We start from the raw sequence: 57312 nt of genomic DNA, 5'->3' as shown, positions 1-57312 counted from the left end.
TCGGCGCGGGCCTGTCGGTGTGCGGCATGGCCCTCCAGGCCCTCGTCCGCAACCCGCTCGCCGACCCGATGCTGATGGGCGTCTCGTCCGGCGCGACCGTCGGCGCCGTCCTCGTCATGACGTTCCACCTGGCGTTCGCCGGGACGTTCTCGCTCCCGGTCTCCGCGTTCGCCGGGGCGCTGCTCGCCCTCGTCCTGGTCGTCGCGCTCGCGCGCTCCGGCGGCCGGATGACGACCGTACGGCTCGTGCTGTCCGGCGTCGCGACCGCCGAGGTGCTCCAGGCGGTCGCGAGCTTCCTGATCGTCACCTCCGACGACCCGCACAAGGCGGACGCGGCGCTGCGGTGGATGCTCGGCGGCCTCGCCGGCAGCACCTGGGACCTGGTCTGGCTGCCCGCCCTCGCCGTCGTCGCCGGGACGGCCGCGCTGCTCGGCGTGAGCCGCTCCCTCAACCTGCTGCTCGCCGGCGAGGAGGCCGCCGCCGCGATGGGCCTGGACGTGCACCGGTTCCGCGCCGCGCTGTTCACCCTCGTCGCCGCGCTCGTCGGGACGATCGTCGCGGTCAGCGGCGCCATCGGGTTCGTCGGGCTGATGATGCCGCACGTCGTCCGGCTGCTCGTCGGCGCCGACCACCGCCGCGCCCTGCCCGCCGTCGCGCTGCTCGGCGCCGCGTTCCTGATGGCCGCCGACGTCGCCGCCCGCACCGTGATCGCGCCCGAGGAGATCCCCGTCGGCATCATCACCGCGCTGGTCGGCGGCCCGTTCTTCCTGTGGCTGATGCGCCGGAGGGCGGCATGACGCTCGTGGCCGAGGACGTCACCGTCCGCGCCGGAGGCCGCGCCCTCGTGGAAGACGTGTCACTGGAGGCGGCGCGCGGCGAGGTCGTCGGGATCGTCGGCCCGAACGGGGCGGGCAAGTCCACCCTCCTGCGCACGTTCTACCGCGCCCGCCGCCCCACCTCGGGCCGGGTCCTACTGGACGGCGAGGACGTGTGGCGGATGAAGGGCCGCGCCCTCGCCCGCCGCCTCGCCGCCGTCCTCCAGGAGACGCCGGGCGAGTTCGAGCTGACCGTGTACGACGTCGTCGCGATGGGCCGCGCCCCGTACAAGCGCGCCTTCCAGGGCGACGACGCCGCCGACCGCGAGGTGATCACCTCGGCCCTCGCCGCCCTGGACGTCGCGAACCTCGCCCGCGAGCCGTTCGACCGCCTCTCAGGGGGCGAGAAGCAGCGCGTGCTGATCGCCCGCGCGCTCGCGCAGGAACCGGACGTGATGGTGCTGGACGAGCCGACCAACCACCTCGACCTGCGGCACCAGCTCGACGCGCTCGGCCTGGTGCGCGAGCTCGGCGTGACCGCCGTCGTCGCCCTGCACGACCTCAACATGGCCGCCGCGTTCTGCGACCGCGTCGCCGTCCTGCACCGCGGCCGCCTCGCCGCGTCCGGCACCCCCCGCGACGTCCTGACCCCCGACCTGCTCGCCGACGTCTACCGGGTGGACGCCGAGATCGACGTCCACCCGACCACCGGCACCCCCCGCATCACCGTCCTGCCGCCGGTCAGCGGGTGAGGGCGGCTGTTGTGACGGGCTTGCCGAGGACGCTGCCCTTGGCCCACTTGTCGAACGACATCTGCCAGTAGCCCCAGCCGTTCGTCCACTGGAGGCTGCGCTTGGTGCCCGTGATGGTGACCAGGTCGCCGCGGTAGGACCAGTGGTAGAACCACTGGGCGGCGTCGGCGGGGGAGCGGACGCAGCCGTGGCTACAGTTGCGGTTGCCGAGGCAGGTCGGGTCGTCCATGTTCTGGTGGATGTACTCGCCGCTGTTGGAGATGCGGGTCGCCCACGGCACCTGCTCGTCGTACCAGCCCGGGTCGCCCTTCTTCTTGCCCGGGGGACGCATCCGCTCCAGCCGGCTGCGGTCCATGGTGAGGTGCACGCCGCTGGTGGTGAGCAGGTGGTCGATCCCGTCGGCCTGCCGGTCGCCGCCCGCGCCGAGGCTGACGCCCCACCGGCGGACGGTCGCGCCGTTCTTCTTCACGACCAGCTTGTGGGTGCTGGCGTTGACGTTGATGGTGTGGGAGTCGCCGATCCGGAACCTGCGCGTGACGTCCTTGTCGCCGAACACGCTGTCACCGATCTTCAGGCCCGCGTAGTGCACCGTCACCGACACCCGCTGGCGCGGCTTCCACGGGTGCCGCGGCCGGAACACCGCCGACGGCAGCCCGTTGAACGACTCGTTCGGCGCGAGCCACCGCCACGCGCCCTCGGTCGGCGTGGTGGAGGAGATCTCGATGCCGCGCTCGACCGCCGCCCGCGCCTTCTCCGGCACCGGCTTGCTGAACTGCACGAACACCGGCATCCCGGTGCCGACCGTCTCGTTCTCGCTCGGGATCACGTTGGTGATCTTCGTCGCGGCGGTGGCCCTGACCGTGCGGAACGCGCTCGTCGCGGTCGTGTTCTTGCCCTTGCCCGCCGCCGTCGCCGACACCTGGTAGCGGGCGCCCGGAACGAGCGTCCACGTCGAACGCCACTCGGTCTTGTCGGCGGACAGCCGTCCCGGCACCTCGGCGTTCCTCAGCTTCACCGACACCTGGCTCAGCGTGCCGCCGGCCGCCTTCACCGTCACGCCCGAGTCGGGCCGCGCGTCGCCGGCGCCGTTGGCCGGGCTGATCGTCACCTTGGGGGACCCGTCGTCGCCGCCCTTGGAGGTCGTCCCCCCGCCGCCGCCCCCGCCGCCGCACGCCGTCGCCGTTCCGAGGACCAGCGCCATCACCAAGGCCGTACGTCGCACCGTTCTCCCTCACCAGTCAGCCGCGTGCGCGACAGCGCACCGGCAACAAAGAACGCACACCGGGCGATCTTGTTCCCGGCCCGGGGAAGAGATCTCGACCGCGGGCCGGCGGAGCCGGACGCCCGCTCAGGTGAGACGCCCGGCGCCCCTTGAAGGTTCGCGGATCCGGCGGGCGAACGTGGGCGAAATCGCTAGAGAGTGACCCATTCGCTGGAGGTGGTGAACTCCTCCAGCCGTTCCGGAACGGGCCGGACGCCGACGCCCGGCCCCCGCGGCACCTCCAGATGGCCGCCGTCCAGCTCGAACGGCTCGGTCACGTCCCGCGCGTAGTAGCGCCGCGACGCCGAGGTGTCGCCCGGCAGCGTGAACCCGGGCAGCGCCGCGAGCGCCACGTTGGCGGCCCGCCCGATCCCCGTCTCCAGCATCCCGCCGCACCACACCGCGACGCCGTGCGCCCGGCACACGTCGTGGATCCGGCGGGCCTCCAGGTAGCCGCCGACCCGGCCCGGCTTCACGTTGACCACCGACGCCGCGCCGAGCGCGATCGCCGCCGCCGCGTCCGCCGCCGACTCGATCGACTCGTCCAGGCACACCGGCGTCGCCAGCGCCCGCGCCAGCTCCGCGTGCTGCACCAGGTCCTCGTCCCCGAGCGGCTGCTCGATCAGCAGCAGCCCGAAGGCGTCCAGCTCCTTGAGCCGCCGCGCGTCCGCCAGCGTGTACGCCGCGTTGGCGTCGACCTGGAGCGGGACGTCACCGAACCGCTCGCGCACCGCCCGCACCGGCTCGACGTCCCAGCCCGGCTCGATCTTCAGCTTGATCCGCACGTACCCCTCGTCGAGGTAGCCCGCGACGGCGTCGAGCAGTTCCGGCACCGAGTCCATGATCCCCACCGACACCCCGCACGGCACCCGCTCGCGGGCCGCCCCGAGGTACCGCCCGAACGACTCGCCCGCCGCCCGCAGCCGCGCGTCCAGCACGGCCGTCCCGAGCGCCGCCTTCGCCATCCGGTGCCCCTTGAACGGCTCCAGCGCCCGTTCCACCCGGTACTCGTCGGCGTCCTCGGGCAGCGCCGGGATCAGGAACCGCCGCAGCACGTCCTGCGCGCCCTCCACGTACTCCGGCGAGTACAGCGGGTCCGCGATCGCCACGCACTCGCCCCAGCCCTCGGCGTCCGGCGTCACCACCCGCACCAGCAGCACGTCCCTGGCCGTCTCCGTGCCGAACGACGTGCGGAACGGAGCCACCAGCGGCATCGCGATCCGCCGCAGCTCGACCGCCTCGATCCTCACGGCGCCTCCACCACGTACCCGCCCGGCCCGAACCCCGTCACCCGCGCCCCGTCCGCCATCAGCCCGCCCAGCACGTCCCTGACGGCGAGCCGCCACTCCCTCGCGAGCCCGCGGTCCCGCCGCCGCAGCTCCCGCACGTCCTCCGGAACGGCCACCAGCAGGGTCGCTCCTCCACCCTCCCGCGCACGGGCCGCCCGTCCCGTTCCCCGAGCGCCACGGCGCCGTCCGGAACGGCCTCCCGCCGCCCCTCCACCGCCGCGACCACCCGCGCGTCGTTCAGCGGCCAGACCGCCAGCACCCGGTCCGTCTCGTCCCCGCCGTTGATCGAGTCCTCGACGGCCCCGTAGAACGACGGCAGGTACTCCTCGGGCCGCGCCCCGAGCTTCACCAGGTTGAAGTGCGCGTTCCTCCGTACCAGCGGGTCGAAGGTCCACGTGATCCGGCTCAGCCCCGCGCCAGCGCCCACTCCCGCTGGTGCAGCTTGAGCGCCCACCCCGCGCCCGGCCGGACCGCCCCGGTGATGTGCGAGTGCAGCGACACCCCCGGCGGGGCCGCGAGGAACCCCACCGAGACCCCCACCATCCGCCCGTCCTCGAACGCGCCCGCCACGTAGTTGCCCGAATGCGCCAGCGCCCGCAGCAACTCGACCTGCACCGGCGCCGCGTCCGGCCCCGGCCGCCAGACGGCGTCGACCACCCCGTACAGGTCCTCCAGCTCCGAAAGCCCGGCGACCTCCCGCACCTCGAACACAACTCTCCTCCCACCCGCACCTCCCTCCCACCTTCCCCTCCCCACCCCTCACCCACCACCCGCCATCCCTCCATCTGCGCGAAGCCCCCGCACGACGCTTCCGTAAAACCGGTCCAGGGCCTTGTCCACACTGCGCACGAACCCCGCCTCCTCGGTCCCGCGCCGCACCCCCATCCCCGTCGCCAACGTGAGCCGGAACGACCCGATCTCCGCGCCGTCCGGCGGCACGAGCAGCCCGGGCTCGGCCTTCAGGTTCTTGAGCAGGTCGCAGGGCCCCGTCGCCGCACCCGGCGGCAGCGCCTCCACCCGCAGCTCCGGCGGCGCCTCGCCGAGCTGCCTGAGTAGCCACTGAACGCGCGTGAGCGACCGTGCCCGCGCCGCTGCGGGGATCTCCACCGTGGTCTCGATCTGCCCCGTCCGCAGATCCGCCTCGATCAGGACGGGGCCCGCGGCGCTCGGCACGCGGATCTCTGCCTGCATCCGCCCCGCCTCCACCAGCGAGCCGACGGTCTGGAGCCTGCGCACCGACGAGTCCCCGTCGCGCCGGCGACGCAGGACCGGCGCGATCGTGAGACCGGTCTCGCCGCTGAGCCTCAGGCAGAGCTGCCGGACGAGCTTCTCCCAGCTCTCGGCCACCTGCATCGAGCGCTTGTCGCCGAGGCGCAGCGTGCCCGCCTTGATCGCGTCGCGGACCGGCACCCACGCCGTCCCCATGTCCTGGAAGCCCTGGCAGCCCGCCCCGTCCTGGCGCAGGTAGTGCAGGAACTCGCTCAGCAGCCAGGCGTGGGACGGGTTCGCCACGCCGAGGTGGTGCGCGAGCATGTGCGCCTCGTGGGCGACCTCCGCCCACGACAGATGCCGCAGCGCGACCTTGCGCAGCCGCCTCTTGTCGACGGTCAGCGGATGCTCCCCGTCGATGCCGAGGTCGTTCGACAGCGTGATCACGGCCTCGTAGCCGTTGCGCGCCGCGACCTCCAGGTACGACTCGACCTGCTCGCGCTTGAGGGGGTTGCCGCCCGTCTTGGTCTCCACCAGCGCCGTCCAGATCCGCCCCGCGCGCGCCACGCGGATCACCCCGTCCGGGCGCACCTTGCCGTCCCCGTGCTTGAACGACGCCTCGGCGAACGCCTGGAGCGTCCCCGCCGGCGCGTTGAACCGCGCGGTGAGCCGCCTCCCGAACTCGGGCACCTGCATCATGATCGACAACAGCGTGGCGGTGGCCCGCGCCTCCCGCTCGTGGTCGTTGCGCAGCCCCGACACCGAGAAAAGCCGAGCCTCCTGCCACGCGGGTCCGTCGGCGAGGCTGGGCTTCGTGGCCTTCGGTAGCGTGCTCCGCTTCTTCGCGGTACGCAGCCGCCCGTTCCGGCGCCCGCCATCGCCCTTCTCCTCCGCAGCGGGTTTCACCACCTGCTCAGTGGTGTTCTCCGTCGACGGCCCGCCATCGGTCGCGTCGGCTGCCTGCGGGCCCTGCGCCCCGTCCACCGGCGTCTCGTCGGATGGAACGCCGCCGGCCGTTTCCTCGGCGGGTTCTTGCGCGGCCTGCGGTTGGCTGCCGTCCTCTTCGCCGCTCTCATCGACGCTAATGCCGAAATCGGTGGCGAGCCCGCCGAGCCCGGTGTCGTACCCCTGGCCGACCGCGCGGAACTTCCAGCCGTCACCCCTGCGGTACAGCTCCCCGAAGATGAACGCGGTCTCCGGCCCCGCGTCCCTGATGTCGTACGACAGCAGGGGCTCGCCGCTGCTGTCCGAGACGCCCAGCCGCAGGTCGTTGAGCTCCCCGAACGTCGCGTCCCCGTACCGGCTGGCCGCGATCACGACCCGGTGCACCGCCGGGGCCAGCGCGGCGAGGTCGACGAGGATGCGGTCCTCGCTGCCGCTCCCCGTCGGGGTCTTCCCGAGCAACCGGACCGACTCGTCCGCCGTGGCGGGCTGGTTGTAGAAGACGAAGTCGCCGTCGCCGCGCACCTTTCCGTCGGGACCGGTCAGGAGCACCGACACATCGGCCTCTCCCGAACCCGAGGGATCGGTCCAGCCGAGTGCCACGGTGACCGGGCCCGTCGCCTCCGTCAGCGCGGACAACTCGACGTTCGCGCCCTTCACCATCTCCTGCACGCCAGCTCCTCGGCTCGTTCGCGGACACGCCTGAGGCCGCGCTGGGAGCGGGTGCGCGGTCCTCCGCGTTCGGGTTCTCACACATCGCGGAAAGCGAGGTGAGCTAACGACCAGGATGGGACGGCGCGGCCCCAGGAACGTCGATTTCGGGAGGTGATGGCCTTAAGAGGACAGCTCAGGGCCGCTGGGAGCCGCCGCACGCGCTCGCCGTCCCCGCCTTCCGGGGGCGGAGCCCGCCGGACGCGGGTGGGGCTCGGGGTGGGAAAGGGGTGGGCAAAACTCGGTGATGTCCGGGGTCGGGGGCGGGTGCTGTTCGAGGATGGCGAACGCCCAGAATCCGCCGGCGCTGAGGACCGCACATGAACGACCATCGGGCCGCCGGCGCGGCCCCGCGTCCCGCGCCGACCCGTTCGGAACTGGAGCGGCTGCTCTCGAAGGCCCGCCACACGAGCCTGTCCGCCCGCGAGCACTTCCGCGCGGCCGAGGCGCTGCTGAAGGAGGGCGGTCCGTCCGCGGTCGCCGCCGCGCAGGTCCACGCGGCGCTGGCCGGCGCGCACGCCGTTCTCTTCGGCTCCGCGCCCGTGCCGTCCGCGCGCACGCCCGCGCCGCTGCGTCCGCCCGCGCGGCCACCGGCGCTGGAGGAGGCGCCCGCCGCCGACACGCCCGCGCTGGACGCGGCCCGGGCCCCGCTGGTGACGGGCCCGCCGATCCCCACGGGCGTTCCCGACACCCCGCGGGTCCCGCGCGCGGAGCTCGACGCGCTCAAGGCGTCGGACGCGGCCGTCCGCGCCCTCGTCGCCGAACGGACCGGGCGCCGCGTCCCCAGCGCGATGGCGACCGTGGACGCCGTCCGCATGCTCGTCGCGCACCTTGAGGGGGCCAGGCGCGCGGTCCCCGCCGTGGCGTCCGAGGAACGGCGCGCCCTGACCATCCCGCTCTGCGAGTCGTGCGGCGGGCGCCGCAAGGGCGGCCACTACCTGTGCCGGGTCTGCTGGTACACGCTGCCGGAGGTGACGCGCGCGCGGCTCGGCAAGCGCGACCCGCTCGCCTACCGCCGCCTCGCCGACCTCCAGGACCAGCTCCGCCGGGACGTCCCGCTGCACGAGATCATCGTCCGCGAGCCTGAGGAGGCCCCCGCCGTCCGCCCGGGACCCGAACGTCCGGGCGTCACGCTGCCGTCCATCGAACGCAGCCTGCGCCCGCTCCTGGAAGGCGTCACGCTGCCCGGCGTCGAACCGCTGCCGATCCGGCGCCCCCTGCGGAACGAGGCCCGCGACCGGCCCGGCCCGCCCGTCTCCTGACCCCTCCCACCTGCGAAGAACGTTGTGGATCTGTGGTTTATCCCCTTCCCCCTTGGATACGGAAAGTAGTGGAACGAACACCAACTGTAGGGGATGTCATGATTCGTCTCGCCACGACCCTGGCCGCGCTGGGGCCGCAGCGGGCATCGCCTTCTTCGGCGCCGGCGCCGCGTCCGCCGCCGAGCCCCAGAGCCACGCCCGCGGTGGCGGTGGCGACCAGTCCTGCGTCGACAACGACCAGAACGGGCTGATCCAGATTCCGCTCAACCTTCTGAACTTCGTCGAATGCAACCAGGGGGGCGGTCACGGCCACGGCCACTAGTGACCAACGGCGCGCGAGGGCGGGCCGGGGCTCAGACGCCCCGGCCCGCCCCCGCGCGTTCGGCCGGGCGCGCGGCACCGGACGGCGCGCGGCCGAGGAGGCAGCCCGCCGCCGCGAGCAGCGCGACGCAGCCCGCGCCGATCAGCAGCGCGCGGTGGTCGAGCACCGCGACCAGGCCCGCGCCCGCCGCGAGCGCGACGGCGTTGGGGCGAACAGCAGCGTGTTGGCCGTCGCCGCGACCCGTCCGAGCAGCGCGCCCGGGGTCTCGCGCTGGACGGCCGTCAGCGCCGCGATCAGCACGCACGGCAGGCCCGCCCCGATCATCGCGCTCGCCGCCAGCGCCACCGGTGCCGACGGCAGCGTCCGCAGCGCGACGCCCGCGCCGAAGAGCGCGATGCCCGCCGCGGCGAAGACCCGTTCGGGAACGCGCCGCAGCAGCGCGCCCGCGACGAGCCCGCTCACCACCGACCCGACGCCCTGCACCGCGTAGAGAACGCCCGTGAACGCCGGCGGACGGTGCAGTCCCGCGTCCACCACCGCGTACACCGCCGCCCCGTTCAGCCCGGCGACCAGCATCGTCGCGCAGCCCGCCGCCACCAGCCGCCGCAGCGCCGCGTGCCGCCACAGCCACCGCGCGCCCTCGGCGGCCTCGGCCGCCCACCGCCCCGCCGGCGCGGGTTCCGGGTCCGGCTCCGCGACCCGCATCAGCGCGAACGCCCCGGCCGCGAGCACGAACGTGGCCGCGTCCAGGACGGCCACCGCCTGCCCGCCGAACCGCACGAACAGGCCCGCGCCCGCGAGCGGGGCGACCAGCTTCATGCCCTCGTTCGCGGTCAGCCGCAGGCCGTTGAAGTCGCCGCGCAGCCCTTCCGGGACGGCCGCCGCCACCAGCGCCGCCTCCGCCGCGTCCAGCAGGACGGCCGCCGCCCCGTACACCGTCAGCACCGCGAACAGGAGGCCGAGCCGCCAGCCGGGGCCGACCGCGAGCAGCGCGGGCAGGAGGGCGGCGAGCACGAGGTTGGCGCGCACCAGCAGCGGCAGCCGCCGCGTCCGGTCCGCGAACGTGCCGATCAGCGGGCCGGCCAGTGCCGGAGCCCACACGCAGAACGTCGTCAGCGCCGCGAGCGAACTCGACCCGGTGAGCGACTTGACCCAGATCCCGGCCGCCAGCGACATCGCCGAACTCCCGAACCCGGACACCACCACCCCGCCGAGGTACAGCCCCGCGTTCCGCTCGCGCAGCACGCGCCCCACACCCCACGCCACCCGCCACTCCCTCCCTCGCCCCGCGGCGGCCCGCGGTCCGCCGACCGGCGCGAGCGCTGCCGGGGGTCGCGGCGGGCCGGGGACCGAGGATGCCTCCCCGCAACCCCCAAGTCAATGTTTGGGGGTTGGGAACGGCGCGCGCGAGGGGTGTTTACTGGCCGGGTGACGACGATCGATCCCATGCTGCGGGCGCTGGCCCACCCGACGCGGCTGCGGATGATGTCGCTGATGTGGGCGGCGCCGCAGTCGGCCACGGACCTGGCGCGCGAGCTGGAGATCTCCCACGCCCTCGCCAGCCACCACCTCCGCCGCCTGGACGCCGCCGGGCTCGTCGAGCTGGGCGAGACCCGCGTCCGCAAGGGCGGCACCGAACGCCGCTACCGCGCCGTCCACGGCACGCCGCTGTCGGACCGCGGCGACGCCACCGCCCTCCTCGCCGAGACCCTCGCGCACAACCTCCGCGAACGGGCCGCGCGCCGCGTCCACGAGGGGCCCGGCGTGACGTCCGACGTCGAGCTGTGGCTCACGCCCGCCGACTGGGACGCCCTGCGCGTCCGCATGGCCGCCCTCCTCGCCGACCTGCACGCCGCCGCCCGCCCCCCGCACACCCCCGGAACGGTCGGCATCGGCGGCACCGTCATGCTCTTCCCCGTCCACGAGGAACCCCCGCCGCCGGGCGAACGGCCCGCCCGCTGACCGCGCACGGCGGCGGGTCAGGCGGCGGTGGGGGAGAGGGTGGTGTCGCGGGAGACGAGGGTGGCGTAGCGGCCGCCGAGGGCGAGCAGTTCGTCGTGCGTGCCGCGTTCGGCGACGCGGCCGTGGTCGAGGACCACGATCTGGTCGGCGTCGCGGACGGTCGACAGCCGGTGCGCGATCGTGATGGTCGTACGGCCCTCGGCGAGGGCGTCGATGGCCTCTTGGACGGCGCGTTCGGTCCGCGTGTCCAGGGCGCTGGTGGCCTCGTCCAGCACCAGGATCGGCGGGTTGCGCAGGATGGTGCGGGCGATCGCCAGGCGCTGCTTCTCGCCGCCCGAGAACCGGTAGCCGCGCTCCCCGACGAGGGTGTCGTAGCCGTCCGGCAGCGAGACGATGTGGTCGTGGATCTGCGCGGCCCGCGCGGCCTCCCGCAGTTCCTCGTCGGTCGCGCCGGGCTTGGCGAACCGCAGGTTGTCGGCCACCGACGCGTGGAACAGGTACGTCTCCTGCGAGACGACGCCGACCGCGTCCGCCAGGTCGGCGAACGACACGTCCCGCACGTCCACCCCGTCGATCGTGACGCGGCCCCTCGTGACGTCGTACAGCCTCGGCACCAGGTAGCTGAGCGTCGTCTTGCCCGATCCGGTCTCGCCGACCACGGCGAGGCCGGTCCCGGCGGGGACGTCGATGTCGATGCCGTCCAGCGCCGTTCCGGCGTCCGGGCCGTACGAGAAGCCGACGCGCTCGAACCGGACGTCGCCGCGCACGCGCCCGAGCGGAACGGTCTCGTCCTTCTCCTCGATGTCGGGCTCCAGGTCCAGGTACTCGAAGATGCGGCCGAACAGCGCCATCGAGCTCTGCACGTCCACCCCGGTCTGGAGGAGCTGCACCATCGGCCGGAACAGGCTCGCCTGGAGCGTCGTGAACGCCACGAGCGTCCCGATCGAGACGAGCGGGCGGCCCTGCGAGACCGTCAGGCCCGCGGCCCAGTAGATGACCGCGGGCATCGCCGACATCACGATCCCGATCGTCGACTGCCGCCACCGCCCGGCCATGCTGGACCGGATCTCCAGGTCCACCAGGCCCCGCGACTCGTCCGCGAACTGCCCGGTCAGCGCCCGCGAACGGCCCATCGTGCGGCCGAGCAGGATGCCGCTGACCGACAGCGACTCCTCCACGATCGCCGACATCGCGGCCATCTGCCGCTGCCGCTCGCCGGTGATCCGCTTGCGCTCCCTGCCGACGCGGCGGCTCACCCAGACGAAGAACGGCAGCATGATCAGCGAGACCGCGGTGAGCCGCCAGTCCAGCGCGACCATCGCGATCACGGTCGCGAGCACGGAGGTGAAGTTGGACACCAGCGAGGTCGCGGTCGAGGTGACGGTCGACTGCATCCCGCCGATGTCGTTGGCGATCCTGGACTGCACCTCCCCGGTCCGCGTCCGCGTGAAGAACGCCAGCGGCATCCGCTGGAGGTGCGCGTAGACGGCGGTCCGCAGGTCGTGCATGACGCTCTGCCCGACGCCGGTCGAGATGTAGGTCTGGAGGACGCCGAACACGCTGGTCGCGACCGCGACGCCGATCATCCCGGCGGCGAGCAGCGTCAGCAGGCCCGTCCGCCCCTGCGGCAGCGCGACGTCCAGCACCTCGCGGAGCATGAACGGCGAGGCCAGCGCCACGAGCGACGACAGGCCGACGAGCAGGCCGACCACCGACAGGCGGCCGCGGTACGGGCGGAACAGGCGCAGGACGCGCCGGATATCGACTTCTGCTGCCACGGGCGACTCCTTCGGGACGGCGGCACCCGACTATAACTGAGCCAAGCTCATAATCATTCCCTTGAACAATGAGCTAGGCTCGGTGGTATGTGGAGCGAGCAGCCGGAGAAGAGAAGCGAGCAGCCGGAACGTACCGATCCCGAGCTGCCCGACCTGTTCCTGCGGGCCGCCAAGCGGATCCGCCGCCGCCAGTCGCGCGAGCTCGCCCCGCTCGGCCTCACCCCCGCCCAGTCCCGCGCGCTGCGCGTGATCGTCGGCAGCCGGGTCCCGCTCCGCATGGTCGATCTCGCCGGACAGCTCGACATCGTCCCCCGTTCCGCCACCTCGATCGTCGACGCGCTGGAGTCGGCCGGCCTCGTCACCCGGGCCCCCGACCCCGCCAACCGCCGCTCCCTGCTCGTCCAGCCCACCCCGAGGGCCGCGCGATCCGCGACCGCATGTGGGCCGCCCGCCGCGAGGCCGTCGAGGACGTCCTGTCGCCCCTCACCGACGACCAGCGCGCCACCCTCCGCACGCTGCTCACGATCATCGACGCCCACGAGGAACGCCCGCACGGCCGCAAACCCTGCTGACCCGCGCCCCTGTCGCGCCCGCGCCGAAACCCGGCGGCGGGAACGCGGTCCCGGCGGTTAGGGTCGGGGCATGGCGGACGAAGGGACGGTACGGGTCGATCTGTGGATCTGGTCCGTACGGCTGGTGAAGACCCGGTCGCAGGCCACGGCGGCCTGCCGGGGCGGTCACGTCCGCGTGAACGACGAGCGCGCCAAGCCCGCCACCGCCGTCCGGCCCGGCGACGAGATCCGGTTCCGGCACGACGGGCGCGAACGGATCGTCACCGTGCAGCGCGTCATCCGCAAGCGCGTCGGCGCGCCCGTCGCGCAGGAGTGCTACATCGACAAGAGCCCGCCGCCCCCGCCGCGCGAGGCCCTCGTCCCCATCGCCAAGCGGGAACGCGGCGCGGGCCGTCCCACCAAGCGCGACCGGCGCGAGCTGGAGCGCCTGCGCGGCCTCCAGATGAGCCGCAACGCCAGCGAGCACCAGTAGCGTCCGGCGCGTTGGCCTCACCTCGTTCTGAGGGCCGTCCGCCTGAGAATCGTGATGGCTAGTACGACGGCCACGGCGGCGAGGGGGAGCAGCGGGGCGACGGGCCGCGCCTCGCGCAGCGTCAGTGACATCGCGGTGGCGCCCGCGGCGAGCGCGACGACGACGGCCGTCCGCCGGGCGGTGTCCATGCCGGGCCGCGCCAGTTCGGCGAGCTGGCCGAGCAGGCCGGTCAGCGTGCCGGTCACGTACGTGGTGGTGACGCCCGGGACGCTGATCCGCGCGGCGAGCGCGCTCTGGAGGCCCATCGCGGCCCCGGCGAGCGCGACCATGCCGGGCCCGCGCACGTCCGTCGCCCACCACAGCGCGCAGAGGGCGGTGAGCAGCACCAGTTCGGCGGCCAGGACGAGCGCGGCGCTCCGGCGCTCCAGGCGGAAACCCGTCCACAGCCCGGCGACGAACCCGCCGAGCGCCGCCGCCGAACGGCCCGCCGCCGCGCCCAGCCCCCGCCCGCCGCGATCCCGAACATCACGACGTTGCCCGTCATGTTCGCCGTGAACACGTTGCCGAGCGCGATGAAGGTCAGCGCGTCCATGGCCCCCGCCCCGGCCGTCAGCGCCAGCAGCCCGGTGAGGACCAGGCGGTCCCCGGCCGGGCCGTTCCCGGTCGCCACCCGATCCGGTGCCCCCACGCGCGACCGCCTGCCCGGCTCCACCGTCCGCCCTTTCCAGGCGCCCCCGCGCCCCGCCCGGTACCGGCGCGCCGAGTCGACCGTCATCGCCGTGTACGCCATCGCCACCAGCGGCAGCGCCAGGGCCCGCCACACCGGCAGCCCGTAGAACCGCAGCATCGGCACGTACGTCAACGCCATGAGGGCCCACCCGGCGAGCCCGGCGCTCGCCGCGAGCCGATGCCCGGTGATCAGCCCGCCCACGCCCGCGACCGGCGGCACCAGGTACAGCAGCCCCAGCCCCAGCACCGTGCCCGCCAGCAGCACCGGCGAGTAGCGCAACTGGTCGTACGCGCTGCGGGCGACCATGTCCCACAGGTCGGCCGGCCGCGGATACGGGCGCCGGCTCACCACGTCCCGGCTCAGGTCCAGCCGGCACCGCCCGCCGGCCCGCTTGATCATCCGCCCGAACGCCACGTCGTCGATCAGCGCGCCCCGGATCCCTCCGAGCCCCCCGGCCCGTTCCAGCGCCTCCCGCCGGACGAGCATGCACCCGCCGGCAGCCGCCGCCGTCCGCCCCGACCCCGCCACCCGCCGGAACGGATAAAGCTGAGCGAAGAAATAGACAAAGGCCGGAACGAGCCACCGTTCCCACCCGGTGCTCGTATTCAGCCGAGCCATCTGCGAAACCAGATCGCGCCGTTCCTCTACCGCCGCCCGGACGAGCCTGCCGACCGTTCCGGGCGCATAAGCGATATCGGCATCGGTGAACAGCAGGAAATCAGGCTCGCCCGCCGCCCGCACCCCCTCCGCCATCGCCCAGACCTTGCCCGCCCACCCTTCAGGACGCGCCCCGGCCCGTACGACGTCCGCGCCGAACCCCGCAGCGACCTGGGCCGTTCCGTCGCCGCTCCCGTCGTCCACGAGCACCACCCGGAACCGCCCCGGATACTCCTGCCCAAGAAGAGTCGGCAACGTCTCCGGCAGAATTCCCGCCTCGTCCCTGGCCGGAACGACCGCCACGACATCGGGCCACTCGTCCGGTTCCCTCCCTTCCGGAAGGGAGGCCCGAGCCCACCAGAACCGCCCATGCCCGACCACCAGATAAACCCACGCCACCAACGCCGCCACCGCCGCAATCCCCACCTACATCACCCTGGCACCCCGACCCCCCGCCGTCCACAACACCCACCGCCCACCAAGCCCGACGGGACGGAGGACGAGACGGCCGAGTTCACCCGGTGACCGGCGATCGCCCTCAGGTGGTCCTCGTGGATCGGCGGCGGGCGGACGGGGTGGGCAGCCAGGTGCCCATGGTCATTTCGGCGGTGATGCCGGGGCCGAAGCCGGCGACCATGCCGGCGCCTCCCGCGGGGACGCCGCCCTCGTCGAACTGCCGGCGCAGCGCGTCCAGGACCACGGCGCTGGCGATGTTGCCGTGCTCGGTGAGCGTGGCCCGGCTGTGGCGGAAGGCGAGCGGCGGGACGTCCAGGAAGCGGCTCAGGTCGTCCAGGATGCGCGGACCTCCGGCGTGGACGATGTAGAAGTCCAGCCCGGCGGGGTCCTGGTGGTGCTGCCGCGCGAGGTCCTGGAGGGCGGGGGCCAGGTCCTTCATCGTCTTCGGCACGCGCTTGTCGAGCTGGAAGTGGAAGCCGGTGGCGCGGACCGCGTAGCAGATCCAGTCCTCGGTGTGCGGGATCAGGTACGAGCCGTTGCGTTCCAGCCGCATCCCGGTGGCGGCGTCGTCGCCGCGCAGGACGGCCGCCGCCAGCGCGTCGCCGAACAGCCCGTTGGACAGGAGCTGGCCGACGTTCAGGTCGGTGGGCTGGTAGCACAGCGAGCAGAACTCGCAGGCGACGACCAGGGCGTTCGTGCCGGGGTGCGCGGTGCAGAAGTCGTGGGCGCGGTTGAGCGCGGCGCCTCCGGCGGCGCAGCCGAGCTGCGCGATCGGCAGCTGCCTCGTCGTCGGCCCGAACCCCATCGTGTTGATCATCCAGGCGGTCGGCGACGGCATGCTGAATCCGGTGCAGGAGACGAAGACGATCAGGTCGATCTGGTCGGCGCGCAGCCCGGCGTGGCCGAGCGCGCGTTCGACCACGGCCGGTATCCGCCTCCTGGCCTCGGTCGTGAACGTGCGGTTGCGCGCCTCGAAGCCCGGATGGCGCAGCGTCTCCTCGATCGGCCGCACCAGGTGCCGGGTGCGCACGCCGGTGTTGGCGATCAGGCGCAGCGCGAGCTTCAGGTCGGGGTGGTCGGGATGCAGCCGCCGGGCGATCGCCAGGGTGTCCTCCATGGTGATGACGTGCTCGGGGACGTACGTGGCGGGCTTGCAGAGCACTACCATCTCGTCAACTTTCGGGGGCGGTGATGCCACGGAGTGTTACCAAGTTTTCCGAATCTATGCACGCACGGTAACCGACGATCGCTGTCTGACGTCGGCCGCTCGCCACCCCGGACCGAACGGGACCGCCCGCCCGGCCCTGCGCGCACGAGCCTCCCGTCCCGTTCCCCCTCACTCGCGACGGCGGATAACCGTCCCGAGCCGTCTCCGAAAATCTATGGTGATCGAGGTAGATATTCGCGGAGGCGTGGGGTATGGTTCCTGTCATCGAAGAGGAACAAGTCCACGACACAGGGCGGTGGACGAGCCGCCCAGAGCAGTTGGATGAAGCGAGGCCGGGCGTGCCGGGGTCAACGCAGTGGAAGGGACTCCGGCAGCCGGCCGAGCGGTCGGCGGTCAACGGACCGCCGGAGGAACACCGCGAGTGAAGGCAAGAGTTCCCAGGTAGAGAAGCGCAAGGAAGGGGGTTCTCGGCACCATCGGGATCGCCCGTCGCAGGCTCCAGTCACGCCGCGCGGGTACCGCAGTCGCCACGGATTGGACGGTGGTCTACGGTCACGCATCCGCGATCCCCGCGCCCCCGCCGCACACGGCGGCCGGCGCGGACGACAACCGGCTTCGACGCCGGATAGATGGTGTTGCACCTCATGGCCCCGGCGCCCCCAAGGCGCCGGGGCCTCGACGTGCTCCCCACCGTCCCCCGCGAAGCCACGCCGTACGTGCTCGAACACGCACGCCGACCGCGAATCCAGGAATCCGCCGCCGTGACGTTCCTGGTCAGTGCACCGATGCCTCAACGGTGTCGGCCCGGCCGCCGCGGCCGCCGGTGTGACCGCGCCTCCTCTGGGTAGAGGCGGCCGTGCCGAGGGACCCCCCGTTCGGCGGCCCGGCTCGGGAGGGGATCGCGGCCGTTCACCGGCGCGACGGGGCGGTCCCCGGCTCCGGAACTGCACGACGCGGAGAGAGGCGAGCATGGCGGACGACAGGCGCGACGTGATCGAGGTACTCGCCCACGACCACCGTGAGGTCGAGGAGATGTTCGAGGAGCTGTCCGGAACGGCCGACCCCGGGCAGCGGCGGCGGATCACCGATGACATCACCATCGAGCTGGTGCGGCATTCGGTCGCCGAGGAGATGTACCTGTACCCGGCGGCCCGCGAGCGCGTCCCCGGCGGCGACGAGATCGCCGACAGGGAGCTCACCGAGCACGCCGACGTGGAACGGATCCTGAAGGACCTGGAGAAGGCCGACACCGCCGGGCCGGATTTCCCCGCCCTCGTACGTCGCCTCATGGACAGCGTCACCGAGCACATCCAGGAGGAGGAGACCGTCTTGTTCCCCAAGCTGGTCGCCAGCGCCACCGGCGAGGAGCTCCTCGAACTCGGCGACAAGGTCCAGTCGGCCAAGCGGAGGGCCCCCACCCGCCCGCACCCGTCCGCCCCGGACAAGCCGCCGCTCAACAAGCTGCTGGCCCCCGGCGCCGGTCTCGTGGACCGCGTCCGCGACCACCTGTCGGGCCGCGGGCAGGACTGACGGGCTCGACCCCCTGGTCCCACGACGGTCCCACGAGGGTCCCGCGACGGTCCCGCGACGCGACGACACGGAGGTGAGAGGCGGGGCGGACGGATCGGCAGGCGTTGATTAGGTTAGGCTCACCTTGCCGACCTGCCGATTTCGGAGGAAAAGTGTTGAAAGCCGGACTCGATGGACGTGCATGAGCACGGTCATTGAGAAGGGGCCCGCGCCCAGGCCCGCATCCGGTATCGCGGCGGTGCGCCGGCGGCGGGTCGTGGGGCTGGGCGTGCTGCTGGCCGTCCTCGTGGTCGCGGGGGCGGCGTCGCTGGCCGTCGGCGCTCGGGCGCTGAGTCCCGCCGACGTCTGGCGCGGGCTGCTCGCAGGACCCGACTCCGACCAGCGGCTCACCGAGATCAGGCTCATCGTGCAGACCGTGCGGGTGCCCCGTACGGTCCTCGCGATCGTCGCGGGCATCGCGCTGGGCGTCGGCGGGGCGCTGATCCAGGGGTGCACGCGCAACCCGATCGCCGACACGGGCCTGCTCGGCGTGAACTCCGGAGCCTCGGTCGCGGTGGTGACGGCGATCTCCGTGTTCGGGCTGGGCAACCCGTTCCAGTACGTCTGGTTCGCCTTCCTGGGGCGGCGATCGCCGGAACCGTCGTGTTCGGGCTCGCGAGCATCGGACGGGGGGCCGGCAATCCGTTGACGCTCGCGCTGGCAGGCCAGGGGATCACGGTGTTCCTCGCGGCGATGACCACGGCGGTCGCGCTGTCGAACCAGGCGTCGCTGAACGCGTGGCGGTTCTGGAACGCGGGCTCCGTCGCGGGCGTCGGGTTCAAGGTCATCTGGCCCATCGCCGCGTTCATCGGAGTCGGCCTGGTCCTGGCGGCGATCACGCTGCCCGCCATCAACCTGCTCAACCTGGGCGACGACGTGGCGCGCGGGCTCGGCGTGAACACCGCGCTCAGCCGGACGCTCGGCATCGTCGCCATCACCCTGCTGGCCGGCGCGGCGACGGCCGCGTGCGGGCCGATCGCCTTCCTCGGGCTCATGGTGGCCCATGTGGCGCGGTACCTGACCGGTCCCGACTACCGGTGGCTGGTGCCGTACGCGGGCCTGCTCGGCGCGGTCGTCCTCCTGGTCTGCGACATCGTGGGACGCCTGGTCGTACGGCCCGGCGAGCTGGACGCGGGCATCGTCGTCGCGCTCCTCGGCGCCCCGTTCTTCGCGGCCCTGGTGTGGCGCGGAAAGTTCAGGAGCGCATGAACGGGACGGACGTGAGGCCCGCGGCGGCCCCGGGCGTGCGGCTCGGGCACGTGTCGTTCGTGTGGCGGCCCTGGCTCGTGCTCGTCACGCTGCTGCTGGCGGCGGCGACCTTCCTGGTGTTCTGCCTGTCGATCGGCGTCGGCGACTTCCCCATCGGCCTGCCCCGGGTGATCGCCACGATCCTCGGCCGGGGCGAACGGGTCGACAAGTTCGTGATCATGGATCTGCGGCTGCCGCGCGCCCTCGCCGGGCTCGTCGTGGGGATCGCGCTCGGGGTGTCCGGGGCGATCACGCAGACGATCGCGCGCAACCCGCTCGCGAGCCCGGACATCCTCGGGGTCACCAGCGGAGCCGGCGCGGTCGCGGTGTTCCTGGTGACGGTGTCGGGCGGGACGGCCGCGGCGGTCGCCGGCGCCGTGGGCCTGTCCGCGGCGGCGCTCGCGGGCGGACTCGGCACCGGGCTGCTGGTCTACCTGCTGGCGTGGCGGCGCGGGATCGAGGGGTTCCGGCTCATCCTGATCGGCGTCTCGGTGAGCGCCGCGATGGAGGCGATCACGAGCTGGCTGCTGGTCACGGCCGACATCAAGGACGTGGCGCGGGCCCAGGCGTGGCTGGTCGGCTCCCTGGATGGCCGCTCGTGGAACGAGGTCCGGGTGGCGCTGGTGTGCGGGCTCGTCCTGCTGGCCGTCGTCGCCTGCGCCGCGTTCCAGTTCAAGCCGATGCACTTCGGCGACGATGTCGCCGCGGGCCTCGGCGTCCGGTACTCGATGGTGCGCGCGGTCATGCTGCTGTGCGCGGTGCTGCTGGCGGGCGTGGCGGTGAGTGCCGCCGGCCCGGTCCCGTTCGTCGCGCTGGTGGCGCCCCAGGTGGCGATGCGGCTGGCGAGGCGTCCGACGCCGCCGCTGGTGGTCTCCGGACTGACGGGCGCGTTGCTGCTGATCGGCGCGGACGTGGCGGCGCGCACGGCGCTGCCGGTCACCCTCCCGGTCGGCGTGGTCACCGCCGCGATCGGCGGTCCCTTCCTCGTCTACCTGCTGGTGCGGGCGAACCTCAGGTAGGCGTGGCGACGACGGGCAGGCTAGGCAAAGGAGATCTCGTGGCCGCTCAGCACATCCCCGGGCCCGACGGCGGGACCGCCGGCCCGGCGGCGCGACCGGCGGCGCCGTACGGCTGGCGGCCGAGGGGGTCGCGGTCGGGTACGGCGGCCGGATGGTCATCGACGGCCTGGACGTGGCCATCCCGCCGGGCGTGATCACCACGATCATCGGCCCCAACGGCTGCGGGAAGTCGACCCTGCTGCGGACGCTGTCGCGGCTGCTCAAACCCGCCAAGGGCACGGTCGTGCTGGACGGCGACGACATCGTCAAGCTGAAGACCCGCGACGTGGCGAAGAAGCTCGGCCTGCTGCCGCAGGCGCCGGTCGCGCCGGAGGGGCTGACGGTCGCCGACCTGGTCGCCCGGGGCCGCCACCCGCACCAGAGCTGGCTGCGGCAGTGGTCGTCGGACGACGCCGCCGTCGTGGAACGCGCGCTCGCCATGACCGGGGTGTCCGACCTGGCCGACCGCCCCGTGGACGCGCTGTCCGGCGGGCAGCGGCAGCGCGTCTGGATCTCGATGACCCTGGCGCAGGGCACCGACCTGCTGCTGCTGGACGAGCCGACCACCTACCTCGACCTCGCGCACGCGATCGACGTCCTCGACCTGGTGGACGACCTGCACGAGTCGGGCCGCACGGTGGTCATGGTGCTGCACGACCTCAACCTCGCCGCGCGCTACAGCGACAACCTCGTCGTGATGCGCGCCGGGTCGATCCTGGCGCAGGGCCACCCGCGCGACGTGATCACCGCCGAGCTGCTGGACGAGGCGTTCGGGCTGCGCGCCGAGGTGATCGACGACCCGGTGGGCGACCGGCCGCTCATCGTGCCGATCGGCCGCGCCCACGTCCGTCCCTGCGAGGAGTGATCCCGAGGAACGGTCCGAGGAACGGTCCCGAGGAACGGCCCCGCGGGCGGCGAAGATCCAGCTTAGGTTAGGCTGCCCTTATTTCCCCAGGTTAGAGTCCGTCTGTCCCCCCGGTGGCAGCGGACGGCACGAGCAAGGGATTTCGATGCTCCACCAGAGAACGACCATGACGAAGTCCCTGCGGCGGCTGGCGGCGGTCCTGTCCGCCGCGACGCTGAGCGCCGGCCTCCTCGCCGGATGCGGCTCCGACTCGTCGGACGACTCGGGCGGGAACGCCCCGGCCGCCGCGTCCGGCGCGTTCCCGGTCACCGTGGAACACGCCTTCGGGTCCACCACGATCACCAAGGCCCCGAAGCGGGTCGTCACCGTCGGCTACACCGACGACCAGGCCGTCCTCGCGCTCGGCACCAAGCCGGTCGGCATGGTCGACCAGTACCCGAACCCGCCCGGCAAGTCCCCCGACATCAACACCCAGTGGCCCTGGGTGAAGGACAAGTGGGGCGGCGCGAAGCCCGAGGTCGTCATGAGCAACGGCGACTCCGGCCCGAACTACGAGAAGATCGCCGCGCTGCGGCCGGACCTGATCATCGCGGTCTACTCCGAGATCGACAAGGCCGCCTACGACAAGCTCAACAAGATCGCGCTCACGGTCGCCCGGACCAAGGCCGAGAAGGAGCCGTTCAGCGCGCCGTGGCAGGACAACGCCGTGCACATCGCCAAGGCGCTCGGCAAGGAGGCCGAGGGCGCCAAGCTGGTGCAGGGCATCCAGGACAAGCTCGGCGCCGCCCGCAAGGCGCACCCGGAGTTCGCGAGCCAGACCGCCGTCGCGCTGTCCTGGTACAAGGACTCGGTCGCGCCGTTCACCACCACCGACGTGCGCGGACGGCTGCTGTCGGGCATCGGCTTCAAGGGCGCCACGGAGATCGACAAGATCGCCGGCGGCAAGTTCTTCACGCCGCTGTCGCCCGAGCGGATCGACCTCATCGACGTCGACCGCATCTTCGTCATCAACGACCAGGCCGACCAGGCGGCGCTGAAGAAGTTCCAGCTGTTCGCCAACCTGTCCGCGGTGAAGAAGGGGAAGGTGTCGTACCTGCTGGACAGCGAGGGCCCGGCGGTCGGCGCGGCCATGTCCCAGGGCACCCTGCTGTCCCTGCCGTACGCGATCGACAAGATGGTCGAGTCGGTCGGCTAGGTGTGAGCACCACCGACACGCGCCCCGCCCCGGCGGCGGCCCCGGCGACCCTGCGCACGGCGACCGGACGCGAGGCCGCCCGATGGGTCGCGGCGCACTGCCGCGAAGCGCCCTGGCTGCCCGTCGCCTCCGTGCTCACCACGGTGGCCGGGGCGGCGCTCCAGGTGCTGCCGGTCCTCCTGCTCGGCCGGGTGGTCGACGAGGTCGTCCGGGGCGGACCGCAGTCGGTCCTGGTCACCATCGGCGCCCTGCTGGTGGCCGCCGCGCTGCTCGGCGCGGCGGCCACCGCGGCGTCGGCCTACCTGATCGGACGGCTCGGCGCGGGCCTGCTCGCGCGGCTGCGGGAAGGCGCCGTCCGGGCCGTCCTCGGGATGCCGAGCGCCCGGATCGAGCAGGTCGGCCGGGGCGACGTGCTCTCCCGGGTCGGCGACGACGTGGCCGTGCTGTCCAAGGGCATCCGGACGGCCGTCCCCACCGTCTTCTCGGCGGGCGTGCTGGTCCTCATCGCCACCGCCGGCATGTTCGGCCTGGACTGGCGGCTCGGCCTCGCGGGCGCCGGCGCGCTGCCCGCGTACGCGCTGGCCCTGCGCTGGTACCTGCCGAGGTCCGCCCCGCTCTACCAGCGGCAGCGGGCCGCCCAGGCCGACCGGGCGCAGGCGCTGATCAGCGGCCTGAACGGCATCGACACCGTCCGGGCGTACCGGCTTGAGGGCGCGTTCCGCGAGAGGGTGACCAGCGAGTCGTGGCGGGTGCGCGGCCTCGGCATCGAGGTGTTCCGGTTCTTCGGCCGGTTCGTCGGCCGGGAGAACCGCGCCGAGTTCATCGGGCTCGTCCTGATCATCGTGGTCGGGTACGCGCTGCTGGACTCCGGCGCCGCCAGCCTCGGCGAGGTGTCGGCGGCCCCGCTGCTGTTCCACCGGCTGTTCAACCCGCTGGGCTCCATCATGTTCACCTTCGACGAGGCGCAGAAGTCGGGCGCGAGCCTGACCCGCCTGGTCGGGGTGCTGGGGGAGTCCGCCGACGACAGGCTGGTGGGCGACCCCGCCGTCGCACCCGCCGGGGCCGCGGCGTACCCGGTGACCGTCGAACGGCTCACGTTCAGCTACCCCGACGCCGAAGACCCCGTCCTCCGGGACATCGACCTCACCATCCCCGCCGGAGGCTCGCTCGCGCTGGTGGGGGCGACGGGCGCGGGCAAGACGACCCTGGCCGCGCTGATCGCGGGCATCGGCACCCCGCAGTCCGGAACGGTCCGCATCGGCTCCACCGACCTCGCCGACCTGGACGAGGCCGGGGCGCGGGCGCTGGTGAGCATCCTGACGCAGGAGACGCACGTGTTCTCCGGCCCGCTCGCCGACGACCTGCGCCTCGCCGCCCCGGACGCGACCGACGCCGAACTGAGGGAGGCCCTCCGCACGGTCGGCGCCGACGCGTGGGTCGGCGCGCTCCCCGAAGGGCTGGACACCCTGGTCGGCGAAGGCGGCGAACGCCTCGACGTCACCAAGGCCACCCAGCTCGCCCTGGCCCGCCTGGTGCTGGGCCGCGCGCCGGTGGTCGTCCTGGACGAGTCGACCGCGGAGGCGGGCAGCCAGGGCGCCGCCGAGCTGGAACGCGCCGTCCTGGCCGCGTGCCGGGGCCGTACCACCCTGTTCGTCGCGCACCGGCTGACCCAGGCGATGGCGGCCGACCGCATCGCCGTCCTGGACGCGGGACGCGTGGTCGAGGAGGGCACCCACGAAGAACTCGTGGCCGAGGACGGCCGGTACGCCCGCCTCTGGCGGGCCTGGCGAGAAGGCAGCCAGGGATGACTCCCGACACGCACCGTCCCCGCACGGGGTCCGACATCCTCCGGACCGCGCTGCGCCGCAACGTCGGCGCCATGGCCTGGGGCACCGTCCTCATGGGCCTGTACCAGGCGGGCGAGACGGCCTTCCCCATCGCGCTCGGCCTGATCGTCGAGCACACGATGCGGCACCGGAGCCCCGCCGCGCTCGCCCTGTCCATCGCCGCGCTCGCCGTGATCATCACGACCGTGTCGCTCTCGTGGCGGTTCGGGATGCGCGTCCTCCAGAAGGCCAACACCACCGAGGCGCACCGCTGGCGGGTACGGGTCGCCTCCTGCGGCCTCCAGCCGGTCGCCAGGGACGTCGACCTGAAGTCCGGCGAGGTGCTGACCATCGCCACCGAGGACGCCGACCAGACCGCCGACATCATCGAGGTCGTCCCCCTGCTGATCAGCTCGCTGGTCGCGGTGCTGGTCGCCGCGGTCACCCTCGGCCTGGCGAGCGTCCGGCTCGGCCTCCTGGTGATCGTGGGCACCGTCGCGATCCTGTCGATCCTGTCGGTGCTGTCCAAGCGGATCGGCTCCAGCACCCGCGAGCAGCAGGCCCGCGTCGCGCGCGCCGGCGCGAAGGTCGCCGACCTGATCACCGGCCTGCGCCCCCTGCACGGCATCGGCGGCAACCACGCGGCGTTCCGCTCGTACCGGAAGGTCAGCGAAGAGGCGAAGCACCAGGCCGTCACCGTCGCCCGGGTGAACGGCGCGTACGAGGGCGCCGCACTGGCCCTCAACGCGGTCCTCGCCGCCGCCGTGACCCTGACCGCGGGCCACCTGGCGTTCCAGAACCAGATCAGCATCGGCCAACTCGTCATGGCCGTAGGGCTCGCTCAATTCATCATGGAACCGCTCAAGCTCTTCTCGGAGATGCCGAAATACGTGATGACCGCCCGCGCCTCGGCCGACCGCATGTCCCTGGTACTGGCCGCACCCCCGATACACCAACCAGGCCCAGAACACGCAACCCCCAACGGCGACCTGGAACTCGACGGCATCCAGTACGGCTCCCTCCGCAAACTCAGTTTCCGAGTATCGCCCGGCGAATTCGTGGCGATCGCCGCCTACCAACCACGCTTCGCGGCCGACCTCGCCGCGATCCTGGCCGCCAACGTCCCTCCCGACTCGTTCGAGGGCGCGCTCCGGATCGGCGGCCAAGAAACATCCACCCTCTCGATCGAATCAATCCGCCGGCATCTCCTGGTCAACCCGTACGACGCGGAGATCTTCGCGGGCACCCTCCGCACGAACATCGACCCGTCCGGCACGAGCCGCCTGGTCCCCGAGGCCGTCGAGGCGTCCATGCTGACCGACGTCGTGGCCCTGCACCGCGAAGGACTCGACCACAGCGTCCGCGACCGCGGCGCCAACCTCTCCGGAGGCCAGCGCCAGCGCCTCTCCCTGGCCCGAGCCCTGGCCGCGGACGCCGACATCCTCGTCCTCCACGACCCCACCACCGCCGTGGACGCGGTCACCGAACAACTCATCGCCCGCAACCTCGCCCACCTCCGCCGAGGCCGAACCACCATCGTCCTCACCACCAGCCCCGCCCTCCTCGCCACCGCCGACCGGGTCCTGGTCCTCGACAACGGCACCATCACCACCCAAGCCCCCCACCACACCCTCCTGAAAACCAACCCCACCTACCAAAAATCCATATCCCGCTAACCCCCGAGCCCGACCACTCCAAACACCACTCACCTCCAATCACCACACGTGCTTGCCGAGTAATGGTTCGCTCAAGCTGACGACGAGGCCCCGTCACTCGCTCGGAATGGCGGGGCCTCGTCGTGGATAAGGAGAAGGTTCGTCAACCGGCAGGGACCAGGGTGACCTCAGCGGTCAGCGTCCGCGTTCCGAGAGTGGCGGTGACACGAACCTTCTGCGGCGACGTCACCTCTTCCGCCCGGAAGGTGAAAGCCGCTCCCCGACTGCCCGGATCGAGCGTCATGGTGGCGGGCACCTTGAGCAAGGGGCTGTCGCTGGAGAAATGCACCACGGTTCCGGTCGGCGGCGAGGTCCACCACAGCAGAATGCTCGCGAACACGTCGGTGTCGTCGGCCTGGGACTCAAGTTCGAACGACTTGAGGCCGGGGCTGACCGTCACGGGTTGAGCGAGGAGGTCGGCGCCATAGCGTGCGGCCACCTTGCTCTGGAACTGGTCGAACTCCTCGTCCCGGACCTTGAGCTGGAAGGTGGCGGCCGTCTGCCCGGCCCGGATGATCGCGACGGGCGGTACGGACACGCGCCGGTCACCGGTGGCGAGGCCAACGGCGATGTCCTCGGCCGGTGCGCAGTCCGCCCGTACCGTGCCGGTGACCTCGTCCCCGGTGTAGAGATCGGCCGTCGGGAGGGAAAGGCCGGTCAGGCGAGGATCGCAGGCGGCCGGGAACGCGACCGGGTTCACCGTAAGCTCGGCGCCCTTGTGAACCTCGCCGTACGAGGCGGTCAGTACGCCGGTGAACGGGGCCTTCACACTCGTGGTCCTGAGGGTGAATGAAGCCGTCGCCTTGCCCTGGCCCACCCGCACCTTGGCGGGTGCCTTGATGGTGCTGGCGCCGCTCTTGAGGGTGATGTCGAATGCCTTGGCAGGGGCACAGCCCACCCTCACCGTGCCCTTGGCGGACTTGCCGCCGGTGACGGTCCCCGGGGAGATGGAGACCCCGGTCAGAGCAGGGCGGCAGGCACGCGGGGCAGTGCTCGCCGCGGCCGCGGGACCGGCTTGGACGGGCAGGGCCACGAGAGCCGCGGCGGCCCCGTGAACATCGCGAATCGCCGCATCAGTGCTTCACCTCGTAGGCGCGGATGAACGTCTGGGACACGGTGTTGCCGGCGGCGTCGGTCGCCTTGATCCGCAGGGAGACGTACCCGGGAGCGCCCGGGTTGTCCACGGTCGCGGTCCAGGCGCCGCCTTCCTGGGCGGACGAGGCCGCCTGCCAGGTCTTGCCATCGTCGGCGGAGGTCTCGACCGACATCGAGGTGATCTCGGGCGCCGCCGTGTCCGGGACGGGCTCCACCTTCACGGGGATCCGCAGCCGGGTGCCGGGCGCGGCCGCGTTGGCGTCGTTCAGCCCGGGAACCGCGAGCCGCAGCAGGTGCAGCGGAAGGGGCTGATCCTGCCACTCGATGTGATGAGACTCGAACGACCATTCGGTTGTAGTCGTGGTCGAGAACTTGGCGATCTCAGGGTTGGCGGTGCGGTTCCAGGTGAGGGTGTAGCGCTTGGACTCCTCCGGGAGACTGGCGTACAACTGCCCCGTACCGGTGGCGATCGTCTGGCCGTCGACGGCGAGCGTGAGCTCGTTGGCCGTACGGTCCATCGAACCCGTCCGCCCTGACGAGTCGGTGTACCCGCTGGGAGCGCCCACCGACAACTGGCCGTTCGAGCCGCGGTGCGGCCTTCCCAAGCCGAACCCGCCTGTGGTGAGGACCGCGCCGTTCCAGACGTCGTCGCGTGTGCCCCGTTCCGCCGTGACCCGGTAGTCGGCGATCTCCGCCCAGTTCTCGTACGCGATCCCGTAGCCGAGCTCACGGCTGAAGACCAGCCCGGGCTCGACGTAGGTGGTGACGGTCTGCGGGAAGGCCACCTTCATCCGCATCTCATCGACGTAGCCGCCCGTCATGTTGAGCTCGCCGGATCCGGAGAGATTCACCGAACGGAAGTGGTTGCGGGCGACGCTGAGCTCGTCTGGGCTCGGGTGCCACACCGTCGCGGACGGGATCCGGCCCTTCATGTACCGGCTCAGGATGTAGGCCGCGCCCGGCCCGCCGGTCGCGTCGCGCTTGCCCCATCCCGTGACCTGGAAGCCGACGTTCTCCTTGACCTCATCGGGGCCGTGCCAGACGGCGAAGACCGAGCCTTCGGGGCCGTCGGCGGTGAACCGGTACCACGGGGTCTCGTACCAGGTCTCGACCGTGCCGGGAACGCCGATGCCCTGCGGACTCAGCTCGACCGGCTTGCCCTCCCGGGCGTCCATCCTCAGGTCGAGGTCCCAGTCGTCGACCGTTACCCGGTGGTTGATCAGGGTCTCACCCGCGCCGGTGGTGATGGCGGTGGTGACGTCGTAGGTGCCGGGCGGCAGTTCGAAGACGCCCCTGCCGTTCTCCACCTTGCGCTCCCAGCGGCCGCCGTCCGTGATGCTCCAGGCGTAGACCCAGGTCGGCTGTGCCGGGACGGTGCCGTTGCGGTCGAGTAGATCGACCGCAACGTTGTACTTTTCCCTGCCGACGTCGGCGACGAGCGTGGTGGTCACCTTCGCCGCGCCGTCGGTCGCCGTGGCGACCAGAGCCCCGAGATAGCGGCCGTGGGGAATCCCGGCGCCCCGGAAGGTCAGCGTCACCTGCGCGCTTCCCCGGGCGGGAACGGTCACTTGGCCGGGCACCTCGAAGAGCCCGGCGGGAGCCTTGGTCGGCTCGCCGCCGGGACCGTTCATATCGGCGGACAACCGCAGTGTGACGGCCTTGGACCCGGTGTTGCGATAGGTGAGAGAGTGCCGCCGAGTCAGGTCCGGGATGCCGGGTGAGGCCAGATCGACGATGACGGAGTTGGCGGAGGCCGTGACGGGCCCGACCGACGGAGCCGGGGCGGGGACCGGCGCGCGGAGGTCGACGGAGACCGCCGTGGAGCCCAGCGGCTTACCGGCGGCGGAGGTGACCTGGACGGCGCCGCGGTACGCGCCGGGCTTGACCCCGTGGCGCCCCAGTTCCAGGTCGGCCCTGGCCTCTCGCCCGGCCCGCACGGTCAGGGAACTCGCCGACAACTTCGCCAGCGCGACTGGAGCCGCGCGTCCGGAACGGTCTCGCAGCTTCACCTTCAACCGGATTTTCAGGGCCTTGCGTGTGTTGTTGCGGTAGGTGATGGCCCGGCTGACCGGCTTGACCGCGGTCTTGGACCAGGTCAACGGGACGCCCAGGCGACGCGGGGCGACCGCGAACGTCGCCTTCGCCCGTTCGGAGGTCACTCCATAGGGTCGCGGCCCATGGTCCGTGGAGCCCGTTCCCGCGACGGCCGTACTCGTCCCGGAAACAGCCACCAACGTGTTTACCGCCAAGGTCAACGCGACCGCGGCGGTGATGCCAGCATGACTCTTCACGCCATCACCTCGACAGGGGAGAAGCCCGAATGAGCAGCACTCGGAAACAAGACGGACGAATGCGGACTCCGGTTTACAACGGAACTATCGAACTCTCCAACAGCGTGTTAGGACGGCATCGCCCGGACACGCCGCACAGCCCGCCACGAGCCACCACGCGGCACAGGCCTCCCGCATCGGGCCCTTGAGAGCCGTCCGGCCCCTCTTCGCCGCAACCGCATAACCGACCGCAAGAGCGCAACGCACGGTCTCCGCAGTTCGGCGTACCCACCTTGAGGTTTCCCCACCCCTCACCGATGGCGTCGACGCTCTGCGTCCATAGCGTAGTTCCGTTGTGTCAAGAGAATCCGCCGGCTTCTCCGTTCCCCGGTGCCTGTACATCCCGTAGTCGCTGGTAGAGCCATTCATCGAAGAAGAAGCGCTAAAGGGCTTTCGCGAGGAAGGGAACGCGCGGCTTCCCAACAAGAGGCTCAACTCCTCCGTAGTCGGCACAGCCGTTCTGGACCGCGATTGCGATGGCACATCGTTGTACGCCATGGAGTTCGGCAAGGCACGCGTGGCGGTCGGCTACTGGCTCCTGCCGGGGGGGAGGTGACCAGTCGCCCAACGACTTGAAGGACGGGCCTCCTTCACGAGGAGGGCCGCGTGTGGAATTGGGGAGGTGGTGAGGGTGTTGCGGTGACGGAGTGCTGTTGAGGAGTTTCGTGCCGGCAGGGGCACGATCGGGGGATCACGGCTTCGCCGAGCAAGGAGTCTCGCTGATGGTGAATGTGAGTGTGGAGACCGCGGAGGAGACAGAACAGCGGCTACGCCGTGTGATCGCCCAAGCGGAATTGGTCGTTCACGATGGCGTCTGGTGTTTTGAGGAGTCTCCGGCCGACCGGCCGCCCGCGCTCACCCATGAGACGCTCGCGGTCGTTCGGGACCAGGAGAGCTGGAGCCGCCTGGTCCCGTTCAGCCAGCAGGGCGACGTCGAACGCTTCGGAATCTTCTCCTTCCACTTCGCCGGCCAAGCGGACAACAGCGGTTTTGTCGGCTGGCTGGCCACCCGCCTCAAGGCCGAGCTGGGGACCGGTGTATTCGTGGTCTGCGGCAGTAACCGCGCCCGCGGCGGCATCTACGACTACTGGGGTTGCCCCATCGACCTGCTGGATCAGGCCACGGCGGTCGTGGAGGCGCTACGAGGCCGCTGACCCGCATGGCTCGTTCAGCGACCCGCCTTCCAGCTCGTTACGGCTTGCTGGGGGTTTTACCGGACTTGTTCACGACGCCGCGCTGGAGGACCGCGGTGGTGGCGGTGGTCATGCCCTTCCTGGCGTGCTCGGTGTCCTTCACCATGTAGCCGCGTTCGCCCAGGTAGCTCAGGGTCTTCCTGTCGAAGATCCATTCGCTGCGCTCGCCGTAGGCGACCAGTGCGACGGCGACGCCGTGCCGGCCCGCCGCGTCGACCGAGTCGGGCACCACGAGCACGCCGGGGATCTTCGCGGCGGCGCGGTAGACGGCGGCGGCGAGCTTGGGCGGCAGGACCTGCTCGGTCAGGAACCGGCCGAGATCCTGGAAGGCCGCGGCGTTCCGGGCGGCCGGGTCGGCGGTCTTGCCGGACTTCGGGATCTTCGCGTAGACGCTGTTCAGCAGGGCGCCCGGCTCGGTCGGCATGGCGGCGAGTTTCCGGTAGGTCAGGTCCTCTTTCGAACCGACCAGCGGGACGCCCTTGCCGTCCCCCTCCCGGACCAGGCCGCGCTTCCCCGGGCTCTGCGGCAGCCAGATCTCCCGCTCCCGCAGCCGCTGTGGGACCCGCGGCCCGTTCCCCGTCTGGGTCGTCCACGCGACCTTGCTCCTGATGTAGACGAACTGGTCACCGCGCACGGGAAGAGCGGGCTGGTGCGCGGCGGCGAGCGAGATGCGGTCCAGCAGCACGGCGGCCTCGCCCTTGGCTGCGCGCGTGGGCGGGGTGTCGCCGCTGTCGTGCAGGCCGACGAACAGGCCGGCCGTTACGGCCGCGGCGGCCAGCGGGGCAGCCAGCAGTACGGCCCGTCGGCGCTTCGGCCGGCGCGAGGCGGTCGCGGGCTCTTCGATGTGCAGCATCAGATGCTCCTTGAGGAGTCGGTGTCGGCCGTCGGAGAGCTCGGGGTCGCCCGGGGGCGGCACGAGCCGTACGAGCTCGGCGAGCTCGTCGGGTCCGGGTCCGCGCCGTGGGGTGCCGTTCATGGGTGCCTCTCCTGCTTCGACCGGACCGCGTTCGCGCGGTCCTCACTGATGTGCTGTCCGCCGCCGGGCGAGGGTTCCCGTTCGGCATCGGTGAGTTCGCGCAGGCGGGTACGGGCCCGTGACAGCCGCGAACGCACGGTGCCCACCGGAACGCCGAGCGCTTCGGCGGCCTCGGCGTAGTTCAGGCCCGCCCATACGCAGAGCGTGAACACCTCACGTTCGGCCTTGCGCAACCGGTCGAGCGCGGTGCGCGCGGCGGCCAGTTCCTCGGCGTCGGCGAGCCGGCCGACCAGCTCGTCCGAGAAGTCCGGCACCACGTCCCGGCCGGGCATCCGGCTCAGCGCCGCCTCGTGCCGCCGCGCGGCCCGCGAGGCGTTGCGCAGAACGTTGGTCGCGATTCCGAGCAGCCAGGGCCGCAGCGACTCGCCCTCCGACCGGATCTTCGCCCGCAGGCGCCACGCCTCCAGGAACGTGAGCGACACGATGTCCTCGGCCGACGCCCAGTCCCCGGTGACCCGTACCGCATAGCGATACACCACTTGTGCGTGCTCATCGAAGAGGTCCCCGAACGCGACGGGGTCACCTGCCCGTATCCGGGCCCGCGCTGACAACTCCACATCCCGTCCTGTCCGGCGGCCTCGCCGGGTTCCGTGTGACCCTGCTCACACGGAAAGTCCATTGTGGCGATTACCCAGTGAATCCCGTCGCCCCCGAACGCAACCCAGCGGTCCCGGCAGTCCGCGCCACCGCCAGAAAGTCCGCGTGAACACCACCAGAACCTGGCCTATCTCATGCCATCACTGCGTCTGCCTGAACGGCACCCGCGCCATGGCCGACGCCCCGGCCCGCGTGGCTGCAAGCCGTCCGGACGCCGTACCGCCGACGTGCGACCTCAGCCCCTTGCGGGTCCGCCGGCATCGCTGGCCCGCGTCCGTTCCCTGACTCGGTGCCCGTTCAACGGGGGAGTCGCTGGGGGCAGTGTGGTCATTCCAGGGCGAGGGTGAGGACGGGTGGGGTGGTCGGCTGGGGGAGCCTCCGGCGGGCTCGATGGTGAGGCCGAAGCGTTGCGCGTCGCCGAGGCCCGTCGTGACGACCGGCCGCGGTTTCCCGGACGGGTTCAGCGTTCCGGCGGAACGGACGGTCGGGCCGAGCCACCACATCTGGTACGTCCGCGCGGACGGCAGGGGCCGTAGCCGGGCCGTGGTGACGACCGCCTTGTTCAGCGAGCGGGAGGACACCAGCGTGACGGTCGCGGTGCCCTGCGCGCGAACGGTCGATGTCCGCGCGTCCGGGGCCGTCATCACGGCGGTGACCTGCCGGTTGAGGGCCCGGGCGTCCTGCGCGGAGCCGTGCAGGCGCAGCGCAGCGCCGCCGCTGATCAGCGCCAGCACCAGGCAGGCCGCGGCGGCGAGCCGGCTCAGCCCGCGGACGCGGTGGGACGGCAGGCGGCGGCCGAGCGGCGGGGGCGTCTGCCGGGTCCGGGTGATCTCGGCCATGACGCGTCCGCGCAGCGCGCCGGGCGGACGGTGCGCGGCGGCGAGCGCCAGGCGGGCGGTGGTCTCGGCGAATCCGGTGACCTGGCCCGCGCAGGTCGGGCAGGACGGGAGGTGGCGTTCGAAACGGCGCCGTTCGGTGTCGGTGAGCGCGTCTAGCGCGTAGGGGCCGGCCAGGTCGTGCGGGTCGCGGGTCATGGCTGCACTCCCAGGCAGTCACGTAGCCGGATGAGCCCGTCGCGCATCCGGGTCTTGACGGCGGCGAGGCCGACGCCGAGCAGTTCGGAGACCTCGCGGTAGGTGTAGCCGCCGTAGTAGGCCAGGGTGATCGATTCGCGCTGGGTCTCGGTCAGGCCCCGCATGCAGCGGCGCACCTGCTGGTGCTCCAGCCGGGTGCCGACCTCCTCGGCGACCTGGTCGTACGCGGGTGCGGGCGCGGCGGTGCGCTCCTCGCGGTCCCGGCCGGCCTGGCTGGAGCGGACCCGGTCCACGGCGCGGCGATGCGCCACGGTCAGGGCCCATGACGTCGCGCTGCCCCGTTCGGGGTGGTAGTGCGACGCTTTGCGCCACAGCTCGACCAGCACGTCCTGGGCGATCTCCTCGGCCTGCGCCGGGTCGCGCACGACCCGCAGCGCCAGCCCGTAGACCGGACCCGACAGCAGGTCGTACACCTGCCCGAAGGCGTCCTGGTCGCCGCGCGCGACCCGGCCGAGCAGCTCGGCCAGATCCGGCGGATGCGCGCCGGCCGGCCCTGTAGGCGACCTCGGCCCTGCGACCGGTTCGTTCATCTCCACAGCGGTGGTTCGGTGCGGACGGCTTGAAGGATGGGTCCGGAACGCGACGGGAAATCGGAGGCGGATCCGGCCCATCCTTCCGCTGCCCGGCCCCGAACAGCGGTCATGACTGGCGAACGAGCGACCGAGCGACCGCGGCGGTCCGCCGCCGCGCTGTGCGGGCTGCTGGCCGCCGCGGCGGCGATGGGAGTCGCGGAGCTGGCGGCCGGCGTGCTCGGACGGGCGTCCTCCTCGCCGCTGCCGGCGGTGGGCGCGGGTTTCATCGACCTCACCCCTGTCTGGCTCAAGGACTTCGCGATCCGCCGGTTCGGCGACGACGACAAGACCGTTTTGCTGCTCGGTCTCGGCGCGGGGATCACCGTCGCAGCGGTGGCCATCGGGCTGCTGGGCAGGCGCCGGCTCGCCTGGGGCCTGATCGGGCTCGCCGGCTTCGGGGCTGTCGGGGTCGTCGCGGCGCTGACCAGGCCGGTCGCCGAGCCACTCGACACGCTACCGTCCGCCGTCGGCGCGCTGGCCGGCATGGCCGCGCTGGTCCTGCTGGCGCGCAGCCGCCGCCCGGCACACGCCCGTCCTCACGAGCCCGCCGCCGCTGCCGAGGACGCCGAATCGGCTCCGGGCGACCGGGGCGGGGCCGATCGGCGGCGGGTGCTGCTGACCGGCGCCGGAGTGGCCGGACTCGCCGCGGCCGGCGGTGTGGGCGGACACCTGCTGCTGCGCCGCGGCGACGTCTCCTCCGTGCGGGCGGACCTGCGCCTGCCCGGCCCGGCCGACCTGGCGCGTCCGGTACCGGCGGGCGCGCAGGTCCGCGTGCCGGGCATGACGCCGTTCCGCACCCCCGGCCGCGACTTCTACCGGGTCGACACCGCGCTGATCCTGCCGCAGGTCGACCCGCGCGAGTGGACGCTGCGCGTCCACGGCATGGTCGCCCGTCCCGTCGAGATGTCGTTCGATGACCTGCTGCGCCTGCCGCTGGTCGAACGCGACATCACGCTGTCGTGCGTGTCGAACCAGGTCGGCGGCGACCTGGCTGGGAACGCCCGCTGGCTGGGCGTACCGCTGGCACCGCTGCTGCGCAAGGCGGGGATCCGCGGCGGCGCCGACCAGATCCTGTCCCGTTCCCACGACGGGATGACGCTGTCCACGCCCCTGGAAACGGTCCTGGACGGACGCGACGCGCTGCTCGCCGTCGGGATGAACGGCGAGCCGCTGCCGATCGCCCACGGTTTCCCCGCCCGCCTGGTCGTCCCGGGCCTGTACGGCTACGTATCGGCCACCAAATGGGTCGTCGACCTCAAGGTCACCCGCTTCGCGACCGACCAGGCGTACTGGACCGAACGGGGATACGCCCAACGCGCCCCGGTCAAGACGTTCTCCCGCATCGATGTCCCCAAGCCGCTCGCCGGCCTCAAAGCCGGACGCGTCGCCGTCGCCGGAACCGCCTGGGCGCAGCACCGCGGCGTCGACGCCGTGGAATGGCAGGTCGACAACGGGCCCTGGCGGCAGGCGCGGCTCGCGCCCGTTCCCGGCCAGGACACCTGGCGGCAGTGGATCGGCGAGTGGGACGCCGCGCCCGGCTCGCACACGCTGCGCTGCCGCGCCACCGACGGCACCGGCCACACCCAGCCCCAGGACCGCACACCGCCGTTCCCCGACGGCGCGACCGGCTGGCACTCGGTAGTGGTCACCATCACCTGACCTCACACCAGACACATCGGAAACCAAGGCAAGGAGCCAACCATGACCCGTACCCGCACCCGCATCGCCGCGACCGTTCTGGCCGCGGCCGCCACCGCCACGGCGGCGTCCTGCTCCAGCGACGACGACTCCGACGGCAAGGCCGCCGCCCCGGCGAACTCGGCCCCCGCGACCTCCGCGAGCGGCTCGCCGACGTCCGACCGGCCGTTCGGTCCGGGCTGCTCCACCGTGCCCGCCTCCGGCAAGGGCAGCTTCAGCGGCATGTCCACCGACCCGGTCGCGACCGCCGCGTCCAACAACCCGGTGCTGTCCACCCTGGTCAGCGCGGTCAAGAAGGCCGGACTGGTCGACACCCTCAACTCGGCCGAGAACATCACCGTCTTCGCGCCCACCAACGACGCGTTCGACAAGATCCCGAAGGCGACGCTCGACAAGGTCATGAGCGACAAGAAGACACTGACGGGCATCCTGACCTACCACGTCGTCGGACAGAAGGCCGCGCCGAGCGCGCTCGGCTCCGGCGACTTCAAGACGCTGAACGGCGCGATGCTCAAGACCAGCGGCTCAGGCCAGACCTTCACGATCGGCGACAACGCGAAGGTGGCCTGCGGCGACGTCCAGACCGCCAACGCGACCGTCTACATCATCGACAGCGTCCTGATGCCGCCCAAGTGATCCCAGCGGCCGGGGCCTGACCCACCAGGCCCCGGCCCCAAGGCCACCCCGTTGAACGGCTCCGCAGCAGACCGCCGAAGAGCGGCCGTTAGGCAGCACGCTGACTATGCCGGACGCCCGCGCCGGGCCGTGCGCTCCGCGGGAATGCGCCGGGCCGGTTGACGTCGGCGACGCACAGAGTCCGTGGGCTGGTTACGCTGTGGGCCGCACGGCGAGATCGGGTGCTGGCGGGCAGGGGGCTACACGATGTCGATGGACGGCGTACCGGGACCGGACGGCCGGAACGCCCCTCCGCCGTACGGTGGCGGGTTTCCGGTGCACGGACGGGACGCGGTGGCGCCGTACGGCGGCGTGAACCCCGGGCCGGGCGGCGGCTGGCCGCCGACGCAACCCCGCAAGTCGCACGTGGGGCTGATCATCGGCTTGGTCGGCGGGTTCTGCGCGCTGGTGCTGATCGGCTGCGCGATCGGCGGCTACATCTTGTGGCAGCGCCACGAGACGTCCCAGCGCCACTCGGATGAGCGGGCGACCCTGGCGATCTACCACCGGATCGGACGGCCGACCGGCTTCACCGAGCAGGGTTCGCCGCGCCTGAGAACGCCCACGTGGCTGTCGGTCACCTGGACCGCGCCGTCCGGGCAGGGCGACCCGGTCAACGCCACCGCCGCCTGGCTCGGCCAACACATGAAGGCCACCCCGCCGAACAGCGAAGACGTGCGCAGGGTGTACCGCGATCACGGCCCGTTCTTCCTCGACGACCAACCGGCGCAGAGCATCCAGGTGACGCTGTCGCGTACGACATCGACGTACCAGATCAACGTGTCGATCATCCGCTGACGCCCCCCGGCCCTACGGCACAACAACAGCCAGCCGGCGGTGCCTTGACCCAGGTGATCGCCGTGAGCCCACGACAAGCCAACCGCCCTCCCGAAACCGCTCAAAGCGCGCCGACTACCGCCGCCTGAGCACATCCGCTCACGCCGCGACGTGCGTGTTCCGAAACCTTGTGCTGGCCCCCGGCTCGCTCCTCCTGCCCGGAACCGACCTGAGGGAACGCAGGCCAGCACGGCACGGCGACACCGGGTACGCCGAGCCCGACTGACGTGATTCGGGTAAGACGCTTGACCGCCACCCGCTTCTGCCGGAGGTAAGCGAGCGCGAGGTCGATGCCCTCGACTTCCCCCACCCACGTCTCGCGCTCAGCGCGGTATCAGCGTCCGCTCATGCCGCGAGCCGCGAGGCCGGGTTTGGGCTAGGGATCAATCGTCGAATTCGAAGCCGCTGGCCTTCGCCGAGGTGATGAGCTTGCGCATCCGGTCGGCGTCGGTGGTGAGAGGGGTCATCAGTGCGGCCAGTTTTTGGAGTGCGGTCTGATCCTCGCTGTAGGCGCAGAACATGCCGCCTTCCGGGTCGTAGGAGAATCGCTCTGCGAGGGCGGGGGACTCTGTGCTGACAAGGAACTGTGCGACGCCTTCCCAGAAATACCCGTTCGGTTCGTGACCAAGTTGCTCAACGAGGTCGTCTACATCAGTCGTCCCAGCGTCTAGCAACAACGAGAACTTCCCGGGCGTGGTTTCGATCAACCGCATCGCAGTCATCGGCGAAGCGTTGCAGTCCCAGGGCGATGCGGCAACCTGTCCCAGACAGGTCGCGCGGGCCCGCGGTCTCCCTGCCGAACCCAGACGTCCGCCCACGCCGCGGAACGTTCGGGGACGAGGCTCAGCCTGATGGGCCGGGTGCGGGCCTGGTGATCGTGGAGGTCGGTCGGCTGAGCTGAGCACCGACGACCTTCTGATCGCTAGGCGGAAGGTGGCTGAGGGCGAGCGGAACACCGTGCCCATCGGTCAGGACGTGGTGTTTGGAGCCCGGCCGGCTGCGGTCGACCGGGCTCGGCCCGGTTTTGGGCCGCCCTTGAGCGCTCGGACGTGCAAGCTGTCGATCACTGCCCTGGACCAGTCCAACCGCCCTGCGGCGTGCTGTTCTTCCAGCAGCAACCGGTGCAACCGCTCCCACACCCCTGCCCGGTGCCACTCGGCCAGCCGCCGCCAGCACGTCATCCCCGACCCCAACCCCAACTCTTGGGGCAGGCCCCGCACATAAGAATGCCCCTGGCAGTATTACTGCTGGTCACAGGCGTGGAGGTGGGCAGGGTGGGGTCGAACCGCTGACCTTCCGCTTTTCAGGTCGCAACGCCTGAGCGCTGTCATGACCTGCGGAAACCCAGGTCACTCACGAGCGAGAAGCCGATAAGTGGATTGTGTTCCCAGCCGAAGTATCACGCTGCGCTACGGCGCGTCTTCGCTCATGGTTTGTCGCTCGCTGCCGTTAGAAGGGCGTTGAACGCCTCAATGATGACGCTCGCCGTCTTGGGTTCAGCCAGTGTGTCGGACTGGATCGAGACACGTGCGGCGTAGTTCGCCTTCTTCAGGCGTCGCGGCACATCGGTCCAGCCTGGAAGCCGAGACAGAATTTTTGCGAACTGAGAGAGCGCCTGCGCCGAGACTCCATGGTCTCGCAGCTCGCCGAAGTTGATTGAAAGTAGGGCTTTCGTGACGCCGACGTAGATGCTCCACGCCGCCGCCTCGTCAGTGCCGACGCTGAACCGGGCTGTGACTGAAGGGTAGGCGCCTTCGCCATAGTGGTAACCCCGAAACGCAGCATGCCGTTCAGCGTGCCTGTACACCTTTAGAAGCGCATGCGCGACCTTGTCAGGGCAGTGCCGTTTGATAACCTGGAGGAGGCTTTCCTCGTCCCATCCGCGTTTCGCGTGTGAGGTGTCGTCGAGGCGCTCACTGACGGGCTCTGGGGCCGGTCCCAAAGTTCCCGCATCCGTGGGCGCGGAGTCATAATCGATCGTCGGGGGCGGAGGATCTCCGAGAGCCTGTTGGATGGCGAGTGCGATCGACTCGAGCCAATCGATGGTCTGTTCCGCCTCACTGGCTGTGATGGGAAGCTTCTGCTCGGGCTGATCAGGATTGTGGTCAGCGGTGTGTGCGATGTTGTTCCTGCGGCGAGCGATCTCTCGCATCCTCGCCCGCACCTCATCGGAGGTCACCGGAGAGCTCGGGTCCTGCCCGGTGAGGATCTCGGCCACCTTCACCCAGAGCTTGACCTCGCTGACGTGCGCGAATCCCTCCTGGATCTTCTCAGGGCTTTGGAAGGTCTTGAACTCGAACTCCTGCTCTAGGTGGGCTCGAAAAACCTCGGCCAGCGGCGCGGAGTAATGATGGATCTTCTCGAACACCGCGACGGGCATGGTCAGCTTGTCGAACTTGGCGGGGCGCGGTACCCCGGGGCGCAGCGCGAGGACGACGCCTCGGTCGACGATCTCCCGGGTGACCCAGTGATCGATTGCCGCTACGGCTTGACTCCAGGCCGCGCGATAGAGATCAGTGACATCGAAGGCGCCCACCTTGAGGTGTTCCAGGTTCTGCCCACCTTGGATGAGCTGGCGTGCGTAGCTGATGTTCTGCTGGAACTGGTCGAAGGGGGCTGGAAGCCCGTTCGAGTCATCCTGAGTCTCGGAGGGGGACGTAGGCGCCTTCGCGTCCGGGAACATCTTTCGGAACTTGTCGACGGTGATTCGCTTTGCTTGATCGGCGCGGCCGGCGTTGTCGAACTTGAGTCCTTCTTGCTGTAGCACGGCTTGCGGGTCATCGGCCCGTTCCGGGTCTGGCCAGCGGAACCCCGGTGAAATCTTGCCGTTCGCCTGCAGAACCCGGTGTGCGCCCGGAGCCCCGGACTCGGCCATGAACCCACCTACCGATTGGGCCGCCATGCCCACCAGCTCGGCGAGGTCTCCATAGGTCGTCCAAGTTCCAGGTTTCACCCGTGCAAGCGCCTCGCGAACCTGCTTCCAGCGAGGGTCGGTGTAAGTCCGGGTCTCATTGGCTTGGCGCCGGGCACGGTACTGGCGCCCCAACTCCCGATAGAACTCGTCTCCTGGAAAGTCTTCCAGAGCCCGGATCCCGGCTTGAGTGATCGCCCAGCCGTTTCTCTTGGTCATCCAGCCGATCGACGCTGCTTCTCCGGTACGGAAATCGAGCTGTGAATGCCAGCGAATCTGGCCGTGCGTGTTGGGCTTCTCGTGCTCCGGATCGATGGTGAGCCGCGCTGCGACGGTTGCTCTCACCTCCTCGGGCTGTAGCGGACGCCCCGCCTCCCGCAGGGCCTCCATGGCCGCGCGGAAGATCGGTGCGATGTGCTCGGCGAAGGACATCGGGAGGCTCCTTGGAGTCGGGGGGCGGGCGGTGCTCCGGGCCATCGGCATGAGGCAGAACCGGTCCTGCCGTTGAGATTTAGCATGGATCGCGGCAACGCGACCACAGATTGCTTGACACCTGCAGTCGTACGGACTTCGAGCCTGCGTGGCGATGCAGTGAAACGAGCCAACGGCGATCAGGGCTGACGCCCTGGTGGTGTCCATCTCCGACACGGCGGTCGCGGCCGGTTTCAAGTGCGCGGTGCTCCTGTTGCCGCCCGTGGTGTAGCAGCCGTCCAAGCGGCTGCGCGGCCTTGGGGATCCGCTTTTCGCGGGCGTTCTTGTTCGAGCCAACGTTTGCCCTCCGCTGCGATTCCCTCCATGACATGCAGCGTGTGGCTTAGGCCGGCGGCGTCCAGCATCGTCTCCGACACTGTGGCGTGGGTTTCGTCCACGTGGAGTTCGTCGATCGCGGCAGCCAGCATCTCGGCCTTGACCAGTTCTCCGTTGACGAGAGCGAGTTCGAAGCTGTGGTCGCCGTCGTCGGCTTGGCGCACCCTGACGGCTGCCACGGCCTCGTAGCGGTAGTTGGTGCGGGCTTGGTCGTGGAAGGTACCGCGCTCGAAGTCGAGGTCCGCGCCGAGTTGGCGTATCCCGTCCTTGGTGAGGAGAAAAAGGAGCAGGCGGTAGCGGGTGTAGCGCGGGGGCCCCTGGGGGACTCGTGCGCGCCTGGTGGGTGATCCGGGAGCCTCGATGAAGGCGTGCGCGATCACATCGCTCATGGTGAGGCCGTAATGGTCCAGGGCATCACTCAGCAGCACCTTCCGGTCGCGGTCCAGCCAGATTGCCATCTCCGGGTCGGTCGGCTTGTCGGCGAGCTTGCGCTTCCAGCGTTCAAAGGCCGCCTGGCAGCCCTCCTGAACTCGGCTCTGCTCGGCGACGTCCGCCGCGTGCCGTCGGGTTTCCGTGACGATTCGCATCCTGGCGCGGACGGCGACCCGCCCGGCCACGAGCGCCAGGAGCGCGGACACCGCCGCGTTCACGGGCGCCGTCCGCGCCGCGTCCGCCATCGTCCAGACCGTCCCGGAGGCGAGCGCGGCGAGGCCGAGCAGGGTCGCCGCCTTCGTGCCCAGCGGGACGGCGAGTTCCCGCCGGTAGCCCCACAGCGCGCCGTTCTCCCACTGCCGGCGGACCTCGCTCACCCGGTACCGGATCAGCCAGGCGATCTGCTCGACGCTAGTGCGCTGCTCCCGGTAGACCTCGACCATCTCGTCCCGGAGGATCTTGCGGATGCCCGCCGTGCCGTCCAGCCAGGTCTGACGGCTCGCGTTGCGCGGCACGTACCTGGCGAAGTAGCGGTCGAAGCGCTGGTCGACCTTGCCGGCGAAGCCGGAAGGTTTCGCACGGGACGGGAACTCTTGCGGCCGCCTGAACTCCCTGTCTTTCGCATGGAGCCTTTCGGTGAGGTAGTGCCATTCGGTGCCTGCGCGGAAGGCCAAGAATCCACCGCCGCTGCCCAGCGCGTACACGAGCAGCGTGAGCAGCTGAAGATCCCGAAGGAGCAGGTAGCCCAGGTTGAGCGCCGCACCGCCCAGGACAACCGCGCCGCAGACGGCCCGGCCCCGTGTGCCGGCCGGTATCACCGGTGGTCGGACCGGAAGGAACCGGGGGCCGGCGGGGTTGGGATGGAAGTACTTCCAGACGCGTTCGCTGCGGTTGCCTGCCATCTGCTCTTCCCGCGCCTCATCGAGAGCGCGATCCCAGATTTCGTTCTTCAACGGCCCTTCGAGGAACAGTTCGAGGTGCCGGAGGATCATGCCGCGTTGAGGTTCGGCGAGATTGTCGAAGTCCTTCAGCAGTGGCCGGAGGTCGGTGTTGGGCTTGGCGGCGGCGTCCATGAGCTGCAAGACGGTCTTCACACCGTCCGCCCAGGCGTCCCCGCCGCTCAGGCGGCAGAAGGACGGCGCCTGCCGCAGCGCCGCGGCGTCCGCGTCCGGCATCTCGTTCCACGCCCTCCCACTGACGAGAGCGAGTTGCCAATGAAAGCACACCCTGCTGCCAGTGAGCCCGGCCATCACGGCCTCGCTGATGACTTCCCGGGCTTTGCTCGGCTGACCGCCGTCGAGCAGCATTACACCGATCTCGAACCTCTCCGTTGGAGAGGCGGCCGGCGGAGTCGAATAGATCGTGACGTCGCCATGGACGACTCCCGCCTGCATCCCGACCTGGGAGTTGTCCTCGGCGTAGTTGGCCGTGGCCGCCTCCGAACCGGTCATGACAGGTTCCGAACGAGCCCGAGCACGTTCGCCACCTCGGCTGCCAGGGCGGCGACGTCCGCCACGAGCCCGCGCACCTTCTTCAGCGCGAGCGTCACCGCGCCCGTGTTCCGGGGGGTCGCGTGCAGGGCTTCGCGGGCGTCGTCGAGTTCGGCGCGCGCCGCGCGGTGCGTGTCCTCGTCGATGACTCCCGCGTCTCGCGCCTGCTCGAGCCGGGCGGTCAGGTCCGCGAGCGCCGCGGACGGGTCCGCCTGCGCGGCCTTGTCGGTCGCCAGGTGGACGCCGCCGTGCACGTGGCCGGCCTGAACGCCCACCCTCGCGTTGTCCTTGGCGATGTTGCGGACCGTGTCACCCATCTGCTGGCTCCCCGTCGTTCCAGTCGTGTCGGGCCGTCGGTGGTTCGCTTCATCCGTGGTGAGACTCTCGGCCAGGGCAGCGGTGAACGCCGCCGCATTGGCCACCGCTCTGGGCTGCCATCGCGCGCGGTCGGTGGTCTCCTTGGTGCCGTCGGCCCGGTCGCTGACGCCTCGGATCACCACCACCGGAAGCGACCTGTTCAGGTGCGCGGCCTGCGCGACTCCGGCCCCTTCCATCTCGATCGCGAGTGCGTCGTTGTAGTGACGCCGAATCCAGTCAGCGTGTGCTGAGACCGTAGAGTTGAGAACTACTTCGCCTGCTGCGATGGGCCCGAAGTGCACCTTGGGCCGGCGGTGCTTCGCGCGCCCGTTTCCCGTCCAGGCGCTCTCGCGGTCGACGTGCCTGGCGATCTGGTCGGCGCTGTGGGAGACCTCCCAGACACGGGGACGGCTCTTGAAACCGTCGTCCTCGCTGGTCCCGCCGTGGAAAGCGTAGACATGGGTCGCCACGACGACGTCGCCGAGAGCGATGTGGGAGTGCAAGGCGCCTGCCACTCCCACGAACAGTAGGGCGGTAGGGGAGAACTCGTGAATGGCGCGTTCGGCCAGTACCGCCGCGGACTGGTTGCCCTTGCCGACGAGCCCGAGCGCGATTCGGCAGCGGCCCCCCTCAATCCGGCCGACTTCGAAGCGGGTGCCCTGCTGGTGCCGATGCAACCGCGGGTTGCGCAGCTTCTCTCGAACGGCGTCGTACTCAACGTCCAGTGCCGTGAGCACAACGATCGTGCTGCCACTCATCCTTCTGGCCCCTTCATGTCGAAAGGTTCGGTCGGCCGGACCATGGGCGGATACAGGTCCTTGCGCGGGCCGGCCTTGAACAACCGAGCCGGCCGTCCGGTCGTGACCTTGCGATCGGTGTCCGCCGCGATGATGAAGCCGCTGGACTTCTGGACCTTCCGGTAGAAATTGCGAGGGTCGAGCGGTATCCCCCAGACCGCCTCGTAGACCCGCTGAAGGTCGGTGATCGTAAAGGTCGGGCCGCAGAACGCCGTCGCCAAGGACGATCGCTCAAGCTTGGCTCGGGCGCGCTCGACGCCGTCCGCGACGATCTTCTGATGATCGAAGGCGAGTTCCAGCTCTCCGCAGAGCACCTGATCCGTGCGCTGCCAGCGGGCGCCCGCCGCGTCCGTGCCCGCGGTCGGCTCCGGAAGCCCGGGTGCGATCGCCAGGTAAGCGACGGACACCACCCGCCCGCGCGGATCACGCCCCGGAGTGCCGTAGACGTTGAGATGCTCCAGATGCAGCGTCTCCACGTCCATGGCGGCCTCCTCCGCCAGCTCACGATGAGCGGCGGTAGCGAGGTCCTCCTCCGCGTGCTCCAGGAAGCCCCCGGCAACGCCCATGAGCCCTTGTACGGCTCGACGCCACGCTCCACGAGCAAGACGTGCAGACGCGAGTCGCGCAACGTCAAGATCACCAAGTCGACCGCGAGCATCACGGCCGGCGGCGTCCAGTGGGCCTCGGTCATGCGGCGAGGATAGCTTTTTGTCAGTTAGACAAAAAGAGTCTTCGGGCTGACGCGCCGGCCACCACCTCGTCACCGATCAGCAAGGCGCATGGGGGGACGGACTGGCCGTCCCTCGAACGCCGGCTCGGGCTGCCTCTCGGCCACGGTCGCGACTCATCAAGTGATCGTCTCGGCATCAGTGCGGCAGCAAGCGTCCACGCCGCCTCTCATGAGCTTCACCCGTGGCCGCGCAGAGACGCCACTGGCCATTTCCACCATGGAGAAGGCGGCAGACCAACCACCATTCCTGGTGATCAGCATGGCGGCAGAGCCGACGCGACCCTGGTGTAACGGTGCAACTGGCGGCCGGTTTCTGAGTGCGCTCGGCGATCTCGATCATTTGGCAGGGAAGTGAGGCTGCCCGGTGCGCAGCTGGACTGCAAGTATCTGATGTGCTGGTCCGGGTCACACCGCCTCGGTGGTGCGCAAGAGCACAATCGCTCGACCAGCGTGGCAGAACAACGTGTTCTCGATACGGCGAGCTGGGCGCTCGGCGAAGTCAATCGCTGGGCGCTCGGACTGTGGCAGGCTGCTACGTCATGATGCCGCCAGCCAATGCCTCGGGTCAGCCGGTCAGCTTGACTGATGCGTTTGATGTGCCGGTAATCGTGCGGCACAGCTCGCCACTCCAGGCTGTGCGTCGACCGTCTAGGAGTCGCATAGACCAAGCATGTACGCGTTGGCCGAAGCTTGGTGACATAGTGCCGCCGGGTGATTACCTGGTGTCAACGACGTGGCGTGAAGTAATTGATGCGGCTATGACGTATGGGCGGGATCCCTACATCTGGCTGGCCGCCGTTCCCGGACTCGCCACGGCGGAGATCATTGCCCGTCGGTCGCCCTTGGCGGCATACCTGTACCGCACGCGCATCGGTAACCACCCTGATGGATCAACTGGTTACCAGCTTGAGTCGAACGTGGTCTACCAGGCAGGAACGGAGAAGACGGCGCGCGCCCTGTTCGCCTACCGCATCGGCATGACGATGGCTGAGTGGGCCTGCCGCGGCTTGATGGGTCTCGGGTCGACGGTCCACGCCGAGGCCCTACCTAAATTGCCTGGACGCGGGCCTCTCTGGTCCCCGAAAAACGGCCTTCCTGACCTCGTTGGATTCCACTGGAGGTCACCTAGGACCTGGCTTATCGAAGCCAAGGGGGCCCGCCGCATGGGCAAGCCACAACTGGCCAAGGGCGCGAGCCAGCTCTCCGTGAACGGCCTGATGGCAGGACCGCACCTACGCGTTCTGTGTGGTACCAGTATCGAGCACAGGATTTTCGTCACGGTCGATGTCGATGTCGATGTCTCAGGCGGCAAGCCAGGCCCCACTGGTCCAGATCCTGATCCTCCGAACCGCCGACCGCGTCCAGACGAAGACGACGCCGAACTAGAAGCGCTCGCACGCTCTCGGATGCTGACCTACTACGCGCTCCAAGCCATCCCTCAAGCTTTGCTATCCGTGCGTCCAGTAGGACTCGCCGTAGCCAACTTTGAGATACCTCCAGGTCAGGCCACTGATCTGGTGGTGCCGCTCGAGAGGGACGAGAGCACGCGCACAGAGCGCGAACGCGCGCGTGATCCTTCCACATATGCTCAGCGCCCGCTTTCGGCGAGACCGGACATGCTGACTGGGGAGGTCCCCGGAACGGACCTTACCGTGGGGATGTCACGGCGATTGTTCGCGGCGTGTCGCAGTCTTGCCGCCGAGCAGGACCGGTTGCTGCCCGCCGCTCAAGCTGACTCGCCCGAACTTTGGGACACCGTTCCTGAGCTTATGGAAGAGGAAGTTGAGGAACGTATCAGAGAGCGCCGCGCGTCGTTCGCTGAACGAGAGTACGAGGAACGCGACCGCCTGCGAGCTACAACACGTCAGGCGTACGAGCGTGGGCGAGAAAGCTCCTGGCCACAACTTCTGGGCTTTGAACCGCGACTTGACACCGACTCGCCGGCTGATCTGCTGGAAAGCGCAAATTCCGACACGTACCTCGCGATCGACTCTAACTCGTTTAAGGTGGCAGATCGATAGCCCGCTTAGAGCGTGTCTCATGTGGATGGTGGGTGTTTTACGAACAATGCAGGATCGTGTCGTCAGATCTTGCGTTGCGGTTGGTGCCGGATGAGTCGTGGGAGTTGGTCGAGCCGCTGGTCCCGGTGTTCGTGCCGCGCCGCCAAGGTGGTGGGACGCGAGTGTGGATGATCGGGCGGTGTTCACCGCGATCGCGAATGTGCTGACCAGTGGGTGTGCGCGGCGTAGTTTGCCGGGCGAGCCCGGGGTGAGTGTGCCGACCGCGCATCGCCGGTTCACCGCTTGGAATCGGGCGGCACTGTGGCCGTGGCCGCAGCGGGCGGTACTGGACGAGCTCGGCGCCCGTGGGCAGATGCTGCCGCTGGTGGTCGTTGTCTCGGCCGCCAACCTCCACGACGGCCAGGCCCTCAAGCCACTGCTGATGGCGTTGCCGGCGATCCGGTCGCGCTGACGCCGACCGACCAAACTCCGCGCCGACAAGGCGTATCACTGCGCCGAACACCCGGACCTGGCTGCGCGACCGGAGGATCGTGCCGCGCATCGCCCGCTCCGGCATCGAGTCCGGCGAGCGCCTGGGGCGCCACCGCTGGGTGATCGAACGGACGCTCGCCTGGCTGTCCGGCTACCGGCGCCTGACCTCCGCTACGAACGCCACGGCCGCCTGTTCACCGCCTTCTTTACCCTCGCCGCCGCCATCACCTGCTACAAGCAACTTCCCAAACCATCCACATGAGCCACGCTCTTAGTACGGCAGTCCGAAATTGTGCTCTTGTCTTGTCGGCTGGGTCGGGCTCGTTGGTGGAACCAGCGGTCGCGGGCTTGGTGACGTCGCCGCCGGAGATGCCAGTGCAGGTGGTGTTTCAGACCGTGTTGTCCCTGCAACAGGCCACCATGGGCGGTGTGAACCTGGGTGGGCTCATCGGCGGATCCCCGTTGCCACAGCACGTTGTCGAGTCCATATATGGGCGGAAGGTGTTCGAGGGGTGTACGTCCGCTTGGGCCGCTTCGGGCCGGAAATGCGAGCACCTCTGACCGTGTTTTTGCTGGCCAGAGGTGTGGAGGTGGGCAGGGGCGGGGTCGAACCGCCGACCTTCCGCTTTTCAGGCGGACGCTCGTACCGACTGAGCTACCTGCCCAGGACGTGCATCCGCACGTCTGGCGGTCCTGACGGGATTTGAACCCGCGGCCTCCACCTTGACAGGGTGGCGAGCACTCCTAACTGCTCCACAGGACCTTGGTGCCTCGCTGACCGGGTCGGGCCGGTCTTTGGCGACGTCCGAGAGCATACGCGATGGCCGAGGTGAGCGCCAACTCGTTACGTCGTCGCTTAAACGTAGAAAGATCGCCGGGGTCGGGGGATCGTGCGGGGGTGGGGGTGGGGCAGGATTGGGCTGGTCCGGTAACGGAGCGGTACCGGGCCGATACCGGATCGGGGGTGGATTTCGTCGGTCTGTGGCGTATGCGTCCCATCCTTCGCTTTCGTAGCCTGACCCGACACCGCGCCACGATGCGGGCGTGGGCCGTCCCGATCGGGCGGCCCGAGACGTGAGAAAGGGCCTTGAAGTGGCTGAACCGGAGGGCTATCAACGCGGGCTCGGTACCCGCCAGATCCAGATGCTGGCGATCGGCGGAACGATCGGGACGGGGCTGTTCCTGGGCGCCGGCGAGAACATCGCCAAGGCCGGGCCGAGCCTGATCCTGACCTACGCCGTCGCGGGGCTGATGCTGTTCTTCGTGATGCGGGCGCTGGGGAGCTGCTGACGTACCGGCGGGCCGAGGGCGGTTTCGCCGGGTACGCGCGGGAGTTCCTCGGGCCGTTCTGGGGGTACGCGACCACCTGGACGTACTGGATCATCTGGGTGACGACCGGCATGGCCGAGCTGACGGCGGCGGGCACGTACGTCCAGAAGTGGTGGCCGGAGGTCGAGCAGTGGCAGACGGCGCTGGTGGCGCTGATCGTGCTGTTCACGGTGAACCTGATCTCGGTGAAGCTCTTCGGCGAGCTGGAGTTCTGGTTCGCGATGATCAAGGTCGCCGCGATCGTGATGATGATCCTGGTCGGGCTCGGGGTGCTGATCTTCGGGTTCAGCGACGCCGGGAAGACGGCCGAGGTCAGCAACCTGTGGTCGCACGGCGGGTTCTTCCCCGAGGGGCTCTCGCCCACGCTGATGACGTTGCAGATGGTGATGTTCGCCTACCTGGGCGTCGAGCTGGTCGGCGTGACCGCCAGCGAGGCCAAGGACCCGGAGAAGAACATCCCGCGCGCGATCAACGCGCTGCCGGTGCGGTTCGCGCTGTTCTACCTGGGGTCGCTGCTGGTGATCCTCTCGGTGGTGAGCTGGACGGAGTTCAAGGGCGGCGCGAGCCCGTTCGTGCTGGCGTTCGACAAGATCGGCATTCCGGGCGGCGGCGACCTGGTCAACTTCGTGGTGCTGACGGCGGCGCTGTCGTCCTGCAACGCGGGCGGCCTCTACTCGACGTCCCGGATGCTGCGGACGGCCGGGGTGAACGGGGACGGGTTCAAGGCGCTCGGGCGGCTGAACGGGCGCGGGCTGCCCGTGCTGACGATCATCATCTCGTCCCTGGTCATGGGCATCGGGGTCGTCGTGAACGCCGTGGTGCCCGACAAGGCGTTCGAGTACATCACGTCCGTGTCGACCGGCGGCGCGATCCTGGTGTGGACGATGATCCTCGTCTCGCACATGATCTACCGGCGGCGCGTACGGGACCGGGGGCTCAAGCAGAGCTCCTACAGGATGCCGTGGGCCCCCTACACGAACTGGCTCGTGCTCGCCTTCTTCGTGTTCGTCACGGTGACGATCGCCTGGGAGTCCGACACCCGGGTCGCGCTGTACGTGATCCTGGGCTGGTTCGCCCTGATCGTGATCGGCTGGCCGTTCGTGCGGCGCCAGTCGCGTGAGGCCGACCCCGGAGAGAACGTCGTCATGAAGCAGAGCGCCGGCGCGTAGGCCGAGCGGATGGTGACCGGGTGCCCCCAGGCGGGGGCACCCGGTTTCTTGATTTACGCGGTCAGGCGGCCGTTCTGGAGTTCGGCACGGGTTCCGACGAAGTTGCTGCGGAAACGGCGGTCGTGGGAGACCACCAGAAGGGAACCCTTGTAGGCGTGCAGGGCGTCCTCCAGTTCTTCGATGAGGGACAGGGACAGGTGGTTGGTCGGCTCGTCCAGGATCAGCAGGTCGGCGGGACGGGAGACCAGGCGGGCCAGTTCCAGGCGGCGGCGCTGGCCGACCGACAGGACCGACACCGGACGCCGCAAGTCCTGGGTGTGGAAGAGGCCCAGAGCTAGGAGTGCGTCGGCATGGTCCTCGGGCGTTCCCGGGAGCCCCTCAGCGAACGTGGCGAGAACGCTGCGATTCGACGTCTCGGCCGGGAGTTCCTGGCGTAGGTAGCCGATGCGTCGTGGGCGCTTGACCTTTCCTTGGTGTTGGGCGAGATCACCGGCCAGGACGCGTAGGAGAGTCGTCTTTCCCGCGCCGTTCGGGCCTGTGAGCAGCATTCGTTCGCCGGGAGCCAGTTTCAGCTCGTCGATGCGAAGACGTCCGGCGACTTCGACGCCGGACAGTTCCGCGGTCAGCCCGTCGCCCTTGCCGCCCTCGATACGGGCCGCGAAGCGCAGCGGGTCCGGCGGGCGCGGGACCGGGTCGGCCCGCAAACGGTCGAGGCGTTCGCGGGCGTTGCGAATCAGCGCCGACACGCCCCCTTCGTGCGAACGGCGGTGGCTGCGGACGCGTTCCTCGCGGGCTGCGGGCTTGATGGCGGCCATCCGTACGGCGCCTGACTCCGCGAGCTCGGTCTGCCTGTCGACCTCGGCGAGCCACTCGGCGTACTCCTGCTCCCAGCGGCGGCGCGCGGCGGCCTTGGCGGCCAGGTAGCCGCTCCAGCCGTCGCCGTACCGGGTGACCGTCCTCAGGTCCCGGTCGACTTCGAGGATCGCGGTCGCGAAGCCGTCGAGGAACGCCCGGTCGTGGGTGACGGTCACGACGGTGCCCCGGTGGGAACGGAGCCGTTCCTCCAGCCAGGTGACGGCCCGTTCGTCCAGGTGGTTGGTCGGCTCGTCGAGCAGGAGCAGTTCGGGCGCGGACGCGAGGACGCAGGCGAGCCCGAGCCGCGACTGCTCGCCGCCCGAGAGGCTGCCGAGCGGCCGGTCGCGGGCCACGTGCGCGAGTCCGAGCCCGTCCAGCGCCGCGTCCACGCGCGCGTCGGCCTCGTAGCCGCCGCGCGCCTCGTAGGCGCTGAGCAGGTCGCCGTACGCGGCCAGCTCCGCGGGGGACGCGCCCGCCAGCGCGGCCTCGGCCTCGCGCATCCGGCGTTCCAGGTCGCGCAGGTCGGCGAGCGCGCGGTCGATGGCGTCCGCCACGGTGAGGTGCGGGGCCAGCCCGAGCGTCTGCCCGAGATGCCCGACTCCGCCGGGCGCCGCGACGGTGATCTCGCCGCCGTCGGGCGTCTCGGTGCCCGCGATCATGCGCAGCAGCGTCGACTTGCCCGACCCGTTCTCGCCGATGACGCCGACCTTCTCGCCGGTACGGACCGTGAACGACACCCGTTCCAGAACGGGATGCCCGTCGTACGCCTTGGCGACCTCCTTGAGTGCGAGTTGTGAATCGTGCTTATCGTGCCTGTGGCGGGCCATGTCTGTAGACCTCCGGTCGTGAAGGCCCGGTACGAGCACCTGGCGTTCGGGACGCAGGGCGTCGGAGCGTCGAGTGCCTAGGCGTTGACGCGATTCGGCGCGGCCGTACGGAACGGGTGGCTCGTGCGTGGGCCGTTATGCAAGGACAGGTCCGCACCACGGGCCCGGTCGGTCCGTTATCCGTCCTGGAGGCTCGGCAGCCTGCGGACGCGGCGCAGCGCCGCCGTACGGCTTCACCCGCGCGCGTGAGAAATCGTCACGAACGCGCGCGGCGCTGAACGGCCGCGTTGCAACGCTGCGTAGAAACGGAAGAAAGGGCACCCGGTGCGGAGGGCGTTCAGCTCAGGACGGCGGGACGTCGCTCGACCGCTCCGAAACGGAAGGCGGAAGCGCGCGAACGTGCCGTCAGACGCGAATCTCGACCGCGGGACGGCGGCAGCGCGCACCCTGTGCGGGGCGCGGCGCGCCGTACCGGAAGCGGGAGATCAGTCGCAGTGCTTCAGGCCGGGGGGAAAGAAGTAACCAGGTGAACCCATGTGCGGGATTGTACCCGGGCGTGATCCGGACCGGTTGTGACGGCCGTCATAATGGGGTGATCGCCGGGGACGGGGCTGCATTGCGATCTATCGTGAGATAACCGGTACGTCCGCGTGCCCGGCGGGGGACGGCTCGACCGCCCTTCTCCGCGACCGCGTTCCGGGCGACCGCGTTCCGGGCGACCGCGTCCGGGACCGGGCTCGGCAGGGGTCGGCGGGCGTGGGCCGGTGATTCCGGAGAGGCCGGGGTCTCCCGCAGGGGGCGGCCGGACGGCTCGGACGGGAGGCGAACGTGACCGGCACCGGAAGGACGGTCGCGCGCAGTCTCGGCGCGCGGCTCGACCACATTCCCGGCCTGCCGCGCACCATGCTGGAGGTGCGGGTCCGCTGGGTGCTGTCCGTCGTCGTCCTCGTCGCGAACGCCGGCGGCGCCCTGGTCGTGCTGCTGTTCGCGACGTTCGTCGTGCCCGATCCGCCGCTGCCCGACCGTTCACATGTCCATCTCGTCAACGCGATCGCGTTCTTCAGCTATCCGGCCGTCGCGGCCCCGGTGGCGCTCGCTTTCGGCTTCGTGCTCTGGCGTCCCGTCGTACGGCTCGTACGCGAGGGGACCGTCACCGAACGCGGGCAGGGCCGCGCCGTCCTGCTCGGCCCGCTCCGCCTGACGCTGCTCATCGGCGGGCTGTGGGGCGTCGGCGCGGCGGGCTGGGCGGCGCTCGACCTGATCCTGTTCACCGGGCGGCTCGCGGTGAAGACGGGCCTGACCTGCCTGCTCGGCGCGATGACGACGTGCACGATCGTCTACCTGCTGTCCGAACGGCTGCTGCGTCCGGCCGCCGCGCTCGTCCTCGCGGTCGAACGGCCGCGCGGGGTGCGGCTGCCCGGCGTGACGACCCGGGTGATGCTGGCCTGGGCGCTCGGCACCGCGGTCCCGGTCTTCGGGCTGATCTGCGTCGCGGTCGCCGCGCTCGCCGCGCCCGACATCAGCACCACCCAGCTCGCGGTGACCATCCTCGGCCTCGGCGGGGCCGCGCTCCTCGTCGGCGTCCAGGTCACCTACATGGCCACCAGCGCGATCGCCGACCCGATCAAGTCGGTGCGCAAGGGCATGGCCCGCGTCGAACGGGGCGACCTCGGCGCCGAGGTGCCGGTGTACGACGCGAGCGAGGTCGGGCAGCTCCAGGCCGGTTTCAACCACATGGTCTCCGGGCTGCGCGAGCACGAACGGCTCCGCGACCTGTTCGGACGGCACGTCGGCGAGGAGGTCGCCGATCTCGCGATCGAACGCGGCGACATCACGCTCGGCGGCGAGACCCGCGACGTCGCCGTCCTGTTCGTCGACCTCACCGGTTCGACGCGGCTCGCCGAGACGCACGAGCCCGACGAGGTCGTCGCGCTGCTCAACGCGTTCTTCGGCGTCGTCGTGCACACGGTCGGACGGCACGGCGGCTGGATCAACAAGTTCGAGGGCGACGCCGCGCTCGCGATCTTCGGCGCCCCGTCCGCGCTGCGGGACGCGGCCGGGGCGGTGCTCGGCGCCGCCCGCGAGCTGGCCGTACGGCTGCGCGCCGAGGTCCCCCTCCTGGACGCCGGGATCGGCGTCTCGGCGGGCCCGGTCGTCGCCGGGTACATCGGCGCCGAGCAGCGCTTCGAGTACACCGTCATCGGCGATCCCGTGAACGAGGCGGCCCGCCTCAGCGACCTCGCGAAGCTCTCGCCCGGCCGCGTGTACGCCTCCGCCGACCTCCTCGAACTCGCCGACCTGGCCGAGGCCGACGAATGGGATCTCGGCAAGGCCGTCACCCTCCGCGGACGCAGCCGCCAGACCCGCCTCGCCACGCCGCGGCCGCCCGCCCCGGCCGTCGTCCTCGGCCCGGACGCCGAGCCCGTCGACGAACCCGCCGCCCGCCGCGTCCGCCTCCCGCGCCCCCGCGTACCGCGCCCGCGCGTCCAGCGCCGCCGTCCCCGCCGCCGCCGGCTCCTCGTCGGCGCGCTGATGCTGTCGAGAGCCGCCAAGACCACCCGTTCCGACACCGACCCGGCTGCCGAGCCGCCGGCCGGGCCGGAACCGTCCCTTGACCTTGCCCCCGACCCTCGCCCCGACTCCGTCCCAAACCCCGCCCCCGCTCCTGCGCCCGCGCCCGCGCCCGCCGCAGAATCCGAGGAAGCCGTAGAGGAACGCGAACGCCCCGGCCGCCGCGGAAAGAGGAAATGGACGTGAACGAGACGTCCAGGCCGAACGGGGCGGCGTGTCGTGGCGGGCGGGAAGATCGACGTCCTAGGGGCACCCAAAGGATCGTTCGGTTTTCGCGGTCGGCCATCGCGCCGTCACTCCGGTGACACCGGGCGCTCGGAGGGTTGGACGTGACATCTCCTACCCTCCCGAGAGGTGACGATGTTCCGCAGGCCCGGCCTCCCGCTCGCGACCACCACGATCATCGCGTCCGCCGCTCTCACCGTCGCCGCCACCGACTCCTCCGCCGTCGCCCGCCCCGGCGCGGCCGAGCCCGCGGAGCCCGCCAAGCCCGCGCCGCGCACGTCCCCCGCGAACGCCACCCCGTCCCCCGCGAACACCGCGAACGCCGCGAACGCCAAGCTGGTCGCGGCGCCGACCGTCGCGCGGCGCAAGGCCACGGCCGTGGCGCATCGCGGGGCTTCCGCGTACGCGCCCGAGAACACGATCGCCGCGTTCCGGCTCGCCAAGAAGCAGCGCGCGGACATGTTCGAGCTCGACGTGCAGGAGACGAAGGACCACAAGCTGGTCGTCCTGCACGACACCACGCTCGGCCGTACGACCAACGTCGAGAGCGTGTATCCGGGGAAGGGGCCGTGGAAGGTCTCGTCGTTCACGCTCGCGCAGGTCCGCAGGCTGGACGCCGGGTCGTGGTTCGGCAAGCGGTTCAAGGGCGAGCGGATCCCGACGCTGGGCGAGGCGCTGCGCGCGATGAACGGCGCGGGCATCGGGCTGCTCCTGGAGATCAAGTCGCCGAGCCTCTACCCCGGCATCGAACGGCGCATCGCCGCCGAGCTGCGCCGCAACCCGGCGTGGCTCCGGCCCGACCCGCGCGAACGGCGGCTCGCGGTGCAGTCGTTCGACTGGAACTCGGTGCGGCGCTTCCACGGCGTCCTGCCGGCCGTTCCGACCGGGCTGCTCGGCACGCCGAAGACGTCGGAGCTGAAGGGGCTGGCGCGGTTCGCCGACCAGATCAACCCGACGCACACCACGCTGACCGCGGCGTACGTCAAGCGCGTGCACGCGCTCGGCATGGACGCCTTCACCTGGACCGTGGACGACCCGGCCGCCATGCGCAGGGCCCTGCGGCTCGGCGTGGACGGCGTGATCAGCAACAAGCCCGACGTTCTGCGCAAGGTCGTGGACGGGGGCGGCACCAGGGCCGATGCCGCCTGAACCATTTCTTTGAGGTTCCTTGATCGCCGGGCGCCCCTCCAGCGGCCCGACATATGCCTCCCGGGTGATTACCTCACCTTCGGGAGGTCGGGTGAACGGACGGCGCACATGGTCCATACGGGTGCGGATGACCGTCATGGCCGGGGCGATCACGGCGGTCATCTGCGTCGTCGTGTCGGTGCTGCTCATCGTCGGGATCCGGGGGCGCGCCGCGGACTACCAGCGCGAGCAGGCGACCGAGTCGGCGCTGGAGCTGGTGTCGCAGATCAAGCGCGGCCGGCTCCCGCAGGTGCTGGACGCCAGCGATGTCGTCGCCGTCCAGGTGATCAGTCCCAGGGGCACCGTGGTCTCGGGGTCCGACAACGTGCGCACCAGGCCGCCGCTCGCGACGTTCCGGCCCTCGCGCGACCGCGTGTACGCGGTCCGGGAGCTGTGCCCGCCCGCGGGGCTCCACGGGTGCATGAACGTCGTCGCGTTCCGCGTCTACCAGCCCGACGGCGACTGGTACGTCTACGCCGCCGACCGGGCCGTTCCGTGGTACGTCAACGCCGCCCTGCTGACGTTCCTGCTCTGCGCGACGCTGCTGACCGTGCTGCTGGTGGCGCTGAAGACGTGGCGGACCGTGGACGCGACGCTCGCGCCCGTGGACGCGATCCGCGCCGAGCTCGCGGAGATCACCGCGACCAAGTCGGGGCGGCGGGTGCCCGTTCCCGAGAACCGGGACGAGATCCGGCTGCTCGCCGAGGCCGCCAACGCCACCCTCGACCGGCTGGACGCCGCGCTGGAACGGCAGCGGCGGTTCACCTCCGACGCCTCCCACGACCTGCGCAGCCCGATCGCGGGCGCTCGCGCCGAACTGGAGGAGGCGCTGCTGTATCCCGAGGAGGTGGACTGGCCCCGGACCGGCCGGTCGGTCCTGCAAAGCCTCGACCGGCTCCAGGCGATCGTGACGGACCTGCTCGAACTCGCGCGCCTCGACGCCGCCGCCTGGAGCGGCCAGGAGACCGTCGACCTCGCGGCGCTCGTCTCGATCGAGCTGGCCCGCACCGAACGGGCCAAGAAGGTCGTCCCGGACCTGCGCGAGCACGCCACCGTGCGCGGGGACCGGCTGAAGCTCGTCCGGCTGTTCACCAACCTGCTGGACAACGCCGAACGGCACGCCGAGTCGCGGATCGACGTGGTCGTCCGTGAGGACGGCGACGACGCCGTCCTGGAGGTGATCGACGACGGCACGGGCGTCTCGCCGGAGAACCGCGAGGTCGTCTTCCAGCGGTTCGCGCGCCTCCAGGACAGCCTCGACCGCGACAAGAACGGCACGGGCCTCGGCCTCCCGATCGCCCGCGAGGTCGCCAAGGCGCACGGCGGGACCCTGACCATCGAGGACAGCCCGCGCCGCGGCGCCCGTTTCGTCCTGCGCGTCCCCAAGGCCAAGCCCTCGTAGCGGGCGCGGGCGGGCGCGGGGGACCGCGTCGAACGGTGCGGGAAGGCCAGAGTTCTGTCAACGGGTGAGGCGGTAGGTGTCGCCGTCGCGCCAGAGGAGCCGGTCGCCGACGGCCAGGGCCTCGCCGGGCAGCGGTGAGCGGCGGCCGGTCCGCAGGTCGTAGACCATGGCCGCGCCGGTGTCGCGGTCCTGGTGGGACGCCGAGTAGACGACGACGCCGTCGCCGATCGTGATCCGGCCGATGTACTCGTCGTCGCGCCCGTACGGGAGGTCGTGCAGCACGCGCCGGTCGCCGCCGGGCCCCAGCCTCTGGACGGTCAGCGTGTCGCCGTCCGCCCAGGCCAGCGCGCCCGGCCCGGCCGCGAACCCGGCGGACGGATCGTCCACCGCGGGGAGCGGGATCGCGACGGACGCGCCCGACCGCACGTCCACCTGCCGCATCGTCCTGCCCGCGCGCACGTAGGCGTACGGGTCGGCGAACGCCTCCAGCGTGCCCTCCACCGGAAGCGTCCGAACGGGCCCGTCGCAGCCCGCGGCGACCGAGAGGGCGTCCTCCCCGGCGTCCCACCACACGATCAGGTCCCGTTCGGCGTAGAAGGGCTCGCGGCCGTCCCAGCCCTCCCCGAGAGGGTGCGCGGGCTTGTTCCCGGACGCGGGGAGGCAGGTCAGCGTCTCGCCGTCCGGCCAGATCCGGGCGGTCGCGCCGTTGGCCATCGTCCAGAGGTACGGGAGCGTCTCCTCGCTCGTGTCGTGGATCCGCGCGGGCGCG

At 71.0% G+C, this 57312-nt stretch carries 45 protein-coding genes, 2 tRNA genes and 5 pseudogenes (2 of these 52 running past the window's edge); 25 read left to right on the top strand and 27 right to left on the bottom strand.

Translation table 11 applies throughout. The features are described 5' to 3' along the window. Both GEV43_RS12350 and GEV43_RS12345 read left to right on the top strand, forming a co-directional pair. Positions 1-797 carry the 3' portion of an iron ABC transporter permease gene (locus tag GEV43_RS12350; protein ID WP_160820812.1) on the top strand. 217 nt of this gene lie to the left of the window's left edge, so 797 of the gene's 1014 nt are visible here — the last part of the coding sequence; its start codon lies beyond the left edge, outside the window; the stop codon is at positions 795-797. After that, complete coding sequence (locus tag GEV43_RS12345) at positions 794-1567, top strand: ABC transporter ATP-binding protein (RefSeq protein WP_160820811.1); 774 nt, start codon at positions 794-796, stop codon at positions 1565-1567. Before GEV43_RS12350 ends, GEV43_RS12345 begins: the two co-directional genes overlap by 4 nt. Here GEV43_RS12345 and GEV43_RS12340 read toward each other — a convergent pair. The 5 genes from GEV43_RS12340 to GEV43_RS12325 all read right to left on the bottom strand — a co-directional run bounded on the left by GEV43_RS12340 (position 1557) and on the right by GEV43_RS12325 (position 6931). Then, the gene (locus GEV43_RS12340) at positions 1557-2768 is read right to left on the bottom strand and encodes an Ig-like domain-containing protein (RefSeq protein WP_160820810.1); all 1212 of its coding nucleotides are present in this window, start codon (positions 2766-2768) and stop codon (positions 1557-1559) included. The genes GEV43_RS12345 and GEV43_RS12340 overlap by 11 nt on opposite strands. A 212-nt stretch (positions 2769-2980) precedes the next feature. Further along, a complete protein-coding gene (menC, locus tag GEV43_RS12335; RefSeq protein ID WP_309239603.1) occupies positions 2981-4078 on the bottom strand; it encodes an o-succinylbenzoate synthase in 1098 nt (365 codons plus the stop codon). Between the two features lie 58 nt (positions 4079-4136). Further along, the gene (locus GEV43_RS50095; protein ID WP_241682876.1) at positions 4137-4544 is read right to left on the bottom strand and encodes a hypothetical protein; all 408 of its coding nucleotides are present in this window, start codon (positions 4542-4544) and stop codon (positions 4137-4139) included. Then, on the bottom strand, positions 4523-4828 hold the full coding sequence (locus GEV43_RS50090; RefSeq protein ID WP_241682875.1) for a hypothetical protein: 306 nt from the start codon (positions 4826-4828) through the stop codon (positions 4523-4525). The genes GEV43_RS50095 and GEV43_RS50090 overlap by 22 nt, the downstream gene beginning before the upstream one ends. 48 nt (positions 4829-4876) lie before the next feature. Continuing rightward, entirely contained in the window at positions 4877-6931 is a 2055-nt protein-coding gene (locus tag GEV43_RS12325) for a TerD family protein (RefSeq protein ID WP_175250492.1), read from the bottom strand. Between the two features lie 368 nt (positions 6932-7299). On the opposite strand from GEV43_RS12325, the gene GEV43_RS46805 reads away from it, so the two are divergent. Beyond that, positions 7300-8241 (top strand): hypothetical protein, encoded by a 942-nt coding sequence (locus GEV43_RS46805; protein WP_164717131.1) that lies wholly within the window; start codon positions 7300-7302, stop codon positions 8239-8241. Between the two features lie 353 nt (positions 8242-8594). Here the strand turns inward: GEV43_RS46805 and GEV43_RS53770 are convergent, their stop codons facing one another. Together GEV43_RS53770 and GEV43_RS12320 are read right to left on the bottom strand one after the other, a co-directional pair. Beyond that, positions 8595-8729, bottom strand: coding sequence for a hypothetical protein (locus GEV43_RS53770; protein ID WP_302930768.1), 135 nt, complete (start codon positions 8727-8729; stop codon positions 8595-8597). After that, positions 8705-9829 (bottom strand): MFS transporter, encoded by a 1125-nt coding sequence (locus tag GEV43_RS12320; RefSeq protein ID WP_206681144.1) that lies wholly within the window; start codon positions 9827-9829, stop codon positions 8705-8707. The genes GEV43_RS53770 and GEV43_RS12320 overlap by 25 nt, the downstream gene beginning before the upstream one ends. Before the next feature lie 162 nt (positions 9830-9991). Here GEV43_RS12320 and GEV43_RS12315 point away from each other — a divergent pair, with 162 nt between their 5' ends. Further along, positions 9992-10525, top strand: a complete 534-nt coding sequence (locus GEV43_RS12315) for a transcriptional regulator (protein ID WP_206681143.1) — start codon at positions 9992-9994, stop codon at positions 10523-10525. A gap of 17 nt (positions 10526-10542) precedes the next feature. Here GEV43_RS12315 and GEV43_RS12310 read toward each other — a convergent pair whose 3' ends face one another. Next, positions 10543-12303 (bottom strand): ABC transporter ATP-binding protein, encoded by a 1761-nt coding sequence (locus GEV43_RS12310; protein WP_160820807.1) that lies wholly within the window; start codon positions 12301-12303, stop codon positions 10543-10545. Between the two features lie 87 nt (positions 12304-12390). Between GEV43_RS12310 and GEV43_RS12305 the strand changes: the two genes are divergently transcribed. Further along, positions 12391-12936: a MarR family winged helix-turn-helix transcriptional regulator gene (locus tag GEV43_RS12305; RefSeq protein WP_206681142.1), complete on the top strand. Its 546-nt coding sequence runs from the start codon at positions 12391-12393 to the stop codon at positions 12934-12936. A 9-nt stretch (positions 12937-12945) separates the two neighbouring features. Continuing rightward, entirely contained in the window at positions 12946-13347 is a 402-nt protein-coding gene (locus tag GEV43_RS12300) for an RNA-binding S4 domain-containing protein (protein ID WP_160820806.1), read from the top strand. 17 nt (positions 13348-13364) lie between these two features. Here GEV43_RS12300 and GEV43_RS56025 read toward each other — a convergent pair whose 3' ends face one another. The 3 genes and pseudogenes from GEV43_RS56025 to GEV43_RS12285 form a co-directional block, all read right to left on the bottom strand. Further along, positions 13365-13793, bottom strand: coding sequence for a DUF1275 family protein (locus GEV43_RS56025; protein WP_375539088.1), 429 nt, complete (start codon positions 13791-13793; stop codon positions 13365-13367). A 62-nt stretch (positions 13794-13855) separates the two neighbouring features. Continuing rightward, positions 13856-15145 (bottom strand): annotated as a pseudogene (locus GEV43_RS12290) (glycosyltransferase); the annotation flags it as partial. A 127-nt stretch (positions 15146-15272) separates the two neighbouring features. Continuing rightward, positions 15273-16358: a type III polyketide synthase gene (locus GEV43_RS12285; RefSeq protein ID WP_160820803.1), complete on the bottom strand. Its 1086-nt coding sequence runs from the start codon at positions 16356-16358 to the stop codon at positions 15273-15275. 969 nt (positions 16359-17327) lie between these two features. On the opposite strand from GEV43_RS12285, the gene GEV43_RS12280 reads away from it, so the two are divergent. From GEV43_RS12280 to GEV43_RS12250, 7 genes and pseudogenes are all read left to right on the top strand, one after another. Beyond that, positions 17328-17888 carry a hemerythrin domain-containing protein gene (locus tag GEV43_RS12280; protein ID WP_160820802.1) on the top strand — a complete coding sequence of 187 codons (561 nt, stop codon included), beginning with the start codon at positions 17328-17330 and terminating at the stop codon, positions 17886-17888. Between the two features lie 181 nt (positions 17889-18069). Continuing rightward, positions 18070-19136: pseudogene (locus tag GEV43_RS56020) on the top strand (FecCD family ABC transporter permease). Beyond that, positions 19133-20194 (top strand): iron chelate uptake ABC transporter family permease subunit, encoded by a 1062-nt coding sequence (locus tag GEV43_RS12270; protein ID WP_160820801.1) that lies wholly within the window; start codon positions 19133-19135, stop codon positions 20192-20194. Before GEV43_RS56020 ends, GEV43_RS12270 begins: the two are co-directional and overlap by 4 nt. A gap of 151 nt (positions 20195-20345) precedes the next feature. Further along, positions 20346-21098 carry an ABC transporter ATP-binding protein gene (locus GEV43_RS12265; RefSeq protein WP_175250030.1) on the top strand — a complete coding sequence of 251 codons (753 nt, stop codon included), beginning with the start codon at positions 20346-20348 and terminating at the stop codon, positions 21096-21098. 166 nt (positions 21099-21264) lie between these two features. Further along, positions 21265-22293 carry an iron-siderophore ABC transporter substrate-binding protein gene (locus tag GEV43_RS12260; protein ID WP_241682873.1) on the top strand — a complete coding sequence of 343 codons (1029 nt, stop codon included), beginning with the start codon at positions 21265-21267 and terminating at the stop codon, positions 22291-22293. A gap of 2 nt (positions 22294-22295) precedes the next feature. Then, positions 22296-24101, top strand: coding sequence for an ABC transporter ATP-binding protein (locus GEV43_RS12255; RefSeq protein WP_160820799.1), 1806 nt, complete (start codon positions 22296-22298; stop codon positions 24099-24101). Then, positions 24098-25795 carry an ABC transporter ATP-binding protein gene (locus GEV43_RS12250; RefSeq protein WP_160820798.1) on the top strand — a complete coding sequence of 566 codons (1698 nt, stop codon included), beginning with the start codon at positions 24098-24100 and terminating at the stop codon, positions 25793-25795. The genes GEV43_RS12255 and GEV43_RS12250 overlap by 4 nt, the downstream gene beginning before the upstream one ends. Before the next feature lie 142 nt (positions 25796-25937). On the opposite strand, the gene GEV43_RS12245 is transcribed toward GEV43_RS12250, so the two are convergent. Both GEV43_RS12245 and GEV43_RS12240 read right to left on the bottom strand, forming a co-directional pair. Then, positions 25938-26867, bottom strand: a complete 930-nt coding sequence (locus tag GEV43_RS12245) for a hypothetical protein (RefSeq protein WP_160820797.1) — start codon at positions 26865-26867, stop codon at positions 25938-25940. Positions 26868-26907: 40 nt separating this feature from the next. Next, positions 26908-29088 carry a hypothetical protein gene (locus GEV43_RS12240; protein WP_160820796.1) on the bottom strand — a complete coding sequence of 727 codons (2181 nt, stop codon included), beginning with the start codon at positions 29086-29088 and terminating at the stop codon, positions 26908-26910. Positions 29089-29981: 893 nt separating this feature from the next. On the opposite strand from GEV43_RS12240, the gene GEV43_RS12235 reads away from it, so the two are divergent. Beyond that, positions 29982-30413, top strand: coding sequence for a DUF6196 family protein (locus tag GEV43_RS12235; protein ID WP_160820795.1), 432 nt, complete (start codon positions 29982-29984; stop codon positions 30411-30413). 37 nt (positions 30414-30450) lie between these two features. Here GEV43_RS12235 and GEV43_RS12230 read toward each other — a convergent pair whose 3' ends face one another. The 4 genes from GEV43_RS12230 to GEV43_RS12215 all read right to left on the bottom strand — a co-directional run bounded on the left by GEV43_RS12230 (position 30451) and on the right by GEV43_RS12215 (position 33709). Further along, positions 30451-31428, bottom strand: coding sequence for a CU044_5270 family protein (locus GEV43_RS12230; protein ID WP_160820794.1), 978 nt, complete (start codon positions 31426-31428; stop codon positions 30451-30453). Further along, positions 31425-32045: an RNA polymerase sigma factor gene (locus tag GEV43_RS12225; protein ID WP_160820793.1), complete on the bottom strand. Its 621-nt coding sequence runs from the start codon at positions 32043-32045 to the stop codon at positions 31425-31427. The genes GEV43_RS12230 and GEV43_RS12225 overlap by 4 nt, the downstream gene beginning before the upstream one ends. 180 nt (positions 32046-32225) lie before the next feature. After that, entirely contained in the window at positions 32226-33119 is an 894-nt protein-coding gene (locus GEV43_RS12220; RefSeq protein WP_160820792.1) for an anti-sigma factor domain-containing protein, read from the bottom strand. Then, positions 33116-33709 carry a sigma-70 family RNA polymerase sigma factor gene (locus tag GEV43_RS12215; protein ID WP_160820791.1) on the bottom strand — a complete coding sequence of 198 codons (594 nt, stop codon included), beginning with the start codon at positions 33707-33709 and terminating at the stop codon, positions 33116-33118. The genes GEV43_RS12220 and GEV43_RS12215 overlap by 4 nt, the downstream gene beginning before the upstream one ends. A 111-nt stretch (positions 33710-33820) precedes the next feature. On the opposite strand from GEV43_RS12215, the gene GEV43_RS12210 reads away from it, so the two are divergent. The 3 genes from GEV43_RS12210 (at position 33821) to GEV43_RS12200 (ending at position 36922) form a co-directional block, all read left to right on the top strand. Continuing rightward, positions 33821-35410: a molybdopterin-dependent oxidoreductase gene (locus GEV43_RS12210; RefSeq protein ID WP_160820790.1), complete on the top strand. Its 1590-nt coding sequence runs from the start codon at positions 33821-33823 to the stop codon at positions 35408-35410. Positions 35411-35452: 42 nt separating this feature from the next. After that, the gene (locus tag GEV43_RS12205) at positions 35453-36085 is read left to right on the top strand and encodes a fasciclin domain-containing protein (RefSeq protein WP_160820789.1); all 633 of its coding nucleotides are present in this window, start codon (positions 35453-35455) and stop codon (positions 36083-36085) included. A gap of 315 nt (positions 36086-36400) precedes the next feature. Next, entirely contained in the window at positions 36401-36922 is a 522-nt protein-coding gene (locus GEV43_RS12200) for a hypothetical protein (protein ID WP_160820788.1), read from the top strand. 422 nt (positions 36923-37344) lie between these two features. On the opposite strand, the gene GEV43_RS12195 is transcribed toward GEV43_RS12200, so the two are convergent. The 6 genes and pseudogenes from GEV43_RS12195 to GEV43_RS12175 form a co-directional block, all read right to left on the bottom strand. After that, positions 37345-37683: an immunity 51 family protein gene (locus GEV43_RS12195; protein ID WP_160820787.1), complete on the bottom strand. Its 339-nt coding sequence runs from the start codon at positions 37681-37683 to the stop codon at positions 37345-37347. A gap of 220 nt (positions 37684-37903) precedes the next feature. After that, a pseudogene (locus GEV43_RS50075) lies at positions 37904-38172 on the bottom strand (IS5/IS1182 family transposase); the annotation flags it as partial. Between the two features lie 215 nt (positions 38173-38387). Next, positions 38388-40304 (bottom strand): MGMT family protein, encoded by a 1917-nt coding sequence (locus tag GEV43_RS12190; protein WP_160820786.1) that lies wholly within the window; start codon positions 40302-40304, stop codon positions 38388-38390. Positions 40305-40537: 233 nt separating this feature from the next. After that, entirely contained in the window at positions 40538-42562 is a 2025-nt protein-coding gene (locus tag GEV43_RS12185; RefSeq protein WP_160820785.1) for a hypothetical protein, read from the bottom strand. Further along, a complete protein-coding gene (locus GEV43_RS12180; RefSeq protein WP_160820784.1) occupies positions 42559-43716 on the bottom strand; it encodes a 5'-methylthioadenosine/S-adenosylhomocysteine nucleosidase in 1158 nt (385 codons plus the stop codon). The genes GEV43_RS12185 and GEV43_RS12180 overlap by 4 nt, the downstream gene beginning before the upstream one ends. Continuing rightward, positions 43713-44321: an NUDIX domain-containing protein gene (locus tag GEV43_RS12175; protein ID WP_309239601.1), complete on the bottom strand. Its 609-nt coding sequence runs from the start codon at positions 44319-44321 to the stop codon at positions 43713-43715. The genes GEV43_RS12180 and GEV43_RS12175 overlap by 4 nt, the downstream gene beginning before the upstream one ends. Between GEV43_RS12175 and GEV43_RS54815 the strand changes: the two genes are divergently transcribed. The 4 genes and pseudogenes from GEV43_RS54815 (at position 44217) to GEV43_RS12160 (ending at position 47239) form a co-directional block, all read left to right on the top strand. After that, positions 44217-44459 (top strand): hypothetical protein, encoded by a 243-nt coding sequence (locus GEV43_RS54815; protein ID WP_309240070.1) that lies wholly within the window; start codon positions 44217-44219, stop codon positions 44457-44459. The genes GEV43_RS12175 and GEV43_RS54815 overlap by 105 nt on opposite strands. A 195-nt stretch (positions 44460-44654) precedes the next feature. Then, positions 44655-44840 carry a hypothetical protein gene (locus GEV43_RS12170; RefSeq protein WP_160820783.1) on the top strand — a complete coding sequence of 62 codons (186 nt, stop codon included), beginning with the start codon at positions 44655-44657 and terminating at the stop codon, positions 44838-44840. 367 nt (positions 44841-45207) lie between these two features. Beyond that, positions 45208-46506: a hypothetical protein gene (locus tag GEV43_RS12165; RefSeq protein WP_160820782.1), complete on the top strand. Its 1299-nt coding sequence runs from the start codon at positions 45208-45210 to the stop codon at positions 46504-46506. A 56-nt stretch (positions 46507-46562) separates the two neighbouring features. After that, a pseudogene (locus GEV43_RS12160) lies at positions 46563-47239 on the top strand (transposase). 329 nt (positions 47240-47568) lie between these two features. On the opposite strand, the gene GEV43_RS12155 reads toward GEV43_RS12160, so the two are convergent. Both GEV43_RS12155 and GEV43_RS12150 read right to left on the bottom strand, forming a co-directional pair. Then, a tRNA-Phe gene (locus tag GEV43_RS12155) sits at positions 47569-47642 on the bottom strand. Positions 47643-47662: 20 nt separating this feature from the next. Beyond that, positions 47663-47740: transfer RNA gene (locus GEV43_RS12150), tRNA-Asp, on the bottom strand. A gap of 380 nt (positions 47741-48120) precedes the next feature. Here GEV43_RS12150 and GEV43_RS12145 point away from each other — a divergent pair. Further along, positions 48121-49475, top strand: a pseudogene (locus GEV43_RS12145) (amino acid permease). 53 nt (positions 49476-49528) lie between these two features. On the opposite strand, the gene abc-f reads toward GEV43_RS12145, so the two are convergent. Beyond that, positions 49529-51157: a ribosomal protection-like ABC-F family protein gene (gene abc-f, locus GEV43_RS12140; RefSeq protein WP_160820781.1), complete on the bottom strand. Its 1629-nt coding sequence runs from the start codon at positions 51155-51157 to the stop codon at positions 49529-49531. An 828-nt stretch (positions 51158-51985) separates the two neighbouring features. On the opposite strand from abc-f, the gene GEV43_RS54810 reads away from it, so the two are divergent. The 3 genes from GEV43_RS54810 to GEV43_RS12125 all read left to right on the top strand — a co-directional run bounded on the left by GEV43_RS54810 (position 51986) and on the right by GEV43_RS12125 (position 56543). Then, complete coding sequence (locus GEV43_RS54810; protein ID WP_309239600.1) at positions 51986-53914, top strand: adenylate/guanylate cyclase domain-containing protein; 1929 nt, start codon at positions 51986-51988, stop codon at positions 53912-53914. A gap of 174 nt (positions 53915-54088) precedes the next feature. After that, complete coding sequence (locus GEV43_RS12130; RefSeq protein WP_160824478.1) at positions 54089-55102, top strand: glycerophosphodiester phosphodiesterase family protein; 1014 nt, start codon at positions 54089-54091, stop codon at positions 55100-55102. Positions 55103-55229: 127 nt separating this feature from the next. Continuing rightward, positions 55230-56543, top strand: coding sequence for a HAMP domain-containing sensor histidine kinase (locus GEV43_RS12125; RefSeq protein ID WP_160824477.1), 1314 nt, complete (start codon positions 55230-55232; stop codon positions 56541-56543). A gap of 57 nt (positions 56544-56600) precedes the next feature. Here the strand turns inward: GEV43_RS12125 and GEV43_RS12120 are convergent, their stop codons facing one another. Continuing rightward, a protein-coding gene (locus tag GEV43_RS12120; RefSeq protein ID WP_160820780.1) for a hypothetical protein crosses the window boundary here: on the bottom strand, positions 56601-57312 show its 3' portion. Its footprint extends 494 nt past the window's final position; 712 of the gene's 1206 nt are visible here — the last part of the coding sequence; the start codon falls outside the window, past its right edge; the stop codon is at positions 56601-56603.

Source organism: Actinomadura sp. J1-007, from assembly GCF_009793335.1.
GTDB classification, from domain to species: domain Bacteria; phylum Actinomycetota; class Actinomycetes; order Streptosporangiales; family Streptosporangiaceae; genus Spirillospora; species Spirillospora yumaensis.
This window is presented reverse-complemented; position numbering and strand designations above follow the sequence as displayed.

What these genes read in the sequence shown, in the direction of transcription:
- GEV43_RS12345 (WP_160820811.1), top strand. Translation starts at nt 794, where the DNA reads ATGACGCTCGTGGCCGAGGACGTCACCGTCCGCGCCGGAGGCCGCGCC.
- GEV43_RS12220 (WP_160820792.1), bottom strand. Translation starts at nt 33,119, where the DNA reads ATGACCCGCGACCCGCACGACCTGGCCGGCCCCTACGCGCTAGACGCG.
- GEV43_RS12180 (WP_160820784.1), bottom strand. Translation starts at nt 43,716, where the DNA reads ATGAGTGGCAGCACGATCGTTGTGCTCACGGCACTGGACGTTGAGTAC.
- GEV43_RS12195 (WP_160820787.1), bottom strand. Translation starts at nt 37,683, where the DNA reads ATGACTGCGATGCGGTTGATCGAAACCACGCCCGGGAAGTTCTCGTTG.
- GEV43_RS12305 (WP_206681142.1), top strand. Translation starts at nt 12,391, where the DNA reads ATGTGGAGCGAGCAGCCGGAGAAGAGAAGCGAGCAGCCGGAACGTACC.
- GEV43_RS12250 (WP_160820798.1), top strand. Translation starts at nt 24,098, where the DNA reads ATGACTCCCGACACGCACCGTCCCCGCACGGGGTCCGACATCCTCCGG.
- GEV43_RS12280 (WP_160820802.1), top strand. Translation starts at nt 17,328, where the DNA reads ATGGCGGACGACAGGCGCGACGTGATCGAGGTACTCGCCCACGACCAC.
- GEV43_RS12205 (WP_160820789.1), top strand. Translation starts at nt 35,453, where the DNA reads ATGACCCGTACCCGCACCCGCATCGCCGCGACCGTTCTGGCCGCGGCC.
- GEV43_RS12210 (WP_160820790.1), top strand. Translation starts at nt 33,821, where the DNA reads ATGACTGGCGAACGAGCGACCGAGCGACCGCGGCGGTCCGCCGCCGCG.
- GEV43_RS12215 (WP_160820791.1), bottom strand. Translation starts at nt 33,709, where the DNA reads ATGAACGAACCGGTCGCAGGGCCGAGGTCGCCTACAGGGCCGGCCGGC.
- GEV43_RS12325 (WP_175250492.1), bottom strand. Translation starts at nt 6,931, where the DNA reads ATGGTGAAGGGCGCGAACGTCGAGTTGTCCGCGCTGACGGAGGCGACG.
- GEV43_RS12270 (WP_160820801.1), top strand. Translation starts at nt 19,133, where the DNA reads ATGAACGGGACGGACGTGAGGCCCGCGGCGGCCCCGGGCGTGCGGCTC.
- GEV43_RS12230 (WP_160820794.1), bottom strand. Translation starts at nt 31,428, where the DNA reads ATGAACGGCACCCCACGGCGCGGACCCGGACCCGACGAGCTCGCCGAG.
- GEV43_RS12235 (WP_160820795.1), top strand. Translation starts at nt 29,982, where the DNA reads ATGGTGAATGTGAGTGTGGAGACCGCGGAGGAGACAGAACAGCGGCTA.
- GEV43_RS12125 (WP_160824477.1), top strand. Translation starts at nt 55,230, where the DNA reads ATGACCGTCATGGCCGGGGCGATCACGGCGGTCATCTGCGTCGTCGTG.
- GEV43_RS12285 (WP_160820803.1), bottom strand. Translation starts at nt 16,358, where the DNA reads ATGGTAGTGCTCTGCAAGCCCGCCACGTACGTCCCCGAGCACGTCATC.
- GEV43_RS54815 (WP_309240070.1), top strand. Translation starts at nt 44,217, where the DNA reads ATGCAGCGTCTCCACGTCCATGGCGGCCTCCTCCGCCAGCTCACGATG.
- GEV43_RS12260 (WP_241682873.1), top strand. Translation starts at nt 21,265, where the DNA reads ATGACGAAGTCCCTGCGGCGGCTGGCGGCGGTCCTGTCCGCCGCGACG.
- GEV43_RS12300 (WP_160820806.1), top strand. Translation starts at nt 12,946, where the DNA reads ATGGCGGACGAAGGGACGGTACGGGTCGATCTGTGGATCTGGTCCGTA.
- GEV43_RS12170 (WP_160820783.1), top strand. Translation starts at nt 44,655, where the DNA reads ATGAGCTTCACCCGTGGCCGCGCAGAGACGCCACTGGCCATTTCCACC.
- GEV43_RS46805 (WP_164717131.1), top strand. Translation starts at nt 7,300, where the DNA reads ATGAACGACCATCGGGCCGCCGGCGCGGCCCCGCGTCCCGCGCCGACC.
- GEV43_RS12190 (WP_160820786.1), bottom strand. Translation starts at nt 40,304, where the DNA reads ATGTCCTTCGCCGAGCACATCGCACCGATCTTCCGCGCGGCCATGGAG.
- GEV43_RS12265 (WP_175250030.1), top strand. Translation starts at nt 20,346, where the DNA reads ATGGTCATCGACGGCCTGGACGTGGCCATCCCGCCGGGCGTGATCACC.
- GEV43_RS12130 (WP_160824478.1), top strand. Translation starts at nt 54,089, where the DNA reads ATGTTCCGCAGGCCCGGCCTCCCGCTCGCGACCACCACGATCATCGCG.
- GEV43_RS12175 (WP_309239601.1), bottom strand. Translation starts at nt 44,321, where the DNA reads ATGGGCGTTGCCGGGGGCTTCCTGGAGCACGCGGAGGAGGACCTCGCT.
- abc-f (WP_160820781.1), bottom strand. Translation starts at nt 51,157, where the DNA reads ATGGCCCGCCACAGGCACGATAAGCACGATTCACAACTCGCACTCAAG.
- GEV43_RS12185 (WP_160820785.1), bottom strand. Translation starts at nt 42,562, where the DNA reads ATGACCGGTTCGGAGGCGGCCACGGCCAACTACGCCGAGGACAACTCC.
- GEV43_RS12340 (WP_160820810.1), bottom strand. Translation starts at nt 2,768, where the DNA reads ATGGCGCTGGTCCTCGGAACGGCGACGGCGTGCGGCGGCGGGGGCGGC.